Consider the following 49,756-nt stretch of genomic DNA (forward strand, 5'->3'; position numbering starts at 1 on the left):
CCGTCGGCCACCTTGTCGAACTCGACCACCTCGTCGAAGGCCTGGGACAAGGTCTCGTGCACGATCGCGATCGAGGCCACCCGCGACATCGCGTCGGCCAGCGCGATCTTGGCCTCGGGCGAGTCGATCCGGCGCGCCTGCATCCGGAGCAGCGCGGCAACCGTCTGCAGGTTGTTCTTCACCCGGTGGTGGATCTCGCGGATGGTCGCGTCCTTGGTCACCAGCTCCCGCTCCAGGATCCGCAGGTCGCTGACGTCGCGGCAGAGCACGATCGCGCCCACCCGGTGCGCGTCCTCCCGCAGGGGAACGGTGCGCAGCAGCATGTGGGCCTCGCCCGAGACCAGCTCGGCGCGCCGGATGTCCCGGCCGGAGAGCGCGGACTGCACCGAGTCGTCGACCGGCACCACCGACGTCGGCATCAGATCCGCCGACAGCGAGGCCAAGTGTTCGTCGAGCAGGTCGCCGATCAGGCCGATCCGGCGGTAGGCGCTGAGCGCGTTCGGGCTGGCATAGACCACGTTGCCGTCAGCGTCCAGCCGGATGAAGCCGTCACCGACCCGCGGGCTGAGCATCTGGTTCGTCGCGTCGCCGGGGACCGGGAACTGGCCGGCGGTGATCATCCCGGCCAGCTGGGCCGCCGTCTCCAGGTAGGCCCGCTCCAGTTGGCTCGGCATCCGGACGCCGAGCTGGCTGGTGTGCTGCTCGAGCACCGCGATCACCCGACCGTGGTACGGCACCGGCACTGCGTGGACGGCGACCGGGATGCCGGCGTGCAGCTTGCCCTCGCTGGTCTGGGTGATCTTGCCGCTGAGGAAGGCCTCCGAGACCAGGTGCTCTGGTGCGTACGCGATCAGGTCGCCGACCACGTCGTCCACCAGGCAGGTCGGCCCGGTGGTGGGCCGGATCTGGGCCGCCGCCCAATAGACGTTCTCGTCGCGGTCGGGCACCCACAGCACGAGATCGGAGAAGGAGAGGTCGGCCAACAGCTGCCAGTCCGCCACCAGCAGCTTCAGCCAGGCGTACTCGGTCTCGGAGAGCTCCGTGTGCTCCGAGACGATCTCCGACATCGACGGCATGGGGAGAACCCTATGCGCCGCCAGTGCGACGCGCGGCGACACGCGCGAGGGTGGACCCTCGCCTGGCTGCCACCGGTGCAGTAGCGTGCCCAACTAAGTACGCGCCGGGTTGGTTGCCCCCTCGACCACACCTCCACGGTCCGGACACCACCGCTTCGACGCGACCCCGTGACACGTCCACAGGAGGTCCGTTGTCCCCGACCCAGTCCTCGCCCCCACCCGTCCGGGACGATCCCGGCGATCCGCGCTGGCGCCCGACCCCGACCCGGATCGCCGTCGCGATCATCCTGCTGGTCGGCATCGTAGTGCCGCTGCTGGTCGGCACGTACGCCTTCGATCAACCCCGGTTGTTCGGCTTCCCGTTCTTCTACTGGTACCAGCTGCTGTGGGTGTTCATCGCCGCCGGCCTGTGCGGGATCGCCTTCCTCCTGCTGAAACGCGAGCGTGAGCGATTCGAGCGGGACCACCCGAAGCGTGGATCGGGGGAATCCAAGTGACCGGGATCGACTGGCCGGCGCTGATCGTCTTGATCCTGCTGTTCGTCGCAGTCACCGTCGTCGGCTTCCTGGCCGCGAAGTGGCGGCAGCCGAAGGACCTGCAGTCTCTGCACGAGTGGGGCCTCGGCGGCAAGAGCTTCGGCACGGTCGTGACCTGGTTCCTGCTCGGCGGCGACCTGTACACGGCATACACCTTCATCGCGGTGCCGGCTGCCATGTGGGCGACCGGTGCGGTGTCGGGCTTCTTCGCCGTCCCGTACACGATCGTGCTCTATCCGATCATCTTCTTCTTCCTCGGCCGGATGTGGTCGGTGGCCCATCGGCACGGGTACGTGACCACCGCGGACATCGTGCAGGGCCGGTACGGAACGCGGAGCCTGAGCTTGGCCGTCGCACTGACCGGCATCCTCGCGACCATGCCGTACATCGCCTTGCAGCTGGTCGGCATCCAGGCCGTGCTGGAGGTCGTCGGCCTCGGCGGTAGCAGCGTTCTCGCCAAGGATCTGCCGCTGCTGATCGCCTTCGCCGTCCTGGCGGCCTACACCTACTCCTCCGGTCTCCGGGCGCCCGCCATGATCGCGTTCGTCAAGGACTCGCTGATCTATCTGGTGATCGCGGTCGCCATCGTCTACTTCCCGGCGAAGCTGGGCGGATGGAGCGGGATCTTCGACGCGGCCCAGACGAAGATGGCAGCCCCGTCGGCGGCGAACCCCGCACTCCCCACCGGTGTGTTCATCCCCGGACCGGCGCTGCACTGGGCGTATGCGTCGTTGGCGCTCGGCTCGGCGCTCGCGCTGTTCATGTACCCGCACTGCGTGACGGCGACCCTGTCCTCCAAGGACCGCAAGACCGGTCGCCGCAACGCCGTGTTCCTGCCGGCGTACTCGTTGCTGCTCGGACTGCTCGCCCTGCTCGGCTATGTCGCGATCAAGGCCGGGACCAAGCCGATCGGGCTGGACGGCAAGGTGAACCCGCAGCTGGTCATCCCGCAGCTGTTCGAGGACTACTTCCCAGGCTGGTTCACCGGCGTCGCCTTCGGTGCGATCGCCATCGGCGCGCTGGTGCCGGCCGCGATCATGTCGATCGCAGCGGCCAACCTGTTCACCCGGAACATCTACAAGGCATACCTGAAGCCGGAGGCGACCGACGCGCAGGAGGCGAAGGTCTCCAAGATCGTCTCGCTGATCACGAAGTTCGGGGCGCTGCTGTTCGTGCTGTTCCTGGACCGGCAGAACGCGCTGAACTTCCAGCTGCTCGGCGGCGTCTGGATTCTGCAGACGCTGCCCGCGATCGTGTTCGGGCTGTTCACGAAGTGGTTCCACCGCTGGGCGCTGCTGCTCGGCTGGGCGGTCGGGATGGTCTACGGCACGGTCACCGCGTACGGGTACTGCACAGCGTGCACCACTCGGCCGTTCGGCAACTCGCTGTCAGTGGTGCCGATTCTCGGCAAAGCGGGCTACATCGGGCTGACGGCGCTCGCGATCAACATCATCGTCGTGCTGCTGGCCACCCTGATCTTCCGGGCGGCCAAGCTCAGCAACGGGACCGACATCACCCGAGAGTCCGACTACTTCGCCGACGTCGACGACCCGGGAGTTCAGCGGATCGTCGACGAGTCGAAGCCGGTCCATTGATATTCGGCGGTCGCTCGCTGGGACCGCGCCCTGGAGGACCCTGTCTTCCTCCTTCGCTCGCGCGGCGGAAAAAGCGCCCGCCGCACTCGCTCACTCGTCCAGACAGGGTCGGGGCGCGATCCCAGCGACGCTCGCGACCGATGGTCGGGTTCGCGGGCATGGCATCATAGGGCGGGCAATTCGAAGGAGGAACCATGGCTAAGGGTGGACGTAAGCGGCGGGCGCGGCGCAAGAAGGGCGCCAATCACGGCAAGCGCCCCAACGCGTAGGTCGTGACGGCCAAAAACCCCCGGTGACCAGGTCGCCGGGGGTTTTCGCGTGCTCAGCTGATGATGGTGGTCGTTCGCACCGTGGTGATCTGCAGCATGATCTTGGCCCGCAGCGCGTCCGGTGCCCGGTCGTTGCCGCAGCAGCGGTGCACCAGCGCCTTCACCGCCTGTTCGACGTCGAACCGGTCCAGACACGGCTCGCAGGCCGCCAAGTGCTCGCGGATCGCGTCTCCGCTCGCCGTGTCCAGCTCGTTGTCCAGGAACTGGTAGACCTGCTTCAGCACCTTGGTGCAGTCGTCCTGCCCATCGGTCACGTCGTGCTGGCTCATGCTCGGCTCTCTTCCCGATGGCGCACCAGGCCGCGCTCGCGCGCGTAGTCGCCCAGCAGCTTGCGCAACTGGGTGCGACCGCGGTTCAGCCGCGACATGACCGTCCCGATCGGCGTTCCCATGATCTCGGCGATCTCCTTGTACGAAAAACCCTCGACATCGGCGAGGTAGACGGCGAGCCGGAAGTCGGGAGCCAGCGCCTGCAACGCCTCCTTGACGTCGGAGTCCGGCAGGTTCTCCAGCGCGACCGTCTCGGCCGACTTCAGCCCGCTGGAGGTGTGCGACTCCGCGCGTGCGATCTGCCAGTCCTCCACGTTCTCGGAGTCGGAGATCTGCGGCTCCCGCTGCCGTTTGCGGTAGCTGTTGATGTAGGTGTTGGTGAGGATCCGGTAGAGCCAGGCCTTGAGGTTGGTGCCCGGGGTGAACTGGTGGAACGACGCGTACGCCTTCGCGTAGGTCTCCTGCACCACGTCCTCCGCGTCGGCGGGGTTCCTGGTCATCCGCAGCGCCGCCGCGTAGAGCTGGTCGAGGTAGCCCAGCGCGTCCGCCTCGAAGCGGGCGTTGCGCTCAGCCTCTGTCTCGGTCGGTTCGGGCGCAGGCTCAGGGGTCGGATCGACGACGGCGTCGGCCGTCGGTTCCGCGGGGGTCGGGATGATCATCACGTACGAGCGTACCGGCGGGTAGGCCGGCGCCTCGCGGGTGAGCGTCATCATGGCTAGTTCAACGTCGCGCGCACTCGGTTATTCCGACGTGATGCCGGTCGATCCTGCCGCGTCTACCCGGCACGATCGACGGGTATCCCGTCAGGCGGCGAGGCTGCAACGGGCACAGCAGGTCGCCACCCCGGCCCACCCTCGCCTGGTGAGGTTCTCCGCCACTTGAGCAGCGACTTCACATGGCCGGCCGACGACGTGACGCCAGCCGTAGCGCAGCGTGGCCAAGCCGTCGGTCGTTGCCCGGTTGTCGCGGCGCAGGTCGCGGAATGCACCCTCACCGGTGTGCCCCCGGAGCCCGTCCAGCTCCACCAAGACGCCGAACTCGGCGTACCAGACGTCGCACTCGGTCCCGCGGCGCCGGACCTGGCGGGAGCCGGTCGGCAAGGCGTGGGCGCGCTCCACCTCGCGGAGATACCCGACGCCGGAGCTCCGGCGGGCTCAGCACCGTGATCGTGGACGGCGCCCGTTCGATAGCCCGGCAAGCCTCAGTGCCGCCGGTCCGCCGATCCGGGCGGGCTCGCCGCCGATGAGGAACCCCGCCCAGGCCCACGCGATCCACGGCGGATCGGACGAGACCGTGTAGTAGACGCCCGGGGCCATTCTTCGCCACTGATCCGAGCCGACGTCCGGCGGGATACCTGTCGATGTTGCCGCGTCTAGCCGGCAGGATCGACAGGTATCCCGATGAAGTCGGCGACCGAGGCGAGCAGGCGGGCGCGCAGGTCGGCGGGGGTGAAGGGAGCCGCCTTGGCGGTGCGGTAGCCGTGGTCGGCGCCGGGCAGCTCGACCAGCACCACACCGGGATCGCCGGCGGTGGCGGCCCGGATCTCGTCCGGGCCGCCGAAGGTGTCCTTGCTGCCCTGCAGCACCAGCCGGGGGACGGTCGGAGTGAGCAGCTCGGCGGCCCGGGACTTCTCCGGCCGGCCGGGCAGGTGCAGCGGAAACGCGAGGCAGACCACCCCCGCGACCGGGTAGTCCGGCGCGGTCCGGCAGGCGACCCGGGCGCCGGCGCTGCGGCCGCCGAAGAACAGCACGTCGGTGAGCAGGCCGTCGGCGGCCAGGGCGTCCACCCCTCCCCGCCAGCCGATGTCGAGCTGGGGTGGCGGGGTGGCGACCTTGCGGCCCGCCACCCGCCACGGCTGCTCGTAGCGCATCACGGTGACCCCCTCGGCCGGCAGCTTCCGGGCGAGCAGGTCGAGGTCCATCGCGGTCACTCCCCCGCCCGCGCCGTGGCCGAGCAGCAGGGTGGCGACCGGTTCCGGGGCCGCGTCGATGTGCCAGCGACCGGGTCCGAGCGGCGTCGGCACCTCCAGCAAGAGGGTCATCGGATCGTCAGATCAGGGTGTCCTGCTCGTCGTCTGGGGCAAGCGGTTCGAGCAGCGAGGCATCGTTGTTCTTCACGTTGCCGACGGCTGTCGACACCGCGTACGCCGCCAGCTGCTCGGCCTCGGTCACGCTGAGCAGCTCCAGGGCGGCGGCCGGGTCGGTCACGGCCGGGTCCAGCCAGCGATCGATCGCCTCCCGGCGGATCACCATCGGCATCCGGTCGTGCACGTGGCCGGCCGCGTCGGTCGCCTGGGTGGTGATCACCGAGCACGTCCGCAGCCAGGCAGCGTCGTCCTCGCGGTCCTTGGTCGGGTCCCGCCAGATCTCGTAGATCCCGGCCATCGCCAGCCGGCCGCCGTCGCCGCGGTGGATGAAGAACGGCTGCTTCTTCACCTTGGTCCCCGGCCCGGCGCCCTCGGGCTGATACCACTCGTAGAAGCCGTCGGCCGGCAGGATGCAGCGACGGAGGCTGAACGCTCGGCGGAAGGCCGGCTTCTCGGCCACGCTCTCCACCCGGGCGTTTATCATCCGGGCGCCGCCGCCGGCCTGCTTGGACCAGGACGGGACCAGGCCCCAGACCAGCGGGGCCAGCCGGCGACGTACCTCCCCGGTGTCCTTGACCGTGCGCTCGAACACGGCGGCCACGGCCGCCGTCGGCGCAACGTTGTAGTCCGGTCCCGGCAGTCCGGCGAACAGGTCGTCGATGTCGTACTCCTCGACCAGCTCCTCCGGATCCGCGGCGAGGGCGTAGCGACCACACATGTCGGACAGGTTAGCCACTGACCTGGCGTTTGCGGCCCCCGAGCGACAGGGTAGGAATGGAGCCATGAGCATCATCCGTGCCGCGGGCCGTACCCTCCTTGCCTCGTATTTCATCGCGTCCGGGATCAAGTCCCTGAAGGACCCGACGCCTCTGGTGCCGGCGGCGGAGCCGCTGGCCGACAAGGTGGTGCCGCTGGTGAAGCAGTACGCCCCCGAGCCCGTGGCCGGCTACGTGCCGCAGGACGCGAAGACCCTGGTCCGGATCAACGGTGCGGCCGAGGTCCTCGGCGGCCTGGCGCTGGCCACCGGATTCGGCCGCCGGCTCGGTGCCCTCCTGCTGGCCGGCACGCTGGTGCCGAGCACGATCGCGAAGTATCCGTTCTGGAGCCGAGAGGATCCCGAGCAGCGGGCGGACGATCGCGCGCACTTCCTCAAGAACGCGAGCCTGCTCGGGGGAGTCCTGCTCGCCTCGGTCGACACCGAGGGCAAGCCCAGCATCGCCTACCGCGCGCACAAGGGCGGCCAGACCCTCGCCAAGGACACCAAGAAGGCCGGCCGCAAGGTGGCCAGGTCGACCAGCGCGATCACCAATGCCGCGCTCGCCGAGGGCGCCATGCTGGCCGGCGCGGTCGTCACCCAGTCGCGCAAGGCACGCAAGCAGGCGGCCAAGCAGGCGGCCGACGCCCGCAAGGCCGCCGAGCGGGCCGCGAAGCCGGCGCTGAAGGACGCCAAGAGCGCGGCCAAGGATGCGCAGAAGCAGTTCGCGAAGGCGCAGAAGCAGGCCGGCAAGGCCGTGGGCAACGTCGCCGACAGCGCGACCGACAAGGCCGCCGACCTGCAGAAGGCGGCGAGCAAGAAGGCGTCAGCGGTGGCCAAGGAGACCCAGAAGCAGGTCAAGAAGGCGCAGAAGGCTGCCTCCGACGTGGCCGCCAACATCACCCTGGGCGACAACTGAACCCCCGCCCGGTGACGGGCGGATAACGACTCGGCGTCGGGCCGGCGAACGGGCCGGCTCGGCGCTGCGATCGCTTGTTTCGCGCGTATACGATCGCGCGGTGGCGAATGAACGACTCCGTGCCCGGAGAGGTGATCCGGGCCGTTGAGACCTCGTCACCTGGCGGTCGGCCTGGGGCTGGCCGCCGCCGCCTTGATCTTGTTGACCGTGATCTTCAGCCCGTCGCCCGGTGGCGACACCTCGCCCATGGCGGCCGTCCCGACCGGGCACCGCACGTCCGCCTCGCCGTCGCATACGCCGCACCGGAGCACACCGGCCGGCCCGTCGGCGCCCGCCGCGTCGTCGACGCCAGCAGGGTCCCCATCCCCGAACGCGCCGTCCCCGAGCGCGCCGAGGACCAGCAAGCCGACCCCGGGCAAGCCCGGGCCGAGCACCCCCACCCCGCGCAAGACACCGTCGACGTCAGCCGACATCCCGAAGGTGATCGTGCCGAAGAAGCCGGTGAAGCCCGGCTCGAAGGGCGTCGTCTATCTGACCTTCGACGACGGGCCGGGGCCGTACACACCGGAAGTGCTGAAGATCTTGAAGGACACCGGCTCGACGGCGACCTTCTTCGAGATGGGCATCCGAGTCGCCGAGCATCCCGCGCTGCCAGGCCAAGTCCGGGCCGGCGGCAACACGATCGGCAACCACACCTACGATCACGCGGACCTGACGAAGCTGACCCCGGCGAAGCGGCGGGCGGAGCTGGCGAGAGGCCCCCGCGCCCGATGCGTACGTCCGCCGTACGGAGCCACGAACGCCGCGGTCCGCGCGTCGATCCGGGCGTACGGCGGCCGCGAGGTGCTGTGGACCGTCGACACCCAGGATTGGACCAGGCCGGGCGCCGGGGTGATCGCGCAGCGCGCGTCCGGGCCGCAGGTGCACAACGGGAGCATCGTCTTGATGCACGACGGGGGCGGTGACCGGTCCCAGACCGTCCGGGCGCTGCCGGTGATCATCAAGAACCTCCAGCTGCGGGGGTACGTCGTCCGCAAGCTGCCGTACTGCTGACTCCCTCCGACGGGCCTCAGCGCACGTCACACGGCGGGCTCAGGGCACATCCCGGTTGCCGACTCGTAGACTCGCGGTCGTGCCCGAGGCCCCACAGCAATGGATCGCGCCACTCGCGCCGGTTCCCGTCAACGCCACCGTCACCGTTCCCGGCTCGAAGTCGGAGACCAACCGCGCACTCGTGCTGGCGGCGCTGTCCAGCGGCCCGTCCGCGATCACCGGTGGGTTGGAGGCCCGCGACACCGCGCTGATGCGCGACGCGCTGCGCACCCTCGGCGTGACGATCGAGGAGAACGGCGACGTCTGGGTCGTCACCCCGCCCGAGCAGTTCACCGCCGGGGGCACGATCGACTGCGGGCTGGCGGGCACGGTGATGCGGTTCGTGCCGCCGCTCGCCGCGCTGGCCGGCGGCGAGGTCGGGTTCGACGGTGACCGGCAGGCCTACGACCGGCCGATGGAGCCGTTGCTGGGTGCGCTCGCCGCGCTCGGCGCGACCGTCGAGGGCGACCGGATGGCGCTGCCGTTCATGATCTCCGGTGATCCCGCTCTGCGCGGCGGCTCGGTCATGCTGGACGCATCGGCCTCCAGCCAGTTCGTCTCCGGGCTGTTGCTGATCGGTGCCCGGCTGGCCGACGGGCTCGACCTGCGGCACCAAGGGCCCAGCATCCCGTCCACCGGGCACATCGGGATGACCGTCTCGATGCTGCGCCAGCGCGGCGTCCGGGTCGACGACACCCAACCCAACCGGTGGATCGTCGCCCCCGGCGAGATCAAGCCGCGCGACGTCGTGATCGAGCCGGACGTCGCCAACGCCGCGCCGTTCCTCGGTGCCGCACTGCTCACCGGCGGGCGGATCGCCATCCCGCGCTGGCCCTCCACCACCGGGCAGCCGGCACCGCAGCTGCGTGCCGTGCTGGAGAAGTTCGGCGGCAAGGTGTCGTTCCAGGGCGACTCGCTGGTGGTCCGCGGCCGCAACGAGCTGCACGGCATCGACATCTGGCTCAACGACGCCAGCGAGTTGACTCCGGTGGTCGCGGCCCTGGCCGCCCTCGCGCTGCAGTCCAGCCACATCCACGGCGTGGCCCACATCCGCGGCCACGAGACCGACCGGCTGGCCGCGCTGGAGTCCAACCTGGACGCGCTGGGCGCGCGGGTCCGGCAGACGCATGACGGGCTGATCATCCACCCGCACGTGCTGGCCGGGATCAGCTGGCCGACGTACGCGGATCACCGGATGGTGCACGCCGGCGCGTTACTCGGCCTGGTGGTCGACGAGATCACCCTCGACGACGTCTCCTGCGTAGGCAAGACCATGCCGGACTTCGTCGAGCGCTGGCAGAAGATGATCGACGACTCGGTCGCGGCCGAGCAAGTGGCGGGCCGGCTGGACGCGAGCCCGTGACCTGGTTCGACGACCTGCGGACCGACGAGCACGAGGCGTTCGAGCGGCCGCGGCGCCGGACCCGGCCGCGGACCAAGGACCGGCCGGACTACTCCGACGCCGAGATCGGCATGGTCGTGACGGTGGATCGGGGCAGGTTCCAGACCCTGATCGGGGACCGTGAGGTGACCGCGACCAAGGCGCGTCAGCTGGGTCGCAAGGGCGTCATCGTCGGCGACCGGGTTCGGGTCGTCGGCGACACCTCCGGCGACGAGGGCACCCTGGCCCGGATCGTAGAGGTGGAGGAAAGAAGCACCGTGCTGCGCCGGACGGCGGACGACGACGACCCGTACGAGCGCCCGATCGTCGCCAACGCCGACCAGCTGGTGATCGTCACCGCGCTCGCCGACCCGCCGCCGCGGACCGGGATGATCGACCGGATCCTGGTCGCCGGCTACGACGCCGGGATCACTCCCCTGCTCTGCCTGACCAAGGCCGACCTGGCCGCGCCGGACGAGCTGCTGGCGGCGTACGAACCACTGGACGTCGAGGTCTTCGTCACCTCTCCCGGCTCGGACCTGAGAGCGTTCTGGACCGCGCTGGCCGGACACCGGACGGTGTTCATCGGCCACTCCGGGGTCGGCAAGTCGACCCTGGTCAACGCGCTCATCCCGGGCGCGAAGCGGGCGATCGGCGCGGTCAACGAGGTCACCGGCCGGGGCCGGCACACCTCCACCTCGGCGATCGCGCTCGAGCTGCCGGCCGCCGCGGACGCGGCACCGGGCACCCGAGCGGGCTGGGTGATCGACACCCCGGGCGTCCGCTCGTTCGGCCTCAGTCACGTCAGCCCGGCCCGGATCATCGCCGCGTTCTCCGACCTGGCCGCGTTCACCCAGGACTGCCCGCGCGGCTGTACGCACGTCGAGGGCGCGCCGGAGTGCGGACTGGACGCGGCGGTCGAGCGGGGCGAGCTGAACCCGGAGCGGGTGGCGTCGTTCCGGCGGATGATCAGTTCCGGCCAGTAGCGTAAGCGGCATGTCCGCAGCGACCCGCCCTCCGCAGAACCGCCTGGCTCGCGACGAAGCGGCCTTCCGCAACCTGAACGACGACCTGCGGCTCGCTCACCTGCTCGCCGACGACGCGGACTCGATCACCATGAGCCGGTTCAAGGCGCTCGACCTGCACGTCACCGCCAAGCCGGACCTGACGCCGGTCACCGATGCCGATACCGCGGTCGAGCAGGTGCTGCGCAAGACGCTCGGCCGGGCGCGGCCGCGGGACGCCGTGCACGGCGAGGAGATGGCCGACACCGGCTGGGGGCCGCGGCGCTGGGTGATCGACCCGATCGACGGCACCAAGAACTTCGTCCGGGGGGTGCCGGTGTGGGCCACCCTGATCGCGCTGATGATCAACGACGAGGTCGCCGTCGGCGTGGTCAGCGCGCCGGCCCTCGGCCGCCGCTGGTGGGCCAGCCTGGGCGCGGGCGCCTACGCCGGCAAGTCACTGATGTCGGCCAGCCCGTGCCGGGTGTCCGACGTGGCGAGCCTGGAGGACGCGTCACTGAGCTACTCCTCGCTGGACGGCTGGGTCGAGGCGGGCCTGGGCCAGCCGTTCGTCGACCTGCTGCGGACCTGCTGGCGGACCAGGGCGTACGGCGACTTCTGGTCCTACATGCTGCTGGCCGAGGGCGCGGTCGACCTGGCCTGCGAGCCCGACCTCGCGTTGCACGACATGGCGGCCTGCTCGGTGGTGGTGACCGAGGCCGGCGGCGCGTTCACCGACCTCGACGGCGTACCCGGTCCGAACGGCGCGGGGGCCTATGCGAGCAACGGGCGGCTGCACGAGGAACTGCTGAGCCGGCTCGGCGGCGAGGCCGAGGAGTCCGACGCCGGGGCCGAGGACGTACCCGACGATCCGGGCGGTTTCGCCGGCTAGACCCGCCCGGACTTCCTCGGGCAGCCCCTCGCAGATCCCGGACCGGCACTGACAAGATGGCCCAATGGATCTCGTGCACCGCTTCAGCGTGCAGGCGCCGATCGACGAAGCCTGGTACGCCCTCAATCACATCGACCGGCTCGCGCCGTGCTTTCCGGGCGCGTCGATCGACTCCTTTGACGGCGACGACTTCTCCGGCTCGGTCCGGATCAAGTTCGGCCCGACGCTGAACTACAAGGGCTCGGGCACGTTCGTGGAGCGCGACGACGCCGCGCACCGGGCGGTGGTCGAGGCCAGGGGGTCCGACCTGCGCGGTGGCAGCGGTGTGCTCGCAAAGGTGTACGTCGAGATGTGGGAGAACGGCCGGCTCACCGATATCGAGATCAAGACCGACCTCGGCATCAGCGGCCGGCCGGCACAACTGGGTCGAGGCGTGATCGAGGACGTCAGCAACAAGCTGCTGCTGACCTTCGCCGACCGGGTCCAGGAAGGCTTCGAGGCCGGCATCGGGCGACCCGATTACGTCGCCCCACCGCCACCGCTGCCGCCGACCATGGGGCCCGAGCCCAAGCGGGCGGAGACCGCCGGCGCGGGCGCTGCGCCGGGCGGCCAGGCGGCGAGTGGGCCCGAGGCCGCCCCCGTCGAGCCGGCGGGCACCATCGGGCGACACCGCTATCCGCGGACCTCGCTGGCCGACGCGGGAGCCGCGCCGGCCGCGGCCGCCGGAAACGGCGCCAGCCGGCCCGCGCCCACCAACGCCCCGCAGTACGGCACGGCCTACCCGCGCGACGAGCCGGCCCTGAACGCGCTGACGACCGTGTTGCCGTCGGTGCTCAAGCGCTATGGCTGGGTGCTCGTGGTCGGCACCGCGCTGACCTGGCTGGTCGGTCGGATCCTGCGCAAGGGCCGCAAGAAGTCCTGACGCCGGCGGGCCGCGGACCGATCGGCTAGCCGATGATCCGCAGCCGCACCGTCTCGTCGAGGTTCTCCAGCTTCTCGATCAGCTCGGCCGGGAGTGGCCCGGCGATGTCGGTGACGACGTACCCCAGATCGCCCCGGGTGGACAGCGTCTGCCCCTCGATGTTGACCGCGGAGTCGGCGAGCACGCCGTTCACGGTGGCCAGCACTCCCGGCACGTTACGGTGCACGTGCAGGATCCGGCAGCGGCCGGGTACGGCGTCGGTGGCCTGCACGCTCGGCAGGTTGACCGACATCGTGGTCGTGCCGGCGGACACGAAGTCGCGCAGCTTGCCGGCGACGAACCGGCCGATGTCCTCCTGCGCCTCCTGGGTGGAGCCGCCGATGTGCGGGGTGAGGATGACGTTCGGCAGTCCCTGCAGGCTGGAGACGAACGGGTCACCGGCGGCCTTCGGCTCTTCGGGGAAGACGTCGACCGCCGCCCCGGCGATATGGCCGGACTCCAGGTTCGCCCGCAGCGCGCCGTGGTCGACCACGATGCCGCGACAGAGGTTGAGGAACAGGCTGCGCGGCTTCATCAGGGCGAACTGCTCGGCACCGAACAGACCGGCGTTGCCGGGCCGGCCGTCGACGTGCAGGGAGATGGTCTCCGCCTTGCCGAGCAGTTCCTCGAGGCTGTCGCAGCGCTGTGCGTTGCCCAGGGCCAGCTTGTCGGCGATGTCGTAGAAGTACACCCGCATCCCCAGCGCCTCGGCCACCACCGAGAGCTGGCTGCCGATGTTGCCGTATCCGACGATGCCGAGCGTGCGTCCGCGGACCTCGTGCGCGCCCTTGGCGGACTTGTCCCAGACGCCCCGGTGCAGGTCGGCGTTCTTGTCGGTCAGATGCCGGGCCATCGCGATGATCTCGGCGATGGCGAGCTCGACCACGCTCCGAGTGTTGGAGAACGGCGCGTTGAACACGACCACCCCGTTCTCGGCGGCCGCGGTCAGGTCGACCTGGTTGGTGCCGATACAGAACGCGCCGACGGCGACCAGGTCGGGCGCGGCCTCCAGCACCTCGCGGGTGACCTGGGTCTTCGACCGGATGCCGAGCAGCTGGACGCCCTCCAGGGCGACCGCCAGCTCGGCCTCGTCCAGCGCCCCCTTGACCGTCACGAGCTCGATCCCGCGCTCGGTGAGCAGTCGTTCGGCCTCGGGGTGGATGTTCTCGAGCAGCAGTGCCTTCATCGTTCCTCGTCGGGTGCGCGTTCGTGCTGGGTGTGCCTGGTCGGCAACGCCAGTCTAGGAACCCACATTCCGGCCCCGGCCGGATATCTCACCGCCGGAGCGTCCCACCTCCCCCCGGAAACTGTGCGGATCTGGCAGTCGCCGCCGGCGTGTCGCTGCAAGACGCGCACAGTTTCCGGGCCGGGGGGGCGGCTGGCCGGCGGTCAGGGGCGGGCGGAGGGGGCGAGGTCGAGGTACGACGGCCAGCGGCCGCGGGTCTCCGTGGCGAGCAGGGCATCGAGGCAGGCCTCGGTGAACACGTCGGCGGCCGCGACCAGCAGCGCGTTGAACGCGAGCAGACCACCGTACGGGTCAGTCAGGGGCGTCCGGCCCGAGGCGAGCGCGAAGACGGCGTCTCCGTCGAACATCGTGTGCATCGGCCGGATCGCCCGGGCCATGCCGTCGTGGGCGATCGCGGCGAGCCGGGTGGCCTGCGCCTTGCCGAGGGTCGCGTCGGTCAGCACGACCCCGATGGTGGTGTTCAGCGGCGGGCCGTTCCGCTGTGCCGCCTCGGCGAGCGCCCGGCGCTCGTCGTCGGTCGGGGTCGCCAGCCGCCCGGACAGGTCGCCGAGCAGCCGCCCGGTGGCGGAGTCGACCGGCGAGCCGACCGCGTTGACCACGACCGCGGCCGCCACCGACACCTCGCCGAGGTCGCGCTCGGCATAGCCGAAGCCGCCCTTCAGCCCGCCGCAGACCGCACCCGTCCCGGCGCCGACGCAGCCCCGGGCGGGATCGGCCGAGGCCGCCTCGAGCGCCGCGCGGCCGAAGGACGCATCCGGTCGCCGAGCCGGATCGCCGCCGCGGCCGAGGTCGAACAGCACGGCGCCGGGGACGATCGGTACGGCGAGTCCGGGACCGGCCGGCCAGCCCCGCCCGCGCGACTCCAGCCCGGTCATCACGCCGTCGGCCGCGGCCAGCCCGAACGCGCTGCCACCAGTCAGCACCACGGCGTCGACCCGGTCCACCATCGCCGTCGGGTCCAGCAGGTCCGTCTCGCGGGTGCCGGGCGCACCGCCACGGACGTCCACCCCGCCGGTGGCACCCTCCGTGGCCAGCACCACCGTCGTACCGGTCAGCCAGCCGTCCTCGTCCGCCGTGTGATGTCCGATCGCGAACCCGTCGATCATTCCCGCCCCGCCGGTGCGCGGGCTCCCCTCCCGGCGAAACTGTGCGCGTCTTGCAGCGACACGCCGAGGCGGACTGCAACTACTGCACAGTTTCCGAGGGGGTGGGCGTGCTCGCGGGGTCGGGGGCTCATCAGGTGCCGAACCGGGTGCCCTTGAATCCGGTGGCGATCGTCTTGCCGGCGCCGAGGGTGCCGGCGGACGTACCGAGGAACAGGACCAGCGAGCCGGTGCCGGTGCGGGCGATCAGGTCGGCGCGGCCGTCACGGTTCAGGTCACCGACCGAGGTGATCGAGGAGTACTTGGCCCAGCCGGTGCCGAGCAGCTTGGCGGACCGGATGCCGTTGCGGGTGCCCGCATACAGATAGAGCCGATCGCCGGAGCGGGCGACCAGATCCGGCATCCCATCGCCGGTCAGATCGCCGATCCCGCGGACCAGGTCCTGGCTCTTCCATCCGGTGGCGAGCCTGACCGAGGCGCGCCGGCCGGTCCGGCCGTCGCTCGGCAGCAGCCACAGCGTGTCCGACCTGGTCAACACCACCAGGTCGGGGCGGCCGTCCCGGCTGAGATCGCCGACCCCGGTCATCGCCCGGTAGTCGGTGTGCTGACCGAACACCACGGCGGCCGTGAGCGAGCCAGCGGAGGTCCGCAACAGCCGGACCTGATCGGCGTCGGTCCGGCCGAGGATGTCCTGGTAGCCGTCGCCGTTCCAGTCGCCCAGGTTGACGACGTTGGTGTAGTCGTCGAACCCGGAGCCGAGCGTCTTGGCTGTGCCCAGCCCGGCCGTACTCACCGGATAGCGACGCAGCGTGCCGTTCGCCGCGATGATCAACACTTCCGGCCCCCGCGCCGGTTCGTACGTCCGCGGGAACGCCGCGTACGCCGTGCCCGCCCGCCCCGCCGGTGTGCCAGCCGCACCGCCGAGGGTGAACAGCGAGGAGCGCAGCCCGAACGCCGACTTGAACGCCCCGCCGGTGATCGTCACCGTCTTCTTGCTGCCGATGATCTTCATCCGGGTGACCCGGCCGCCCCAGGCGCCGGACCCATCGCGGGTGGTGATCTGGACGCCGCGGACGGTGCCGACCGACCAGCGCTTGCCGATCGCTGCCGCGGTGATCTTCTTGCTCCAGGCCTGCGATTTGATCACGCCGTCGTAGGGATCGCTGTGTGCCTTCAGATATGCGTAGTCGCCCTTGGCCGTGGCCCCGCCGTTGGAGGAGGCGAACTGGGTCAGCGCGATGGTTCCCTTGTAGGTCAAGATCACGTTCGCCGTGGCCTGGGCGGCAGCGTTGCCGCGGGCGGTCTCGCGGACGCTCCGCTTGCCGCCGACCGTCCGGGCGTATCCGCTGTAGACCTGACAGGCGGTCGTGTCGCAGATGTCGTAGCCGCTGCTGGTGGCGCGGGAACGGAGCTTTGCCGCGTACGTCCGCGCGGCCACCGCCTGCGCCTTGACCGCCTCCAGCGCCCAGGACGTCGGCATCTCCGACGGGACCACCGAGCGCACGTAGTTCTCCATCGAGACCGTGTTGACGGTTCGCCCACCGGAGCCGCGTTTGATCAACGAGACGGTGCCGCGGTATTCCCGGCGCGATCCGCCGGGCATGATCACGGTAACGATCCCGGCCGAGTTCGACGCCGTCCAGGTGCCGGTGCCGAGCCCGGTCGAGCGCGCCTTCCAGGCCCCCGAGGACGTCTGGTACTGCAGCTTGTAGCCGCTGCCGGAGCGGCTGACCCGCCACGTCTTGTACGCCGACCCGGCCGGCAGCGTGTAGCTCTTGCTGCCCGAGGTGATCTTCAGGCCCTTCGCCGGCCGGAGCCGCAGATCGCTGTCGGAATCGGCGGTGACCCAGACCCGGATGGTCCGCTGGGACAGCGTGCTCCGGGTGGTGCCCGGGTAGTAGAAGGCCAAGATCTGCTGCCAGCGCTGGCCCTTGACGGCTGCGCCGTAGGCGCCGTACTGGCTCATCCCCCAGCCGTGGCCGAAGCCGCTGCCGCGCACGGTGAACGAGCCGGCCGCTGCCGCGACCGCGCTGTCGGCCACGGCGGCCGGCGGCGCGACCAGAGCGGCCGACGCGACCATCGCAGCGGTGCCTGCGGCCGAGGTGAGCAGGCGCAGCGGTGCGGCCTTCGTCCGGCGCATCGGTGACGGAGTCGTCGGCGGCATCGGCGTCCATCCTGTGCGGGGAAGTATCGGCAGGGAACTAATTGCAGACTGCCCCATGTCAACGCGACACGCCAGAGATTTGCAAGAAAGTGATGTGACCAATGTGAAGAAAGGGACGGTTCTGGCCGCTTCCCTGGCGGACCGTAGCCGCGAAGCCGGGTCAGCCGGCCGGCCGGCGCCGGCCGAGGTTACGGAGATTGCGCAGGTGCAGCTCGCGCAGCTCCTCGGCGAGCTCCGGCGCCGGGCCGTCGACCAGGACGTACGGCGCGATCGCCTGGACCGGGAGCGGGTTGACCGGCGACGGGTCGGTCAGGCCCGCCTCGGCGCGCCAGCGGACGTACTGCTCGGTCGAGCCGGCGTAGACGATCCGGGCCAGTCCGACCCAGGCGTGTGCCGCCGAGCACATCGGGCAGTGCTCCCCCGAGGTATAGACCGTCGACGCCGCTCGTTCCGCCGGCGTCATGGCCGTGGCCGACCAACGAGCCAGCTCGAACTCCGGATGGCGGGTCTGGTCGCCCCACTGTCCGGCTCGGCCCGCGGTCCGGTTGCGGTCCTCGTGCCGGACCACGCCGTCGCCGTCGACCAGCACCGACCCGAACGGCTCGTCGCCGGCCTCCAGCGCCTCCCGCGCCAGCTCCACACACCGGCGGAGATGGCGCAGGTCCTCCGCACCCAAGCTCACGACGCCGTACCGCCGTCGAGCGTCACCTCCCGACCCGCCTCCGCCGAGGCGTAGCAGGCATCGACCACGACGGCCCGCGCCATCGGGGTCACGCCGCGGTGCGCGGCATAGTCGCCGGACCGCACCTTGGCCAGGAAGTCCTCGACGCAACCGCGGTGTCCGCGATCCGGCGGCGGCGTGGGGTTCAGCTCGGCCGCCACACCCGAGATCTCGGTCCAGATCGACAGCTTGCGATAGGGCTCCTTCGGTTCGCCGCCCCACTCCACGCTGGCCCCGCCGTCGGCCCCGTAGACCGCCAGATAGCACTGGTCGTGCGGGATCCACTGCGCCCAGCTGGACTCCAGCAGCAGCGTCCCGCCGTCGGCCAGCCGGAGGAATGCGGTGGACAGGTCCTCGACGTCGAACTGGGCGCCCGGCGTGTCCCGGCGAGGGCCGTACGGCGACCCGCCCTTGCCGCGCGGCCCGAACTCGGCGTACGTCGCCGCCGTGGCGGCCCGCACCTGCGGCTCGCCCAGCAGGTACAGGGCCATGTCCAGCATGTGTACGCCGATGTCCATCAGCGGCCCGCCGCCCGCGGTCGCCGCCCGGGTGAACCAGGTGCCGAGCCCGGGGATGCCCTCCCGGCGCAGCCAGCCGGCCTTGGCGTAGTAGATGCTGCCGAGCAGTCCGGCGTCGATGATCTTCTTCAGGGCCTGGATGTCGCCGCGCATCCGGTGGTTGAAGGAGACGTCCAGCACCCGGTCGTTGGCCTCGGCGGCCGCGACCATGGTGGCCGCGACCGGGGCGGTCTCGGCCATCGGCTTCTCCGACAGCACGTGGACGCCGGCGTTGAGCGCGCCGATGGCGATCGGCGCGTGCAGCACCGTCGGGGTCGCGACGCTGACCACGTCCAGGTCGGCCTGCTCGATCAGCTCCTGCCAGGTGGCGACTCGGTGCTCGACGTCGTAGAGCTTGCCTAGCCTGGCCAGCGGCTCTGCCTCCATCCCGGCTATGCCGACCAGTTCGACTCGGTCCAGATCGGCGTACGCGGCCATGTGCTGTTGGCCGGCCCAGCCGAGCCCGACGACCCCGGCACGGAGCGGCCGTCCCTCACCCGAGGAGGCGCTCACGCGGACACCTCCGGCCCGCTGAGCCGGCCGGCGAGCAGCGGCCCCGGCTCGTTCCGGACCGCCGGCGGGGCGAAGTCGGCGCTCGTCGGGGCCGCCCACTGGACGCCGTTGGCGAGCACCCGCTTGATGTCGGGATGGTGATAGACCGGGTACTCCTGGTCACCGGGTGAGAAATAGAAGACCTTGCCCCTGCCGCGCCGCCAGCAGCAACCGGAACGGAACACCTCGCCGCCGCTGAACCCGGAGACGAACACCAGTTCGTCGGGCTCGGGGATGTCGAAGAACTCCCCGTACATCTCCTGCTCGGTCACCACGATCGGCTGCGGCACGCCGGCGGCGATCGGATGGCTCGGGGAGACCGTCCAGACCAGCTCGGCGTCGGCGGAGTTGCGCCACGACAGCGAACAGGTCGTGCCCATCAGCTTGATGAAGATCTTCGAGAAGTGACCCGAGTGGAGCACCAGCAGGCCCATCCCGCCGAGCACGCGCTGGTGGACCCGGTCGACGACCTCGTCCGAGACGCCGGCGTGGGTGGCGTGGCCCCACCAGGTGAGCACGTCGGTGTTGTCCAGCACGTCGGCGGTCAGCCCGTGCTCGAGCTGGTCCTGGGTCGCGGTCCGTACGCTGACCGCGTCACCGAGCAGCTCGCTCAACCCGGCGGCGATCGCCCCGTGCATCCCGTCCGGATAGCGCTGCGCCATGCCTTCACGGTCGCGTTCGCTGTGCTCGTGGTAGTTCTCGCCCCACACGGTGACCCTGATCGGTGAACTCATGCGACCCATCCTGCCGAAGTGGTCGCGACCGGCCGTGGGTGGATCGGACGTGGGCCGCCGAAATCCGACGACGATGACTCCCTCGTGCTGCGCCGATGATCAAGCCGAGCGTGATTGCGCCTCGCCAGCTCCGACGAGGGCGCATCCGTCGTCCAGTCAGGCGGCTGCCTCCTGCCCCACCGCCGCGACGAGCTCGTCGTGATGCGGCGCGTCGGCTGGATAGCGCGGCCGGCCGGCGCCGGCGGCGACCACCCGCGGCATCATCCCGGGCACGCTGAGCACCTCGGCCGGGGTCGCCAGCAGGTGTGCCACCGAGACGTGGGCGCGCAGCGCGTCCGGGTCGTGCAGGGCGGCCGTCGCCAGCGTGCCGGCGAGCGACCAGGCCGGGTCCGCGCTGACGTACGGCCGTCCGGCGAGGTCGGCGTCCATCTCGGCCAGCCGGTGCCGGTCGAAGGTCCGGGTCGCCATGCACCACGGCGCGATCCGGGTCTCGGTGGCCTCGTCGAACGCGGTCGCGAACGCCGCCCGCTCGGTCGCCGGCACGCCACGCAGAGTGTCCCGCAGCGTCACCGCGTGCAGCAGCCCGATGGTCGCCCCGCGGCCGAGGGCCGGATTCGTGCAGGCCCAGGCGTCGCCGAGGGGCACCAGGCCGGTGCAGACCGGCTCACCGTCCACCAGGTAGCGCCGGTAGCGGTCCTCGGTCGCGGCGAATGCCCGCACCCCGGTGATCGGCTCGCCGTCCAGCCAGGCGCCGATGCCGGGCACCAGCGTCATCGCCCGCGACCAGCCGTCGACCTCTCGCGCCCCGCGCAACGCGTGGTCGCGGGAGGAGGTGACCAGACCCACCCCCCAGGTCCCGTTGTCCGCGGGCAGGGTGAGCACCCCGTAGCCGGGCAGGAACTGCAGCATCGGCCGCTCCAGCGCCGGCAGCCCGCCGTCGGCGGAACGGAAGTGGCGGGTGTAGTAGACGAAGCCGGCGCTGTCCCGCTCCTCGTGCGGACGCCGGGCGCCGACCGCGGTCAGCAGGTCCGGCACCGCCGTCCGCCGGCCGGAGGCGTCGACCACCAGGTCGGCCCGGATCAGCTCTCCATCGGCGGTCCGGACCCCGGTCACGTGCGGCACCCTGCTGTCGTGCGCGGCGAGCAGTCCGGCGACCGCGCAGCCGCGGCGGATCGTCACGCCCTCGGCCCGCGCGGCGACGGCGGCCAGCGCACCCTCGACCACCGGTCGCCGGCCGGTGACCAGCTCGAACCGCTCGTCTCCCGGCCGCACACCGCCGGTCATCCCGGACGGGAACAGGTGCACCACGTTCAGCCGGGCGCCGCCCCGGTTCTCCAGCTCGACCAGCACCTCGGGCAGCTCGGCCGCCATGGTCTGCGCCCAGCGCCCGAGCATCAGATGCAGCTGGGTGAACTGGCTGACGCCGCGGCGCCTCCATCCGGTCCACAACCGCTCGGCGTCACCGTCCGGACCGTCCGGGTCGCGCTCCAGCACCGTCACCCGGTGACCGTCCCGGACCAGCAGCATCGCCGCCGACAGCCCGGTCAGCCCCGCCCCGAGGATCACGATCTCCGCCATTCCTCCACCCCTCCCGCGACGCCGCGACGGGTGCCGCGGTTCTGGTCAGGGTGGCCGGATCAGCTGCTCAGCCGACAGGTCGATCGCTGCTCACTTCTTGTTCACCGCGGGCCGGCTCGACCCTCAGCCCGGTCGCGCCGATCTCGACGCTCCACAGCAACTCGGTCAGCCGGTCCAGACCGCGGGACAGGTGTCGCCGGTAGGTCGAGAACGGCAGGTCCAGCACCTCCGCGGCGGCCTCCTGGGTCGGTGCCGGCCGGACGTAGGTCCGGTCGAGCACCCGGCTCAACACAGCGGTCCGCGGGTCGCGGCCGAGCTGGCGCACGCCCGCCACCAGCACGTCCCGCAGCCGGGCCTGCGACGCACCGTCCGGATCGGCGGCCAGCCGGGATCCGATCAGGGGACTCGCGCCCAGCAGATCGGGTCGCCGCAGATTCTGCAGGGCTGCCTTGACCGCCTCGCCGAATGCGGCCCTCGACAGCGGCGCCGGGCGCAGCAGCCGGGCCGGCGCCGGACCGGACTCCCCCGACAGCTCCCGCTCACCCATCAGCTCGAACCAGCGCTCCGGGGTGAGCCGTCGCCAGTCCACCCCGAACAGGGTGTAGTCCAGCCCGTCGTACGTCGTGGTCAGCACGGTGGTCAGCGCGAGGTAGTCGAAGATCGGCTCCCAGAACTCCGGGTCGGTCGTCGACACGAACGACCAGGCCAGTGGTTGGCTGGTCCACAGCAGGGTGGAACTGACCGAGCCGACGACCACCGCGTAGGGATCGCGCTCGTTCTCGTGTCGACCGCCGATGAATCGCGCCACCGAGACGTACTCCCCCGGCCTGGCCGGCGCGGCCGCCGCGACGAAGTCCAGCGCGGTGGCGGTGACCGGGTCCTCGGCCGGCGGCGGGACCGGCGGACCGTCCTGGCCGCCGTAGACGGCGTGGAAGACGAAGGCGTCGAGGCCGCCAGCGGAGCGAACCACGGACAGGTTCTGCGGCTGCGCCCGCAGCCAAGACCGGGCCAGCGCGGCCGTGCGCTCGCCCAGCGACCGGTCGATCATCGCCAGCACGCCCGCGTGGTCGGCGGGCCGGCCCGCGGCGACGAACGCCGCGCCCTGAGTCCGCATCGTCCAAAACGCCGCGGCGAGCGGGCTGCTCCGGTGCAGGAACAGCTTCTGGTGCGCCCACAGCCGCCGCTCGGCCTCGTCCTCGGAGCGCATCGCCAGCCAGGAGTGCTCGTGCATCAGCGCGTTCACCCGCCGGTACGTCGCCGGTGAGCGCCGTCGCAGGTCCGCGTCGAGGACGTCCCGGACGAGGTCGTGCGGATAGATGCCGTACGTCCCCCGGGTGATCCACGGACGGGTCTCCAGCCAGGTCCAGACCTCCGGCGCGTGCCGCCCGATAGCCTCGTCGACCAGGTCGGCGGTGGTCAACCAGGCATGCGCGCACAGCGCCATCGCCAGCGCATGGTCCTCGTCCGGCGCGTCGTCCACCAGCCGCCCGGCCAGGGCGGCGACCAGGTCCGGAGCGTCCGCCAGATCGTTCGGGAGGTCGCCGGCGACCATCGCCGAGGCCAGCATGGCGAGCGTCAACGGGTGACCCCGGCCGAGGTCGGCGAGCCGTGGACAGCGATCCTCGGCGACGCCGGCGCGGACCAGCAGCAGCCGGCTCTCGGCGTCGTCGAGCGGGTCCAGTGGCAGCGACGCGGTGACGGCCCGCCAGCCGGGATCGGTCCGCCAGGCTGCGGCCGGCGCCTCCCGCCCGGCGATCACCACGACCGCCCGGGACGGCAGCGAGGCGACCAGCCGGTCCCTGATCCAGCCGTCCAGCGCGGTCAGCCGCTCGTACCCGTCGATCAGCACCACCAGCGGCCCGCCCACGGTGCCCGCGGCCGACGCACCGCCCTCCGCGACCGCGTCCAGCAGCGCGTCCTGGGCCGGCCCGATGTCCTCGCCGTCCACGCTGACCACGACGCTGCCGGCGGCGCCGGCCAGGATCCGGAACTGCTGCAGCAGCGCAGACTTGCCGAGCCCGCCCGGGCCGTGCACGAACAACACCCGGGCCGAGGACGCGCCGCTGATCGCCTCCCGGAAGCAGGCGACCTCCTCCGACCGGCCGACGAAACCGCGGACCCGGGCGGCGTCCACGATGGTGGCGATGTCGTCAGGCATCGCACACCGGCGTACGCATGCGACCAGGGTAGGGCGGGAGCGCGCCGGCGGCATCCGGGTTCCGCGCTCGCTCGCCGGTCGCGGGGGCCGACCACGCGGCAGAGATGATGAGCGGGTGAGTGACAGCGGAGCAGGCGACGCAGGGACGGCAGGCACGGGCGGTTTGCGGCCGGACCCGTTGCCGGCGTTCCGCCGGATGACGTTGCGGGCGTACGACGTCAGCGAACGGACCGCGAAGGCCGGCCGTGCCTCGCTCGAAGAGCGCTACGAACGCTGGCGGTCGCGCTGGTTCATCATCGGACAGATCGCGATCACCGCCGGCATCGCCTGGTTCATCGCCACCCAGCTGCTGGGCCATCACCTCCCGTTCTTCGCCCCCGTCGCGGCGATCGTCACGCTCGGCGTCAGCTTCGGCCAGCGGTTCCGCCGGGCGGTCGAGGTGGCCATCGGCGTCGCGGTCGGGGTCGGCATCGGCGACATCTTCGTCACCATCTTCGGCAGTGGGGTCTGGCAGCTGGTGGTGGCGATCGCGCTGGCGATGTCGATCGCCACGCTGCTCGGTGCCGGCCAGCTGATGATCATCCAGTCCGGCGTCCAGTCCGCGATCATCGTCGCGCTGGCGCCGACCGCCGATCAGGCGTTCGACCGTTGGTTCGACGCGATCATCGGCTCCGGGATGGCGCTGCTGATGGCGATGATCGCCCCGAGTGCCCCGCTGCGGAAGCCGCGGCTGGTGGCCGCCGAGGCGCTGACCGACATGGCGGTCACCCTGGAGGAGGCCGCACGGGCGCTCCGCGACGGGGATCAGGACGCCGCAGACGCCGTCCTCGACCACTCCCGGCGGGGCGAGGAGGTGCTGCGCCGGTTCTCCGCTGCCGCCGCGGAGGGCCTTGCGGTGGTCCGCCAGTCCCCGTTCCACCGGCGCCAGCTGCCCAGCGTGATGGCATACGCCGATCTCGCCGGTCCGCTGGACCACGCCAGTCGCAACCTGCGCGTGCTGGCCCGCCGGTGCGTGGTGCTGACCTGGCGGCGTGAGCCTCCGCCGCCGCGGACGTACCTGGACCTGATGGACGAGCTGGCCCAGGTGATCCGGTTCATGGCGACCGAACTCGGCGCGCGCCGGCTGCCCACCAAGGCTCGCGACCGGCTCGCCGCCGTCGGCACCGCGAGCTCGCACGTCGAACTGGTCGACTCGATCTCCGGTGTGGTGATCCTCGCCCAGCTGCGCTCGATGATCGCCGACCTGCTCGAGCTGACCGGGATGGACTACACCGAAGCCCGGGAGCTCATCCCGGAGATGGACTGAACGGCGCTGCCTGACAGGCGAGGCCGACCCGCAGTGAGGCTGGTCACACCTGACCCGTCGGTGGCGGAACGGATTTGGCTTCGCTGAAACGTTGACGTAATGTTCTCTAGGCCGACGCGGGGTGGAGCAGCTCGGTAGCTCGCTGGGCTCATAACCCAGAGGTCACAGGTTCAAATCCTGTCCCCGCTACTTTTGGAAAGTGGCTCTGACTAGGTGAAATATCCCTCGGAGCCACTTCGCATTTGCGGACCGGGCAACATATGGGCAACTTCGGCGATTGTCAGCCCCCGAGCCGCACTTGCGCAGCGTCACCGATCCACCGCGATGTTGGTACTGGTCGAGTGATGCGCGCGCCTGCCACGGGCCAGGCGTGTGAATTCCAGCAAACATGACAACAGTCGCTCGAAGGTGCTTGCGTCGCGCAGCGTCCTGCGCAACGCTTGTCAACAGATCCGACCTAGGCCCAACACCTGGCCCTACCACCCAACCCGGTGGCTGCGGCTTCCGGGAGGTGCAACTCCCGGAAGCCGGAGGGGAAGCGTCACCAGACCGTCTCTGGCGGTTCTTGCCTTCGATGGGCGCTCCCCCGACCGTTACCTAGGCACTGATACCCACTTCCACGAGATCAGTGAACGAGCCGGAGGACGGATGCCCTTCGGTGGTCGTTGGGTCGTCGGAGGTCTCGCCAACCGGCGGCGGAGCGAACATGTCGCCGACCTTCTGCAGACGCTTCTTCTCCACAGCACGATACAAGGCCGTGTTCACAGCGTTTCGCTTGTTGCTCATGGTTTGCGTCCCACCACGCAACTCCATCTGATCTAGGACCTGATCGCGGGTCATCGGATGGCCCGCCTCTGTCACAATCGCTATCACCAAGTCCGTGGAACGAATCCTCTTCCGCGGTGAGGGTTCTGGGCCGTCGTCCGCAGGCAGAGCAAGATCAGAACGTTCGTTCTGAGACCACCCTTGGCGATCTGGCAACGACGGAAGCTCTGATTGGGCTGGTGCCGGGGACGCGTCCGGTGTTTCGGCACTACTGTTCTGCGCCGCCTCAGCCGTGGGCTGTTCCGACGTAACTCCGAGCAGGGAGCGTAGTGCGTGGACGGCCTGATTCAGCTGATCTGCGCGATGTCGCGCCGCAGTCAACTCCTCAGAGAGCGCCGTCACACGCGCATGAGCCGCCGCCGCCTCGGGTTCAAGCTTCTGGAGGGAAACGCGAATCGCGTCGTCATCGGACACATCCACCAGTATGCCTCACAGGTCGCCACAACACAACCACATCCGACACAACGCGTCAGCCACGTGCACGGTACCTAGGTCCTATGTGTGCTAGGTACCTAGGTACCTATGTGGACGGTAGGTGGCCGTCATCGTTGCCGTTGCACCGGCCTGAGGTGGATTGAGACGCACACGCGCCGCAGGCATCGCCTGAGACGCACTCGTCGGTACGCGAGATGTGTGGGAAATCTCGGCGTGTCGCTAAACCAGCGTGGGAAGGCACCCTGCGTCCCCACCCACGCCAGAATCGCGCGCGGCGTCGTCATATTCGTCCAAAAGCGGTGCCCACCGTCCAGACCCACGGCACACGTGGGCGTGACGACGCTCAAAGGCCATGCACGTGGCGATGGCGCCGGCGTCTGCCGAGCCGGTCATTCGTTGGCGGTGCGAGCAGCCGATAACGGACCTGTCGAACAATGCGGTGGACCTAGGGCACCGGGTGGACCTGGCGACGGCGGAGCCGGGCGCACCGACGCCGGGGGCGTTGGAAGCATCGGGCGTGCAAGCGGGCGTCGGGAATGGCGCTTGCGCGGGAGACGATGCGGCGCCACGGGTCAGGGTCGCCGCATGCGAGTCCTCAGACTGCCTTACCGCGCGGTCACGCGGAGTTGCGAGTTTCGTTCGGGGTTCATGTCAACCTCAGACAAACAACCTGAGAGGACTCGTTACCCATGCCTGGATCGCTCCGTATCGGACGCTTCCGACTGTCCAACCGTTCCGCCTCGTTGCGGGTCGGCGGCGGCCCCGTGTCGTACACACACCGAACCAACTTCCACAGCCGCAACCGCAGCGCTGGCGGCGGCGGGTCGGTGTTGGGCGGCTTGCTGCTGGTCGTCGGCGTCATCGTGCTGCTGGTATGGATCTTCTGATGGCTGAATTCCCGTTCTTTCGCGCGGGCGACTACGTGGCCGCCACCTACACCGACGATGGCGTTGGCAGCACTCGGGCGCACACGACAATCGGTGTCGTGTACGAGCACATGGATTGCCTGAGGGTCGGCAATGACATGCTGTACATGCTGGACCATCGCTTTTACGACCCAGAGCTGACTAACCTCACGGTTCTCTTCGCCGCACCGGCCGTCCCACGGCGGCCTGAGCCGGTAGTGCCGTACCCGTTCGCACCGGACGACCGCTTGCGCTAGTGCGGTGCTGAGCCACCGGCGCCATACGAGATCGGCACCGATCTCGGATGGCGCCATGTGCGGAGCCACCCGGCCGGGATACTCAAACCATGACCGCAAAGGACCCGCGCAGCACGAGGGCGTGGCGCAAGCTGAAAGCGATGCACCTTGCCGAGGCGGCGTCGTCGTCTGCGCCGCTAATCTGCTGGCGCTGCGAGCTACCAATCGAACCCGGCCAAGCGGTAGACCTCGGCCACCTCACCGACCAGGCGTTGGCCGAACCCGGCATGCCGGTTCGGGTCGCGCTGGAACACCGAAGCTGCAACCGGGCCGCCGGGCACGCGTTGTCGCGGGAACTGCTCCGCCGACCGCGAGTGCAGAACACGGCATGGATAACCACCGAACTGCGCGTAACCGACCGGGAAGGTTAAGCCTGACCCACATCGGAGCGCCGGCGGGCGAGGGGCTCACAGCGGCCTTCGTAGTGCGCCGGGTCGCTAGTCGTCTGATCCGAACCTGTCGGTTGGCCAAGATGTGGGTGTGACGCTGAACAGTGGCGGAAACCTAGCCGATGGTTCTACAGTGTTTGTGCCGTATACGAAGCTCGGGGGAAGTCGAACGGAGACTTCCATGCGCTTGAGTCGAGTCCTCATTGCCCTCATCTGCGTGCCTGCCTTCGCCGTGGCCGCCTGTTCTACTCCGGCCACCAATATCGAAGCAGGCGACGGTCCAGCGAATGAACAGAGTCCTGGATCAAACGGCGAGCCGGCCGCCGGTCCGACAGAGGGCGAGCCGGGCGCCGGCGAATCTACCGAGCCGGCGAGCAAGACGGCCGATTTCCACCAGAAGTACACATATGAAGATGGCGTGGAAGTGGAAGTGATCAACATTAAGCACGGAAAGGTGTCCCGTGCGGACGCGGAATACTCGGAGCCAGAAGCGAAGGCCGGTGACGCCTATGCAACATTCACCGTCCGCGTTCGGAATGGCTCCAAGGCGAATCTTGACGCTTACGCGTCGTGGACCATGACCTACGGACCCGACGGAACGCAGGCAGAACAGCCATACATCGCAAGCCAGCGAGTGGAAGATAAGGACATGTCTGGCAAGATTCTTCCAGGCAAGAGCAAGACGGCTTCGGAGACATTCGCAATTCCTGTGAAGTATCAAACGAACCCAGTGCTCGAATTCAGCTTTGACTATGAGCATGAGCCTGCGATTTTCACCGGGTCCATCAGATAGGACCTATGGTAGTCGGCACATCCGGCGATTTCAGTAGAAATACGGCTAGAGGAGTCTTGCTCACTGTGGTCGGTGTCGGCGGTGTTTTGGCTGGTCGGTAGGGGTTTGGGTCTGACAGGCTCGGAAATGCGGTGTCCGGTCCGCTCGGGCAACATACGGGCAATAGCGCTGCCCGTACATGCCTATTGTTGCATACGCGCCGAACCGGTGAAAGTCCTAGTCAAGCCAGGATTGCGTACCTCTGCATACTCGTGCGGAATGGCAATCGGAAACATTCAAATCCTGTCCCCGCTACAACACGGAAACCGCCTCGGACTGGGTCAAATACCAGTCCGAGGCGGTTTTGCTCTTCCGGCCGTGCAACGTCCATGGAATCTGCCTCCCAGCCGCCGGAGGACCCGACGCCTCCACCACACGCTCCGGCGGCGTGATCCGGTCCGAGATGGACGAGGCCGAGTCGCGGTGAGCAACGACGCCGAGGTCAGGTTCTGCGGTGACTCGCCAGACCGGCGAGCGATCCTTTGCCCGACGGGTGGACCTTGGCGCCCGGCCGTCGGTTGTGCCCGACGGGCCAGAGCCGAAGCTGGAGCTGACGTGTGTCGGAGGATCCGATCAGCTCGGCGCCCCGGTTGCTTTGCGTTGTGGGCCGGATGGGCGCGCTGAGCGGTCGTTCGTCGACCATCCGCAGCCCCGTCGAGCCGCCCAGGCCGAGGACCATGAAATGTGCCCGGAAGGTCCACACGTCCTTGTCCTCGACGTCGCCGACGGGCAGGGTGGCGGGGTCGATGTCGATGGTGAAACTTCGGGTCAGTCCGTCGCCGTGGATACCCGCGAGCAGCGTGAATCGTTCACCAGTCGTGGGGCTGATCAGCTCCAGCGTCGGCGTCGCTCGGATCAGGACATCGTTGAAGTTCTGGCTATCGACATCTGACAAGAGGATTCGGAGCCGGGCGATGCTGTCACCGTCGGCACGTGCGTCGCGGTCGTTCAGGCTGATCATGCCGCTGAGTTGCAGGGTGCCTGCGCGCCAGCCGGCTTGGAGGACTTCTGCGTCGACGCGCCAGCGGTCGATCGCGGCGGCACGCTCCCAAACCTCTGCCAGCGTGCCGGCGACCACGGCACGCCCCACCGGCCGGTCGATCGGGTCGAGCCGGGCGACGACCCCGTCGCCGAAGTGGGCGGCCGCGACCCGTTGGGCCGCGTCGAACAGGGCCGCCGCGTCGTGCGGTCGACGAGTCAACAGGTTCTGCCCGGTGAGCCGGTTGACCATTTCGACCCGCAACCAACGCGTCAGGAGCCGGTCACGGAACGGTCCCGGCTCGGTTCGGCGTTCGACCACCCCGACGGCCTCCTCGAGACTGGTGAAATAGGACCCCCAGTGGGGTGGCTGCGCGGACGCGCTCGACGGCCAGCGGGCGTGAAAGTAGCAGACCTGGTCTGCGTAGATACTGATCACGCCCGCGTGCAGGTAGGCCTCCGTGACGAAGAGGTGGTCCTCGAGTCGCCGGCGGCCCTCGGCGAACCGGAGGTCATGGACGCGCAGGAACTCGCGGCGGAACAGCTTGTACACGTTCAGCGAGTCCATCAACGGTGTGTCGGCCAATGTCGCGACCGGCCGCGTCTGATCGAACACGACGCGTGGAACCGGTCGGCCGATGCCGGCCATCTTGCCCAGGACGATGTCGGACCCGTTCTCGACGGCGAAACGGTGCAACACCTCCAGCGCGTACGGAGCCAACCAATCGTCGTGATCGCAGAAGAACACGTAGTCTCCACGCGCCTCCTCGATCCCGCGGTTGCGAGGTTGCCCAGGCCCGCCGGAGTTCGGCTGGTGGATCACCCGGAACTGCGGATGACGTTCCGCGGTTCGGTCGAGTCGGGCGGAGCTGCCGTCGGTAGAACCATCGTCGACGAGCACCACCTCGTAATCGGCAAGGTTCATCGTCTGCTCCGCCAGTGACTGCAGGCACCGCCGAAGATGTTCGCCCGGGTCGCACACGGGGACGATCACACTGACCTTCATGCGCCGAAGCCTGGACCGATTGGACTGTGATCCGGCTGAGGACGCAGCCAGGGCCGACAGTCTGCTCAGCGGCGGATTCCCCTGCGCACAGCCACGTCTCAGCGTTGAAGGATCACTCTCTGGATGACGACGACAACCGCGAACTCGCCGGAGGAGGCAGCAGTGAGCACGACCTCATCGATCGGCCGCGTTCGTGTCCCATCGCCCCATCCATCCTCGCCGGATCGGCGCAGACCCAAGCGCCGCCACGCGCGGATGTCGAAGTCACGTCCGCCGATCGCCGTCGTCGTGCTCACCCGCTACGACCGTCCCACCGAACTGGCCCGCGCACTGGCCTCCGTACAGTCCCAAGACACCCCGGCTCAGCTCGTACTCGTCGCGAACGGCGCCTACGAGCCCGGCTTCGACCAGCCCGACAAACTGATCATGCTGCACGAGAACGTCGGCATTCCCGCCGGCCGCAACATCGGAGCCGAGGTCGCCGACGCACCGTTGATCATGTTTCTCGACGACGACGCCGAACTGCTCCATCCCCAGATCCTGGCCGAGATCGTGCGCCGGTTCGACGCCCATCCGAGCATGGGCGCAATGGCCCTCCGCCTGATCGACGAGCACGGAACAAGCCAACGACGTCACGTCCCCCGGGTGGGCGGCAGAACCGCCCACAAGTCGGGCAAGGTCACCTACTTCGTGGGTGCCGCCTGTGTCGTGCGGGCGTCGGCCTTCAACTCCGTCGGACGATTCGATGCTCGATTCTTCTACGCCATGGAGGAGTCGGACCTGGCCTGGCGTCTCCTGGACGCCGGATGGTCAATCTGGTATGCCGCCGACCTGACCGTCTACCATCCACGCACCACGCCGGCCAGACATCCCGGCTACGCGCGACTGACCGCACGCAACCGCCTTTGGATGGCCTGGAGATCGCTACCAGCACCGCTGGTCGTCGCCTACCTCGGGGTCTGGACCGCGGCAGCAATTCTTCGCGGCGCACCCGTCCGCGACGTGTTCACCGGCTACCGCGACGGCTGGCGCGCCCGACCGCAACGGCACCCGATCAGATGGCGCACCGTCGCAACGATGAGCCTCCTCGGCCGGCCCCCCATCCTCTGACTCGGCCCAGCACCTCCCCACCGCACCCGTCATTCACTAGGGCGCTGAGTAGGGCGCGCCGGTCGCGGGGCCCCAGTACGGGCCAGGCGTACGGCGGATCCGAGTTCCGCGGCCCCCGGCCACGGCACGGATTCCGCGAGGCTCAGGTCGGGCCGCATCGGGCGCCACCGGCTCGACGCTTTCGGGGGTGACTCCCGATCGGTAGCGGACACTAACGTGGGCTCATGGGCCTGAGAGAGAAGAAGGCAGCGCAGAGCCGGGACCGCATGGTCAGCGCCGCGATCGAGTTGTTCGAGCGCGACGGCTACGACGCGACGACGATGGAAGAGATCGCGGCGCGGGCCGACGTCGGCACGACGACCCTGTATCGCTACTTCCCGAGCAAGGATCTCCTGTTGCTCGACGAGCTCGCGCAGGTGCTCGACCTCGCTCCGCACCTTCGAGCGCGCCCCGAGGACGAGGACCTGGAGACAGCGCTCGGCCGGGTGCTGCTGACACTGGCGCATACCGTCGACGATCCGCGGCGCAACATCGCGGCGACACGGCGGCTGATCGACAAGTCGCCGACCCCGCGCGCGAAGCTGTGGGACCTCTTCTTGAGTGCACGCGAGAGTTTGGAGGTCGCGATCGGCGAGCGACTCGGGACACCGCCGACGTCCCTGAGCGTGCGGGTGACCGCTGCACTGACCCTCGAACTGGCGCAGATGATCGATGAGATGAACGGACGGAGCCCGGGGACGCGCGAGGAGATCACCGCGTCCGTGCTCACTCAGCTCGCCGACGCGACGATCCACCTTCCGCGCATGGCGGCCCGCTGACGGACTGGCGGGTGAGACGCCCGACCAACTCCACTCTGCGCCGTCCGACAGCGCCGTCCGAGAGCGCCGTTGACAGCGTTCGAGCGCTCGCCTAGGCTCAATCTGGTAGTCACTACCACTTTGGAGTATCTGTTACTTAGTAGTCACTACCAATCTCACAATCAGGAGTGCTCGTGACCCGTCCATCGACCACGCGCCGGCTACCGATCGACGGCTTCGAACTCGCTCACCGTGAGATCGGACTGGCGCCCACCGATCTGGCGCACGGCGACCAGGCCTGGGTGCCCGCCGTCGTCCCTGGCGGCGTCCACGAGTCCCTGCTCGCGCTCGGCACGATCCCCGACCCCTACGTCGACCGGAACGAAGACGCGGTCAGGTGGATGGAAGAGCGCGATTGGTGGTATCGGACGACCTTCGACTCGCCGCCAGACCTGCGGCCCGGCGCCGGTACTCGACTCGTCTTCCACGGGCTCGACACGGTGGCCGACGTCTGGCTGAACGGCGAACTACTGGGACACCACGAAAACATGTTCCGTCCCGCGGAGTACGAGATAGCCGAGCTGCTGCGAGCGTCGAACGACCTGCTCATCCGCTTCTCGCCGCCCCTGGCGGGGCTCTCCGCCTCGCCCGCGAGCGTCGCGCAGCTGCAGCGCGTCGCCGCCACCTTGATGCCCGACCTCGATGCTGACGTCGACGTCAGCGGCTTCTCACCAGATCTCACCGTCGCCACCCAGCGCCGCAAAGCGACGATGTCCTGGGGATGGGACTTCGGCCCCAGGGTTCCCTCCATCGGCATCTGGCGGCCGGTGGAACTGATCATCACACCGTGCGCCCGCATCACCGGACACCACGTACGCACCGACGCCATCGACCACGACGCCGAGACCGCGGAACTCACCGTCCTGGTCGAGGTCGAGACCGGTCCGGCCGCGGGAACGCTGCACGCGAGCATTGAGCTCACCTCGGCGACGGGGCGGAGTCATCACATCACGATCCCGGTCCGCGACGGCGTGGCCGAGGGGCACATCACCGTCGACGACGCCGAGCTGTGGTGGACCCACGACCTCGGCGACCCGTCGCTCTATCAGGTCCGCATCGAGCTCGGCACGGACGAGGGTCCGTGCGATGTCGTGACCGATCGCATCGGTATCCGTACCATCGCGGTGAACCGGGCCCCGGACGCCGAAGGCGGCCGGCTGTTCCAGTTCGTCCTCAACGACGTGCCGGTGTTCGCCCGCGGCGCGAACTGGCTTCCAGCGAGCATGTTGGTCGGCTCCGTTACCCCCGAACGCCACCGCGAGCTGATCTCGCTCGCCCGCGAGGGCGGTATGACGATGCTGCGGGTATGGGGTGGAGGCGTCTACGAGCACGATGGGTTCTACACCGCCGCCGACGAGGCCGGGGTGCTGATCTGGCAAGACTTCATGTTCGCCTGCGCCGACTATCCGAGCGAGGACGCCGGGCTGCAGCGGGAGGTGCAGCTGGAGGCCGAGTACCAATTACGGCGGCTCCGCAACCGCGCCAGCCTCGCGCTGTGGTCCGGGAACAACGAGGTACACCTGCTGCACGGATTCGCCTATCAGGAGTACGAACCCGGCAACTGGGGCTGGCACTTCTTCCACAAGATCTTGCCCGAGACCGTACGCCGGCTGGATCCCACGGCGACCTACTGGCCGGGCAGCCCGTGGGGTGAGGACACTCCGGAAGGGTTCATGGCCGTCAACGGCGTGCTCGACGGGGACCGCCACGCCTGGGAGGTGTGGCACGGCTTCGATGCCGGCGCGGGCGGCGGTGAGGAGTACGCGAGCGTGGGCGAGGCCCGTCACTTCCGGCGGTATGCCAGGGATCGCGGGCGGTTCATCAGCGAGTTCGGCATCCATTCCTCTCCCGCGCTGTCGACACTGCAGCGATGGCTACCGGCCGCCGAACTGGCCATTCACAGCCCGTCCTTCGACGCGCACAACAAGGACCACCCCAAGGACAAGGGCGACGCGCTGCTCGAGGTCGTCACCGGCGTGCCGACGACGATCGAGGAGTACGTCGACTTCACCATGGCCTCGCAAGCCGAGGGGATGAAGTTCGGCATCGAGCACTACCGACGTCGCCAGCCGATCTGCAGCGGCACGCTGATCTGGCAGTTCAACGACGTGTGGCCCGGCATCACCTGGTCGCTGGTCGACTACGACACGGTGCCCAAGGCCGCCTACTACGCGACCGCGCGCGCCTACGCTCCCGTCCTGGCCAGCTTCGTGCACCACGACGGCGAGCTGAGCCTGTGGGTGTCCAACTCCGGCAGGACGCCGGTCTCGACGACGGCGACCCTGTCGCTCCGCGGGTTCGACGGCTCACGGCTCCTGCAAGAAGACGTCCCGGTGCGGATCGCGGCGGCCACGTCGGAACGGGTATGGGCAGCTCCCCTGAACGGCTCGACGCAGACGTATGCATGGGTCGGCAGCGAAGACGGAACGTTTCCCGACAATCGGCTGTTCTTCACCGACGTGAAGGACCTGCCGCTACCGGACGCAGAACTGCGGACCACCGTACGCGTGACGGGCAGCGCCAGCGCGGAGGTGACGATCGAGGCCGACCAGTTCGCGTACCTGGTACGCGTCACCTCGACGCATCCAGCCGCCCGGTTCAGCGACAACTACTTCGATCTCACGCCCGGTCAAACACGCACCGTCCGAGTCACCGACCTGCCTCGTGACTTCGACCCCGCCGACCTGACGGCAGCCAGCTATGTGGGGGCGGGACGATGAGCCGGGACAGCCGAGAGGGCTCCAAGGCTGGATAGCGCGGGTACGGCGTCGTAGTGGATCTGCCTACAGGCAGTGGAACCCACCTCAGGATGCAGGTCGCGATCGCAACCGCAGCACAACCGTTATCGCCAGGATGATCGTGCCGATGGATTCCACCACCAACGTGGTGGGCACGAGTTTGAAGGTCAACACCTCGTGAATGCCGAACAGCCCGACGGTCAGCGCCAGCACCAGCGCGAGCAGCGTCCCCGCCATGAACAGGAGACTCGCCATGAGGGCCAGCGTCAGTAGCCGAGCCCTCAGCACGAGGACCGCGATTGCCAACACGAGCGCGCCAACCGCGTTGAGCACGAACAGCGCGCCGAGGAGGTCGCCGACCCCGTAGAACACGAGGTAGAGATGGATCCCGCCCATCAGCACGAGCACGAGCGCACTGAGCACTCGCCAGGTCATCAGTGTGCGATCGCGGATACCGAACGAACGGACCGATCCGGTTGACGTCGGCTGCGATGACATGTCCTCACCTGCCCCATTCTTGGGCCGCCGAGAGCACAGCCCTCTCCACATCAACACGAATCAGCCGACGCGAAAGTTCATCCTCGTCCGGCTGACCGCCACTGCGGCAGTTGTCAGGTGCCGTCGCGCGCCGGTTGATTCAGGAACCAGCGATGCCCGAACGGGTCGCGGAAGACGGCCACGCGGCCCACGGGCGGGCTCTCCTCGGGACCGCGATCCATGGTGGTGCCGGACTTCACGATGCGAGCGGCGAGCGCATCGACGTCGTCGACGGTGAGATGCAGGCTGACGCAGGCGCCGCGGTCGGGGTCGGGCGCTGCCACGCCGGCGGATTCGAACTCGTCCGACATCATCCACCGTGCTCCGGCTACGGTCAGCTCGCAGTGCCCCACGTGCCCGTCCGGCATCACGATCGGGTCGAAGGTCACCTCGGCGCCGAGAACGTCGACGTACCACTGGATGGCGCGACGGCAATCTGCCACACAGAGGTAGGGAGTGAGTTCGCTCATCCAGGAGTCTCCTCGTGATCGGGCACGGGCAGGGACGACTCGAACGACCGAGGCGGCCCTCTCGATCGAGCTCGTGTCCTCGCGAACAGCGCGGTACGGCTGTTTTGACCTTAGCGTCAGCCGGCGACGCTGGAGGCACGGCTGACGCGTCCAGAGTCCGCGAGCACCGCCGGCTGGAGGACGCTGACGTGGTGATTCAGGGCAACCGGGTGCTCCACCTGCGCTATCGAGTGCGCCGCTGACCGATCAGGGCCGAACGACGAGATGCGCCTGCGCTGGGCTCTACGGTTGAGTGGTGACCGCAGACGGCGAGCCAGTGTGGCCGGTAGACCTCGGCGAGGTCAGGCTTTGGCCCATGGAGGGCGACGACGGGCCGCTCCTGCAGGAACTGTTCGACGATCTTGCCGACTTTCGCACACCCTTCGGGGACCCGGGGTCCGCGGACGCGGTGAGCACCTTCCTCGCTCTCCCCGAAGGCCGGGACTACGACTCCAAGCTGCTGCTCGGCATCTGGCGAGACTGTGGTCTGGCGGGCGCACTGGACTGCATCACGGGCTATCCGACCAGAGCCGAGTGGACCATCGGTCTCCTCGTGGTTGCAGACCGGCATCGTCGCCGCGGCATCGCCGGCGCCGTCCTCGCCTGGCTCGAGACCACCGCCGCCGACCACGGCGCGACCATGCTGCGGGCGGTGATCCGTGCGGACAACAATGACGGCATCACGTTCGCGATGTCACACGGCTACCACTCAGAAGGCGGTCCCGACGCACCTCCCGGAATCGTGGTGCTCGCCAGACCCCTCGCCCGCTGATCGCCCGATGCCGCTAAGCCGGCGCCGGCGGCACCCTCATCGCGGGCCCGCTCCCACGACGGTGCATCTTCGCAGGTATCCCAGGTCTGGAAGTACGTGTTCGGCGGAGACACCTCGGCCTCGTCCGGCGCGATCGACCGTGACAGCTGACGACCACCTCACCGGTTCAGCTGTTCTCGCGCTTGCCGCGTCCGGCCCGGGCACCGCCGGCGGCCCGTGTCGTTGATGATGTGACACCGGACTCGGGACCCGTGGCCGGGCGCGGCAACTGCCACCCGCTTCAGCGACGCCGTCGATCACCGACCCTCGTCGTCGGGAACCGATTCATCGGAACCGGTGCTCGCCGCGATGGAGGTGACGAGGGCCTGGAACTCGCTGAGCAGCAGATCCTCGTCACCGAGCACTAGGTCCAGGAACTGCTCAGCGGCTCGGCGTGGATCGTCGGAACCATCCGGATGGATCACGGGATGCATCGTCGCGACCCATCGGTCAGGCGTTGATGGCCTGGGCATTCCCGCTCTCGTGGCTCACCGAGATCTTGCGAGGCTTGGCCTGCGCCGCGACCGGAATCTCGAGGCCGAGCACGCCATCGCGATAGCTGGCCGCGATGTGCTCGGTGTCGAGATTGTCGCCGAGGATCAATTGCCGACTGAAGACGCCGCGAGGGCGCTCCGCAGCGATCAGCTCGACGTCCTCGGCTCGGACTGATCGTTCGGCCCGAACGGTCACCACATTGCGTTCGACGTCGAGATCGAGCGACTCCGGGTCGATTCCCGGCAGGTCGAACTCGACATGGAACATGTCGCCGTCTCGCCAAGCATCCATCGGCATCACCGAGGGACGAGCGAGCGTGCCGTCGGCGCCGAACACCTGCTGGGTGAATCGGTCGAGTTCACGGAAGGGATCAGTGCGCATCAGCATCGGGTTCACCTCCATCGTGTCGTTTCTGATGCTCCGGCTGGACCACAGACCCGGATGGATCTATGGCATGCGCTATAGATTTTATGTAGCATAGACGACATGTACAGGCAAGAGGTGCGGTGAGAAAAGTCGACGACAACGCGGAGGACGACAGCACGGACATCGATCGGCTGCGTGGCGTCTACGGCATCTCGGTCGCCGCCGAACTGGTGGGGACCGGTGTGCAGAACCTGCGATCGTACGAGGCACGCGGCCTGCTCGAACCGGAGCGCACCAGCGGCGGCACCCGCCGCTACAGTTCCGCCGACCTGGACCGACTGCGCCGCATCGGCGACCTCCTGGCCGGCGGACTCAATCTTGCCGGGATCCGAATGGTCCTCGACCTCGAGGCGAGGAACGAGGCTCTCGAGAGCCGCAACGCGACCCTCGAGGCACAGCACGGCCGGCCCTCACGACCACCCTCCCACCGCTGAGCGCGGCGACGGCCGAACTGGCCCGCCGCGAGGAGCCATGAGGCGCGCCATCACCCCGACCAGCCGAGTCATCCGACCGACGTGACGACCTCGAACAGGGTCGGGAAGCTGGGAAACTCCTGCCAGCCGGGTTGTCCGACCAGCCGCCGGAACTCCTCCGTTGCGTGCGCCGCGCGATAGTCGGCCTGGCAGGCCCAGTTCGCCACGTTCACCCAGCGATGGGTGGCATCCGCGCTGACCGCCCGGTGGAGTCGTAGCGACACGAATCCCGGACGAGCCACGAAATACTCGCTGGTGCGCGTCCACATCGCCTCGAACTCCTGATCCCGAGACGCCGGCACCACGAACCGGTTCATCAGCGTCACCGGACCGGTCACGCTCGCTGCTGTCGCGGCCGCAATCCTCGAATCGGTCGTGAGTTCTGACATGTCTCCCATTTTCCGACGATGCCTCATTGCACCACTGTGCAATCTAGACATAGATGTATCCTGCTTGCATAGCTGTGTCAAGAGAGTGAGCACCATGACCGAGACAACACAGAGCGCCGGTCGCGTACGGCAACGTCGGCGAACACGCGCCGCCATCGTTCGTGCCGCTGAGGACCTGATCGCCGCCGGACAGACACCGACCGTCAACGAGGTGGCCGACGCCGCCGAGGTGTCGCGGCGCACGGTGTACCAGTACTTCCCGACGCTCGAGCAGTTGCTGATCGACGCCACCTTGGGTCTGCTCACCCAGACCGAGGTGGACGAGGCCATCGAACGGGCCGACGTCAGCGAGAACCCGTCCGAACGGGTCGAGGCGATGATCCGTGCCCTCCACCACAGCACCGCCGACACCCTCCCGCTCGGCCGGTCCCTGCTGCGACTCACCCTGACGGCGTCCCCCGAGGAGACGGCGGGCCCGCGCCGGGGATACCGCCGGATCGCGTGGATCGAGCGTGCCGTCGAGCCACTCCGACCGATGCTGGACGAGGCCGGCTACCAGCGGCTCGTCTCGGCGCTGGCCATGGTCATCGGTTGGGAGGCACTGATCGTGCTGAACGATCTGCGGGGACTTCCGCCGCAGGACCAGGTCGACACCTCCACGTGGGCCGCCCGCGCTCTGATCAGCGAGGCACTGAGGCAGGCGAAGCCGCCGACGGACGAGGATCCCGATGGGTCCGGCTGAGCGGCAGCCCGTCGATCGCGAAGACAGTGGCGCCCGCTTCCGGGATGTCGCCGTGCCGCTGACCTCGAGCGCTCGACTGCCGCGGCGATCACGTCGACACAGGATGGAAGGAGTAGCGCCCCACCTTCGGCAGCCAGGTCGCGATGATCTCGGGTGTCACGCTTGCGGTCGGCAGGTCTGCACAAGCCGACACGACCGGCTTCCAGTCAGCTGAGAGATCACGTCGAGGGCTGGACTCTCGCCCGGTCTGCGTGCTGTCGAGGAAGTCGGCGAAGTTGGCGTCGGTCATCGACCGCAGCTCGAGGATCATCGGGTCCGAGACGGGCACCGTTCCGGTCAGCAAGGCCAGCAAGATCAGCACCGGCCGGAAGTCCTTGCGGTCCAGGAACGAATCGACGTCCGGCACCGACACGCGCAGCAGCTGGTACGTGTTCAGGAACCGCTTCACGGCCCGCGGTGTGCCGACGAGTGGATGGAACCTCACCATCAGGTCGAGTTCGTCCTGGGTCAGCCGCAGCGCCTTCGGGTTCAAGTCGTCGCGGTGGGTCGGCCCGGACTGTGCGTCCCTCACCCCGACGCCGGGTCGGGACGGGACGCTCGCGTCGTCGCTCGCGTCGGCGCCGGCCACCTCGTGCGTGGCTGGCTCCCCGTCGTGGAAGGGATAGCCGTCCGCGGCCGGGACACCCGCGAACGAGTTCGAGCCGTTGCCGTTGGCGTGCACGGCGTCGAGATCGCGCCGGGAACTGTCCACCTCGCCGGCCAGGCTCGTCACCAGCCGGCCGAATCCGTCGGGCTGCATCGGCTGAAGCCAGAACGGGATCTGGATGATCTTCTCGAGGTAGTTCTGCGGCGTCGGCGCCGCGCTGTCGTCGGGATCGAACGCGTCGCTGAACGTGCCCTCCAGCGAGCGCAGCAACCAGCGGGAGTCGACGGCGATCACGACGACGAAGAGCTCGAAGCCGAACAGCAGATTCACGGCTTCGAGGACCCGGACCACCTCGGCGGCCGGGCAACGATCCAGATCGTCGATGAAGATCACGATCCGGTCGATACCGGGAAGACCACCCTCGACCTTCGACAGCCGGGCGAGCCGCTCGAGGTCGTCCCTGATCATCGGCGCCATCCCGAGCTCGCGGCGATAGTCCGCCGAGCTGCTGCGGTCACTGACGAAGCCGTAGAGGCCGGCAAGGCCGGATGCCTTCGCGGCCGCCAGATCCTGCGTCGCCTGGTCGAGGTCGTCTTGTGCCCGCTGGAGCTCCTGCTTGTCGGCTTCGTCGGCACGCAAGATCTTGGCCGCTTGCTCCAGGCCCCGGTTGACCGGCCGGAGCAGCTGCACCAGGGCCAAGGCGATCGAAGCGAACGCCCCGACCAACGCTCCGAGCTGCTCGACCGCGCCCGGCAGCAGCGCGCAGACGACGGCGGCTGCCACCCCGACGGCGAGCAGACCGCCGGCCATCAGCCTGCGCGGGGTGGACGCCGTGGCCCAGCCCTTGTCCAGCCGGGACGAGGTCGTGATCAACCGGTCGTACTCCGACTTCAGGTCGCTCACCTGCTTCGTCGCCGCGTCCAGCTGCAGGCCCGCCGCGAGCTTTTCGATCGCGTCGTCGGCCAGGTGGTGGTCCCTGGCGACGTCTTCGATGACGCGATCCTGGGCCGCCGGCCGCGACTGGTCCACCTTGGCCCGGGCCAGGTCGAGCCGGGCATGCGCCTGCGCCACGCCGGCGTCCCGGACGGCGATCTCGCGGAGCACTGTCTGGTACCTCTGGTCCCCGCCGAGCTTCTGCTGGATCTGCTGGAACACCCGGTTGATCAAGGCGGCCCAGAGCGCGGTGCCGTGCGCGTACTGCCAGGCGTTGAACTCGACCGGAACGATCTCACGGTGGTAGCCGGTTGCGGACGGGTCCGCGACCGCTCGGGACTGCGTGCCCAGATCCTCGATCCGCAGCTGCACCTGGCGCATCAGGAAGCTCTTGCCGGAGCCCCACGGCCCGAACAGCCCGATCGACAGCGGCGGCTGGACGTCCTTCGAAGCGATCAGCTTCGCGAGCACCTCCACGTCGGAGTGGATGTCGAGGTCGTCGCCATCCTCGTCGAGCAGCTCGGCAGCGGTGGCGGAGTCGGCGGCGTAGTTCGCACGCACCACCGCAGGGCGTCGGGCACTCGCGGCGGCAACCGCGGACACGGTCGCGAGCTCGGCTCCGTAGAGCTTCTGCGCGCGCACCTGTTCATCGGTCGAGAGCCCGCCGGTCAGCTCCACCAACGCGCCGGACAGCAGGCCCAGATCCGATGCACGGCCGGTGTCCTCGGGCCGCAGCACCGCGACCAGCGTCGCGCGCAGTCCGCCGCCGCGTCGCCGGAACCAGTCCTCGAACACGGGTGAGGCGTCGAGGAGCTCACGAAGATCGCGGACCCAGACCACGCCGGCACCGCTGCCCCACAGCCGGTCGAGGTCGGCCGCGTCGAGCGGAGGGTGGCCTGGGCCCGAGTCGAGGAGCTCGTGCAGGAGCAGCACCCGGTCGTCGGGACGCCGTCGTCGCAACGCCTCGAAGACGGCGCGGATCGCCCCGCTCATGGGTGGAGCTACCACGGCCACGACGGGGACCTGCTCGCTCAGCGATCGGTCCAGCTCGACGTCGGCATCCCGCGCGACGTACGGCCCCGGTTCGTCGGCGTCGGCCGGGAGGTGCACACCGAACCGTCGTGGCGTGACGTCCCACATCCGAGGCAGCGGCACCTGTCCGATCACCGCCGCCGGTTCGCTCTGGTCGACCGACAGGATCCGCAGCGTGTCCAGGGCCCTGGCTGCATCGATTCGAAGGTCACGCAAGCGATCGGCGAGTAGGCCGCCGTTGACCTCCACGTCCCGGAGGATCGCGACGCCCAACAGACCGGGCGTGACGACGCCCGCCGGCGTCGAAGGGTCAGCGACGAACGCTCGCAACGCCCTGGTCAGCTCGCCGCCGAGCTCGATGTGGTCGGGAGCCGGACCGGGATTCCCCGTGACGCCCAGGAGTTTCTCGAAGTCCTCGATGCGACCGCCATGATCGTCCAGCGCGGCTCGCACCGTTCCGTCCAGCCACCACAGCGCCCACAAGAAGGTGCTCCGATTCAGCGCGGGGCCGTCGGCGCTCTTGGTCTCGAACCGCTGCCGATGGGCGGCCGCGGCCAGCAAGACGCAATCGCCGACCCGTGGGTCAACAGTCAGGCCGGCGCTGGTGAGGACGTCGGTGACGGGATCGTTCGGCGGCGCCGCCGTCGCGCTGCTCGACCGGGACGACGGCTCGCTGCTCATGGCGGACTCCTGTGGACCTGGGCTTCACGACCACTGTCCCGCGCCCGACGCCACGGCGGTAGCTGATTATCGGCCCCGCCCGTCGGCTGCCACCGGGTGGTCCGCCCCGACCGCTCGTCACCCGTACGAGGCGCCGTCGACGGCGCCTGACCCGACGCGATGCTCAGCGCGACGGATCGAGCGCTATCCCAGCTCGCCGATCAGTCGAAGACGAGTTCGCTCTGGCGACTCCGCTTGAGCTCGGCGAAGTACGGGAACGACGACAAGGCGACCGCGCCGTCCCAGATGGTGCCGGCGTCCTCGCCCTTCGGGATCCTGGTCAGGACGGGGCCGAAGAAGGCCTGCCCGTCGATGGCGATCGTCGGGGTGCCGACATCGTGCCCGACCTGGTCCATCCCCTCCCGATGGGACGTGCGGATCGCGTCGTCGTAGGACTGATCCTCCATCGCGTCCACCAGCGTGCTCGGCAGCCCCGTCTCCACCAGCGCGGCCGTGATCAACGTCGCGTCGAGCTTGTCCGCCCCCAGCGTGTGCTTGCGGGTGCCGAGCGCGGTGTAGAGGTCGGCCAGGCGCTCTTGGCCGTACGCCTGCTCGACGGCCATGCACACCCGGACCGGCTTCCAGGCGTCCGCCAGACCGGCCCGGTAGGAGTCGGAGATGTCCTTGTCCTCGTTCAGATAGGCCAGGCTCATGATGTGCCAGGTGACGCGGATGTCTCGGACCTTCTGCACCTCCAGCATCGTGCGGGAGGTGATCCAGGCGAACGGGCAGAGCGGGTCGAACCAGAAATCGACGTTGGTGGTCATACAACCGTCAACTTACTTCGCCCGGCTATATTCCCGCGCGGTTGAGACATCCAGATGGTGGACAGACGGCGGTATGCCGGAGGACGGCTCAACCGGTCGGCCAGGTGCGGAGCGTGGGTCGATAGATCAGTTCCGGCGTGCGCCCAGTCGAAGGGGCCCTGCAGCGTGGACGAGACGACAGTGGTCGGGAGGTCGCTGTCATGTGGCTACCGACCGGCCATCGGGTCGGAAATCATCGCGCCCGCACGACAGGAGAGCATGATCCGGACGGCGGAACAGGATCCGCCGGTTCTCTGCGCACACGCGCACCCGCCCTCCGACGAAGGAGCCCGATCAGCGTGCCGTCTCCCATCACCGTGACCCCGATCCTCGTCGCCGATCTGCTCGCCGGCGACGAGCGGCTGCCCGTCTACGTGCACGTCGTCGACCATCCCGACGCGCGTGTTCTGGTCGACACCGGCCTCACAGCGCTGCACCCGGCAGTGGCCGACATGGATCCCCGTCTTCATCCGCTGGACGAACAAGACATCGACCTCACCGGCATCGACCTCGTCGTCAACACGCACCTGCACTTCGATCACTGCGGCGGCAACCACCTCTTCGCCGGCAAGCCGATCCATGTGCAGCGGCGAGAGCTCGACGACGCGCGTACGGAAGCGGACTACACGATTCCCGAATGGGTCGACGCGCCCGGGGTCGAGTACGTGCCGGTCGACGGGGAGTTCGAGCTGCTGCCCGGAGTCCGGCTCGTTCCGGCTCCGGGGCACACCCGCGGCAGCCAGGTCGTCGTGATCGAGACCGGTGCCCGGCCGGTCGTCATCGGCGGCGACATGGCCGTCTGGTTCCGCGAGCTCGACGAGCCGCGTACCGAAGGACAGTTGCTGGTGGTCGCGCTCGATCCGGAGCAGGTCTGGCTCGCACACGCCCACGAGCCCTGGCGTCCGGGGGCCTGAAGCGGATTCGACCCGCTCCGGGTCGCGCGCGAGCACTGCCGGGCGGCTGCGAGACTCGCTAGATGCTGGAGGCCGACCTGTTGCTGCGGCACGCCCGGATCCTCACCCTCGACGGCGCTGTCGCCGGTGACGACCGCGGCGAGGTGAGCGCGCTGACCGTCCTCGGCGACCGGGTGGTCGCGCACGAGGAGGTCCCGGCCCGGCGGGTGCTCGACCTCGACGGCGCCGTGGTGGTGCCGGGCTTCAACGACGCGCACCAGCACATGGCCGGGTTCGGGTTGAGCTTGACCGAGGTCGACTGCCGGGTGTCCAGCCTGGACGAGCTGTACGAGGCGGTGTCGGCGGCCGCAGCCCAGCGCCCGAGCGACGCGTGGGTGATCGGCTCAGGTTATGACGACAACAAGACCGGTGCCCACCCCACCCGAGAAGGCCTAGACCGGGCCGCGGGCGGGCGACGCACCTGGATCACCCACACCAGCGGCCACATGTGCGTGGTGAGCTCGGCCGTGCTCGACGATCTGGGCCTGTCCGAGCACCCGGTCGACGTCCCCGGCGGGCTCGTGGTGGTCGACCCAACCGGTCGACCGACTGGGCTGCTGCAGGAGACCGCGCAGTCGCTGCTCAACCCGCTCGTCCTGCCCGTGCCGGTCGACGATCTGGTCACGGCGGTCGAGCGGGCCGGTCGGCACTACCTCCGTGAGGGCATCACGTCGGTGACCGAGGCCGGGATCGGTGGCGGCTGGATCGGCAAGAGCCCGGTCGAGCTGGCCGCCTATCAACGTGCGTACGCCGACGGCCGGCTGCCGGTGCGGGTCGAGCTGATGATTGCCTCCGACGTGTTGCACCGGACCGGTGAGGACGAGCTGCGCACCGGCCTCGACCTCGGGCTGCGCACCGGGTTCGGCGACGACTGGCTGCGGATCGGGTCGGTCAAGGTCTTCTCCGACGGCTCGCTGATCGGTCACACCGCGGCGATGACGGCGGACTTCGCCGACACCCCGGGCCAGCGGGGATACCTGCAGGCGGGCGCCGACGAGCTGCGCGGCACGATCATCGACGCGCACCGGGGCGGCTGGCGGGTGGCGACCCACGCGATCGGCGACGCCGCCATCGACCTCGTGCTCGATGCCTACGCCGAGGCGCAGGCCACGATTCCCTGGACCGGACCCGGGCCGGTGCCCCGACACCGGATCGAGCACTTCGGCGTCGCGCGTCCGGACCAGGTGGCCCGGTGCGCCGAGCTGGGCGTGATCCCGGTGCCGCAGGGCAGGTTCGTGAACGAGATCGGCGACGGGATGCGACGCGCTCTCGGGCCGGAGCGCACCGGCTGGGCCTATCGTCAGCGTTCGCTGCTGGCCGCCGGTCTGGTGCTGCCCGGCAGCTCCGACCGGCCGGTGGTGCAGGGCCCGCCGCTGCTCGGCATCCACGACCTGGTGAACCAGCGCACCGCGTCGGGGGCGCCCTTCAATCCCGACGAGGCGCTGACCGGGCTGGAGGCGCTGCGGGCCTACACCGTCGGCTCGGCGTACGCGTCCGGCCTGGAGGACCGCAAGGGCACCCTCGGCCTGGGCAAGCTGGCCGATCTCACCGTGCTCGCCGATAGCCCGGCCGACTGTGAGCCTTCCCGGATCGCCGAGATCGAGGTGCTCGCCACCATGGTCGGCGGCGAGTTCGGCTGGCAGCGCTGACCCATCCGCCGGGGCCGGTCAGTCGAGGCAGAACTCGTTGCCCTCGGGATCGGCCATGGTGATGAACCCGGTCTCCATCGGGGGCGCCGGCTCGACCCGATAGAGCCTGGTCCCGCCGAGCGCGACCAGCTGATCGCACTTGCGCTCGAGCGCGGCCATCCGCTCGTCACCGCTCAGCCCGGCGGCGGCCCGGACATCGAGATGCAGCCTGTTCTTCGCGGTCTTGCCTTCCGGCACCTGCTGGAAGAAGAACCGCGGACCGCGGCCGTCGGGATCGACCAGCGCGGCCCGCGAGTTCCACTCGCGCTCCGGGACGCCGAAGGCCGCCAACGCCTCCTCCCAGGAACCGAACCCGTCCGGCGGCGGCTGCCGGATGTAGCCGACCGCCTCCGCCCAGAAGGCGGCCAGCGCCCGCGGATCGCTCGCGTCGAAGGTGACCTGGACCGATATCGCCATGCCGTGCAGCGTGTCACAGGCCTCCGACACACGGCCGTTCCGGCACTGTCGGCGCAGTTCTCGACGACGGTTGCTCCCTCGTCAGCCGAGGCCCGGATTGTGCCCGCTCGACATGATCAACTCGATGCGACGACGGAGCAGCCGTCGTCGTGACCGGACCGCGCACTCGAGCGGGAGGCCAGGTGCCCGGCTCTCCCGTCCCGGATCCTCACGAGTGCGCTTACTGCGGGGGCGTCTGTGTCGCGGCGGGCCCGGCCGGCGGTGTCGGGGCGGGGGACGGTTCGACCCGCACCTCGCCGTGACTGGCCAGGCTGACCGCGCCGACCACCGCGAGCACGAAGCCGAGCGCCGCCGCCCACTCCCAGCCGGCGCGGGGGGCGTCGCCGAACAGCAGCAGCCCGACCGCCGCCGGCGCTACCGTCTCGGCCACCACCAGTGGAGCGGTGGCCTGGGTGACCGTGCCGCGCTGCAGCGCGGTCGACAGGGCGAGCATGCCGACCGGCGCCGCGATGATCAGCGCGTACGTCGCCGGATCGGTGAGCAGCACCCCGGGTGCGTACGTCGACGGCAAGATCCGGGCCGCGACGGCCACCACCCCGAACTGGAGTCCCGCCACCGTGCCGAGGGCCGCGGCCCCGACCCGCCCCTGCAGCCGGGCCAGCAGCACCGCCAGGCCGCTCAGTGCGACCGCGGCGATCAGGGTGCCCCAGCCGTCGGCCGCACTGACGTGAACCGGGTGATCCTCCGCCGCCGATGCAGCCAGCAGGATCAGTCCCGCGACGACGACGCCGACCGCGACCTTCTCCCGGCCGCGGAGCCGCATGTGCAGCAGGATCGAGCCCAGGACGGCGGTGACGGCCAGGCTGCTGGCGATCACCCCCTGGACCAGGAACAGCGGCAGGGTGCGCAGGGCGAGCAGGGACAGCCCGAACCCCAGGCAGTCCAGGGCGAGGCCGGCCACGTACGGCACGGACTTCAGCAGCCGCAGGAACAGGCGGGGATCGAGCCCCTCGGCCGTCTCGGTCCGCCGGGCCGCCAGGGCCTGCAACACCGAGGCGACGCCGTAGCAGACCGCCGCGCCGAACGCTCCGATCAGGCCGAGCACCATCCTGTGATGGTAGGGCCAGGGCGAGAATCTGAGGCCGATGCCCCACGTGCACCGGCCGCGACCCGGCGATCGTGGAGACATGACAGCAACGACTCCACGACAGGTGGCGGAAGCGGGCGCCGACCGGCGGCTTCCGGCGGGCGACGACGAGCGATTCGTCGGTTACGGCGCCATGGGCGTCCCCTTCCGCAGTGGCCACTACCTGGCCCTGCGCAACATGCAGGCCAGCTCGGTCGGGCCGGCGTACCGGACGATCTGGCACCGCGACCCTGCGGGCCGATGGACGATCTTCACCACCGTCGATCCCCAACTGAGCTGCCCGCGCTACTTCGGGGCGGCGGCGGACGCCGAGCGGGTGCCCGCGATCGAGCTGGGCTGGCGAGACGACTGGACCCTGGAGGTGTCGCTCCCCGGCCGGCTGTCCTGGCAGCTCACTCTGGTCCGGACCGCCGCGACCGCCGCGTTGTCCGGGATGGGCGGGGCGATGCCCGAGGCGGCCTGGAACAGCTCCGCGATCCTCTCCTCGATGAGCCCGATGGTCCGGCTGATGCTGCACGCCGGCCGGATCCGGCTGGCCGGCCGGACGCCCAACGGCCAGCACTTCAAGGCCGCCCCACGCGCGGTCTGGCGGGTCGGCGGCGGCACCGCCCGGCTCGACGGCCACGACCTCGGCCCGCTCGGACCGCTCAGGGAGCAAACCCGTCTCGGCGACTTCTGGCTGCCCCAGTCCGGCCTCTTCTTCGCCGGCGGGGCGCGGTTCAGCGCGACGGCGCAGTCCGTCGGCCCGGTCGCCGCCGGGTCACGCCGGGCGGCGGTTCGGCCCTGACCCGCGGGCACCCCGGAAGAGAGCACAATCCACGTCATGGGCACCCGGATGCTGGGGGCGGCGGCGTGACCGCGCGGCCACGGTCTCCCGGCGAGCCGCTCCCCCGCCGGGTCGAGGTGCTGGCCGGGCTGTCGGTGGCGATCGACCTCGGCCTCGGCCAGCCCGCCGAACACATGCTTCGCTCGGCCCTGATCGCCGGCCGGCTGGCCGACCGGCTCGGCCTCACCCCGCACCAGCGGGCCGTCGTCTACCACGCGACCCTGCTGATGTGGATCGGCTGCCACGCCGACTCCCAGGAGTATGCCCGCTGGTTCGGCGACGACATCGCGGTCCGGCACGAGGCATATCTGGTCGACTGGGCGGGCCTGCCCTATCTGCGGTTCCTGGTCGGCAACGTGGCGCGCGGCGAGCCGCTGCCGGACCGGCTGCGGACGATGGGCGCGCTGTTCCGCGACGCGCGGGGACGGCTCGCCACCCTGATCCACTCGCACTGCACCTCGGCCGCCGCCCTGGCCCGGCACGTCGGGCTGCCGGCCGAGGTCGCGGACGTGCTCGGCTACACCTTCGAGCGCTTCGACGGCGGCGGCCTGCCGGCGGGCGCCGCCGGCGAGGAGATCCCGATCGAGATGCGGGTCGCGCAACTGGCCGACGTGGTCGAGGTGCACCAACGGACGTACGGCCTCGAGGGCGCGCTCGCCGTCGCCCAGAGCCGGCGCGGGGGCCACTTCGACCCGGCTGTGGTCGACGTCTTGCTGGCCGAGCCCGAGCACATCCTCGGTGCGGCCGCCGACCGCGACGTCTGGACCGAGGCCATCGACGCCGCGCCGGACAGCGAGACCCGGCTCGACGACGACGGCCTCG

50 protein-coding genes and 1 tRNA gene (1 of these 51 running past the window's edge) are annotated in these 49,756 nt (G+C 69.7%); 25 read left to right on the top strand and 26 right to left on the bottom strand.

The window, feature by feature from the left end; genetic code table 11:
• On the bottom strand, positions 1 to 1,076 hold the 5' portion of the coding sequence (locus tag ABD747_RS11760; protein WP_344804649.1) for a sensor histidine kinase. Its footprint begins 403 nt before the window's first position; only the first 1,076 of its 1,479 coding nucleotides appear in the window; it begins with the start codon at positions 1,074 to 1,076; its stop codon lies off the left edge, out of view.
• Positions 1,077 to 1,267: 191 nt separating this feature from the next.
• Here ABD747_RS11760 and ABD747_RS11765 point away from each other — a divergent pair, with 191 nt between their 5' ends.
• The 3 genes from ABD747_RS11765 to ABD747_RS26710 all read left to right on the top strand — a co-directional run bounded on the left by ABD747_RS11765 (position 1,268) and on the right by ABD747_RS26710 (position 3,476).
• The gene (locus ABD747_RS11765) at positions 1,268 to 1,573 is read left to right on the top strand and encodes a DUF3311 domain-containing protein (RefSeq protein ID WP_344804651.1); all 306 of its coding nucleotides are present in this window, start codon (positions 1,268 to 1,270) and stop codon (positions 1,571 to 1,573) included.
• Positions 1,570 to 3,207 (top strand): monocarboxylate uptake permease MctP, encoded by a 1,638-nt coding sequence (mctP, locus tag ABD747_RS11770; protein ID WP_344804653.1) that lies wholly within the window; start codon positions 1,570 to 1,572, stop codon positions 3,205 to 3,207. Before ABD747_RS11765 ends, mctP begins: the two co-directional genes overlap by 4 nt.
• A gap of 194 nt (positions 3,208 to 3,401) precedes the next feature.
• Positions 3,402 to 3,476, top strand: a complete 75-nt coding sequence (locus ABD747_RS26710; RefSeq protein WP_425562516.1) for a 50S ribosomal protein bL37 — start codon at positions 3,402 to 3,404, stop codon at positions 3,474 to 3,476.
• Between the two features lie 53 nt (positions 3,477 to 3,529).
• Here ABD747_RS26710 and rsrA read toward each other — a convergent pair whose 3' ends face one another.
• The 5 genes from rsrA to ABD747_RS11795 form a co-directional block, all read right to left on the bottom strand.
• A complete protein-coding gene (rsrA, locus tag ABD747_RS11775; protein ID WP_344804655.1) occupies positions 3,530 to 3,805 on the bottom strand; it encodes a mycothiol system anti-sigma-R factor in 276 nt (91 codons plus the stop codon).
• The gene (locus tag ABD747_RS11780; protein WP_425562517.1) at positions 3,802 to 4,464 is read right to left on the bottom strand and encodes a sigma-70 family RNA polymerase sigma factor; all 663 of its coding nucleotides are present in this window, start codon (positions 4,462 to 4,464) and stop codon (positions 3,802 to 3,804) included. The genes rsrA and ABD747_RS11780 overlap by 4 nt, the downstream gene beginning before the upstream one ends.
• Positions 4,465 to 4,608: 144 nt before the next feature.
• The gene (locus ABD747_RS11785; RefSeq protein ID WP_344804659.1) at positions 4,609 to 4,923 is read right to left on the bottom strand and encodes a hypothetical protein; all 315 of its coding nucleotides are present in this window, start codon (positions 4,921 to 4,923) and stop codon (positions 4,609 to 4,611) included.
• A gap of 254 nt (positions 4,924 to 5,177) precedes the next feature.
• Positions 5,178 to 5,846, bottom strand: coding sequence for an alpha/beta hydrolase family protein (locus ABD747_RS11790; protein ID WP_344804661.1), 669 nt, complete (start codon positions 5,844 to 5,846; stop codon positions 5,178 to 5,180).
• Positions 5,847 to 5,853: 7 nt separating this feature from the next.
• Complete coding sequence (locus ABD747_RS11795; protein WP_344804662.1) at positions 5,854 to 6,609, bottom strand: SOS response-associated peptidase; 756 nt, start codon at positions 6,607 to 6,609, stop codon at positions 5,854 to 5,856.
• A gap of 64 nt (positions 6,610 to 6,673) precedes the next feature.
• On the opposite strand from ABD747_RS11795, the gene ABD747_RS11800 reads away from it, so the two are divergent.
• Complete coding sequence (locus ABD747_RS11800) at positions 6,674 to 7,564, top strand: DoxX family protein (RefSeq protein WP_344804664.1); 891 nt, start codon at positions 6,674 to 6,676, stop codon at positions 7,562 to 7,564.
• Positions 7,565 to 7,719: 155 nt separating this feature from the next.
• Here the strand turns inward: ABD747_RS11800 and ABD747_RS11805 are convergent, their stop codons facing one another.
• Positions 7,720 to 8,037 (bottom strand): hypothetical protein, encoded by a 318-nt coding sequence (locus ABD747_RS11805; protein WP_344804666.1) that lies wholly within the window; start codon positions 8,035 to 8,037, stop codon positions 7,720 to 7,722.
• A gap of 13 nt (positions 8,038 to 8,050) precedes the next feature.
• Between ABD747_RS11805 and ABD747_RS11810 the strand changes: the two genes are divergently transcribed.
• The 5 genes from ABD747_RS11810 (at position 8,051) to ABD747_RS11830 (ending at position 12,855) form a co-directional block, all read left to right on the top strand.
• The gene (locus ABD747_RS11810; protein WP_344804668.1) at positions 8,051 to 8,617 is read left to right on the top strand and encodes a polysaccharide deacetylase family protein; all 567 of its coding nucleotides are present in this window, start codon (positions 8,051 to 8,053) and stop codon (positions 8,615 to 8,617) included.
• A 79-nt stretch (positions 8,618 to 8,696) separates the two neighbouring features.
• Positions 8,697 to 10,019, top strand: a complete 1,323-nt coding sequence (gene aroA, locus ABD747_RS11815; protein ID WP_344804670.1) for a 3-phosphoshikimate 1-carboxyvinyltransferase — start codon at positions 8,697 to 8,699, stop codon at positions 10,017 to 10,019.
• Positions 10,016 to 11,023 carry a ribosome small subunit-dependent GTPase A gene (gene rsgA / locus ABD747_RS11820; protein ID WP_344804672.1) on the top strand — a complete coding sequence of 336 codons (1,008 nt, stop codon included), beginning with the start codon at positions 10,016 to 10,018 and terminating at the stop codon, positions 11,021 to 11,023. The genes aroA and rsgA overlap by 4 nt, the downstream gene beginning before the upstream one ends.
• A gap of 10 nt (positions 11,024 to 11,033) precedes the next feature.
• Positions 11,034 to 11,933, top strand: coding sequence for an inositol monophosphatase family protein (locus tag ABD747_RS11825; protein WP_344804674.1), 900 nt, complete (start codon positions 11,034 to 11,036; stop codon positions 11,931 to 11,933).
• 64 nt (positions 11,934 to 11,997) lie between these two features.
• Entirely contained in the window at positions 11,998 to 12,855 is an 858-nt protein-coding gene (locus ABD747_RS11830; RefSeq protein WP_344804676.1) for an SRPBCC family protein, read from the top strand.
• Positions 12,856 to 12,880: 25 nt separating this feature from the next.
• On the opposite strand, the gene serA is transcribed toward ABD747_RS11830, so the two are convergent.
• The 8 genes from serA to ABD747_RS11870 all read right to left on the bottom strand — a co-directional run bounded on the left by serA (position 12,881) and on the right by ABD747_RS11870 (position 23,707).
• Complete coding sequence (gene serA / locus ABD747_RS11835) at positions 12,881 to 14,080, bottom strand: phosphoglycerate dehydrogenase (protein ID WP_425562513.1); 1,200 nt, start codon at positions 14,078 to 14,080, stop codon at positions 12,881 to 12,883.
• A gap of 203 nt (positions 14,081 to 14,283) precedes the next feature.
• Positions 14,284 to 15,246, bottom strand: a complete 963-nt coding sequence (locus ABD747_RS11840) for a P1 family peptidase (RefSeq protein ID WP_344804678.1) — start codon at positions 15,244 to 15,246, stop codon at positions 14,284 to 14,286.
• Positions 15,247 to 15,376: 130 nt separating this feature from the next.
• Positions 15,377 to 17,407 carry a SpoIID/LytB domain-containing protein gene (locus tag ABD747_RS11845; protein ID WP_344804680.1) on the bottom strand — a complete coding sequence of 677 codons (2,031 nt, stop codon included), beginning with the start codon at positions 17,405 to 17,407 and terminating at the stop codon, positions 15,377 to 15,379.
• A 160-nt stretch (positions 17,408 to 17,567) separates the two neighbouring features.
• Positions 17,568 to 18,089, bottom strand: a complete 522-nt coding sequence (locus ABD747_RS11850) for a nucleoside deaminase (protein ID WP_344804682.1) — start codon at positions 18,087 to 18,089, stop codon at positions 17,568 to 17,570.
• Positions 18,086 to 19,198 (bottom strand): Gfo/Idh/MocA family protein, encoded by a 1,113-nt coding sequence (locus tag ABD747_RS11855; protein ID WP_344804684.1) that lies wholly within the window; start codon positions 19,196 to 19,198, stop codon positions 18,086 to 18,088. The genes ABD747_RS11850 and ABD747_RS11855 overlap by 4 nt, the downstream gene beginning before the upstream one ends.
• Complete coding sequence (locus ABD747_RS11860) at positions 19,195 to 19,971, bottom strand: ThuA domain-containing protein (RefSeq protein WP_344804686.1); 777 nt, start codon at positions 19,969 to 19,971, stop codon at positions 19,195 to 19,197. Before ABD747_RS11860 ends, ABD747_RS11855 begins: the two co-directional genes overlap by 4 nt.
• A gap of 156 nt (positions 19,972 to 20,127) precedes the next feature.
• Positions 20,128 to 21,549, bottom strand: coding sequence for an FAD-dependent oxidoreductase (locus ABD747_RS11865; RefSeq protein WP_344804688.1), 1,422 nt, complete (start codon positions 21,547 to 21,549; stop codon positions 20,128 to 20,130).
• A gap of 67 nt (positions 21,550 to 21,616) precedes the next feature.
• On the bottom strand, positions 21,617 to 23,707 hold the full coding sequence (locus tag ABD747_RS11870; protein WP_344804690.1) for an ATP-binding protein: 2,091 nt from the start codon (positions 23,705 to 23,707) through the stop codon (positions 21,617 to 21,619).
• Positions 23,708 to 23,822: 115 nt separating this feature from the next.
• On the opposite strand from ABD747_RS11870, the gene ABD747_RS11875 reads away from it, so the two are divergent.
• Entirely contained in the window at positions 23,823 to 25,013 is a 1,191-nt protein-coding gene (locus tag ABD747_RS11875; protein WP_344804692.1) for an FUSC family protein, read from the top strand.
• 115 nt (positions 25,014 to 25,128) lie between these two features.
• Positions 25,129 to 25,202 (top strand) — tRNA-Met (locus ABD747_RS11880).
• A 408-nt stretch (positions 25,203 to 25,610) separates the two neighbouring features.
• On the opposite strand, the gene ABD747_RS11885 is transcribed toward ABD747_RS11880, so the two are convergent.
• On the bottom strand, positions 25,611 to 26,252 hold the full coding sequence (locus ABD747_RS11885) for a hypothetical protein (protein ID WP_344804694.1): 642 nt from the start codon (positions 26,250 to 26,252) through the stop codon (positions 25,611 to 25,613).
• Between the two features lie 785 nt (positions 26,253 to 27,037).
• Here ABD747_RS11885 and ABD747_RS11890 point away from each other — a divergent pair.
• The 4 genes from ABD747_RS11890 (at position 27,038) to ABD747_RS11905 (ending at position 28,656) form a co-directional block, all read left to right on the top strand.
• Complete coding sequence (locus ABD747_RS11890) at positions 27,038 to 27,160, top strand: hypothetical protein (protein ID WP_344804696.1); 123 nt, start codon at positions 27,038 to 27,040, stop codon at positions 27,158 to 27,160.
• Positions 27,160 to 27,435 carry a hypothetical protein gene (locus tag ABD747_RS11895; protein WP_344804698.1) on the top strand — a complete coding sequence of 92 codons (276 nt, stop codon included), beginning with the start codon at positions 27,160 to 27,162 and terminating at the stop codon, positions 27,433 to 27,435. The genes ABD747_RS11890 and ABD747_RS11895 overlap by 1 nt, the downstream gene beginning before the upstream one ends.
• A gap of 89 nt (positions 27,436 to 27,524) precedes the next feature.
• Positions 27,525 to 27,845 (top strand): hypothetical protein, encoded by a 321-nt coding sequence (locus ABD747_RS11900; RefSeq protein ID WP_344804700.1) that lies wholly within the window; start codon positions 27,525 to 27,527, stop codon positions 27,843 to 27,845.
• A 109-nt stretch (positions 27,846 to 27,954) separates the two neighbouring features.
• Positions 27,955 to 28,656 (top strand): hypothetical protein, encoded by a 702-nt coding sequence (locus ABD747_RS11905; RefSeq protein WP_344804702.1) that lies wholly within the window; start codon positions 27,955 to 27,957, stop codon positions 28,654 to 28,656.
• Positions 28,657 to 29,137: 481 nt separating this feature from the next.
• Here the strand turns inward: ABD747_RS11905 and ABD747_RS11910 are convergent, their stop codons facing one another.
• Positions 29,138 to 30,679: a glycosyltransferase family A protein gene (locus tag ABD747_RS11910; protein ID WP_344804704.1), complete on the bottom strand. Its 1,542-nt coding sequence runs from the start codon at positions 30,677 to 30,679 to the stop codon at positions 29,138 to 29,140.
• A gap of 255 nt (positions 30,680 to 30,934) precedes the next feature.
• Here ABD747_RS11910 and ABD747_RS11915 point away from each other — a divergent pair, with 255 nt between their 5' ends.
• The 3 genes from ABD747_RS11915 to ABD747_RS11925 all read left to right on the top strand — a co-directional run bounded on the left by ABD747_RS11915 (position 30,935) and on the right by ABD747_RS11925 (position 35,366).
• Entirely contained in the window at positions 30,935 to 31,789 is an 855-nt protein-coding gene (locus tag ABD747_RS11915) for a glycosyltransferase family 2 protein (RefSeq protein ID WP_344804706.1), read from the top strand.
• Positions 31,790 to 32,013: 224 nt separating this feature from the next.
• Entirely contained in the window at positions 32,014 to 32,607 is a 594-nt protein-coding gene (locus ABD747_RS11920; protein ID WP_344804708.1) for a TetR/AcrR family transcriptional regulator, read from the top strand.
• Positions 32,608 to 32,780: 173 nt separating this feature from the next.
• Entirely contained in the window at positions 32,781 to 35,366 is a 2,586-nt protein-coding gene (locus tag ABD747_RS11925) for a glycoside hydrolase family 2 protein (protein WP_344804710.1), read from the top strand.
• Between the two features lie 84 nt (positions 35,367 to 35,450).
• Here ABD747_RS11925 and ABD747_RS11930 read toward each other — a convergent pair whose 3' ends face one another.
• Complete coding sequence (locus tag ABD747_RS11930; protein ID WP_344804712.1) at positions 35,451 to 35,882, bottom strand: hypothetical protein; 432 nt, start codon at positions 35,880 to 35,882, stop codon at positions 35,451 to 35,453.
• A gap of 113 nt (positions 35,883 to 35,995) precedes the next feature.
• Positions 35,996 to 36,391: a VOC family protein gene (locus ABD747_RS11935; RefSeq protein ID WP_344804714.1), complete on the bottom strand. Its 396-nt coding sequence runs from the start codon at positions 36,389 to 36,391 to the stop codon at positions 35,996 to 35,998.
• 355 nt (positions 36,392 to 36,746) lie between these two features.
• On the opposite strand from ABD747_RS11935, the gene ABD747_RS11940 reads away from it, so the two are divergent.
• Positions 36,747 to 37,202 (top strand): GNAT family N-acetyltransferase, encoded by a 456-nt coding sequence (locus tag ABD747_RS11940; RefSeq protein ID WP_344804716.1) that lies wholly within the window; start codon positions 36,747 to 36,749, stop codon positions 37,200 to 37,202.
• Between the two features lie 296 nt (positions 37,203 to 37,498).
• Here ABD747_RS11940 and ABD747_RS11945 read toward each other — a convergent pair whose 3' ends face one another.
• Positions 37,499 to 37,666, bottom strand: a complete 168-nt coding sequence (locus ABD747_RS11945) for a hypothetical protein (protein WP_344804718.1) — start codon at positions 37,664 to 37,666, stop codon at positions 37,499 to 37,501.
• Positions 37,667 to 37,691: 25 nt separating this feature from the next.
• Complete coding sequence (locus ABD747_RS11950) at positions 37,692 to 38,123, bottom strand: Hsp20/alpha crystallin family protein (protein WP_344804720.1); 432 nt, start codon at positions 38,121 to 38,123, stop codon at positions 37,692 to 37,694.
• Between the two features lie 119 nt (positions 38,124 to 38,242).
• Between ABD747_RS11950 and ABD747_RS11955 the strand changes: the two genes are divergently transcribed.
• On the top strand, positions 38,243 to 38,596 hold the full coding sequence (locus ABD747_RS11955; protein ID WP_344804722.1) for a MerR family transcriptional regulator: 354 nt from the start codon (positions 38,243 to 38,245) through the stop codon (positions 38,594 to 38,596).
• A 68-nt stretch (positions 38,597 to 38,664) separates the two neighbouring features.
• On the opposite strand, the gene ABD747_RS11960 is transcribed toward ABD747_RS11955, so the two are convergent.
• Positions 38,665 to 39,024 carry an antibiotic biosynthesis monooxygenase family protein gene (locus ABD747_RS11960; protein ID WP_344804724.1) on the bottom strand — a complete coding sequence of 120 codons (360 nt, stop codon included), beginning with the start codon at positions 39,022 to 39,024 and terminating at the stop codon, positions 38,665 to 38,667.
• A 94-nt stretch (positions 39,025 to 39,118) separates the two neighbouring features.
• Here ABD747_RS11960 and ABD747_RS11965 point away from each other — a divergent pair, with 94 nt between their 5' ends.
• On the top strand, positions 39,119 to 39,766 hold the full coding sequence (locus ABD747_RS11965) for a TetR/AcrR family transcriptional regulator (protein ID WP_344804726.1): 648 nt from the start codon (positions 39,119 to 39,121) through the stop codon (positions 39,764 to 39,766).
• A gap of 88 nt (positions 39,767 to 39,854) precedes the next feature.
• Here ABD747_RS11965 and ABD747_RS11970 read toward each other — a convergent pair whose 3' ends face one another.
• Together ABD747_RS11970 and ABD747_RS11975 are read right to left on the bottom strand one after the other, a co-directional pair.
• Complete coding sequence (locus ABD747_RS11970; RefSeq protein ID WP_344804728.1) at positions 39,855 to 43,058, bottom strand: KAP family P-loop NTPase fold protein; 3,204 nt, start codon at positions 43,056 to 43,058, stop codon at positions 39,855 to 39,857.
• A 200-nt stretch (positions 43,059 to 43,258) separates the two neighbouring features.
• A complete protein-coding gene (locus ABD747_RS11975; RefSeq protein WP_344804730.1) occupies positions 43,259 to 43,864 on the bottom strand; it encodes a mycothiol-dependent nitroreductase Rv2466c family protein in 606 nt (201 codons plus the stop codon).
• Positions 43,865 to 44,202: 338 nt separating this feature from the next.
• Here ABD747_RS11975 and ABD747_RS11980 point away from each other — a divergent pair, with 338 nt between their 5' ends.
• Both ABD747_RS11980 and ABD747_RS11985 read left to right on the top strand, forming a co-directional pair.
• Positions 44,203 to 44,817, top strand: coding sequence for an MBL fold metallo-hydrolase (locus ABD747_RS11980; protein WP_344804732.1), 615 nt, complete (start codon positions 44,203 to 44,205; stop codon positions 44,815 to 44,817).
• A 62-nt stretch (positions 44,818 to 44,879) separates the two neighbouring features.
• The gene (locus ABD747_RS11985; protein WP_344804734.1) at positions 44,880 to 46,505 is read left to right on the top strand and encodes an amidohydrolase; all 1,626 of its coding nucleotides are present in this window, start codon (positions 44,880 to 44,882) and stop codon (positions 46,503 to 46,505) included.
• A gap of 18 nt (positions 46,506 to 46,523) precedes the next feature.
• Here ABD747_RS11985 and ABD747_RS11990 read toward each other — a convergent pair whose 3' ends face one another.
• Positions 46,524 to 46,961 (bottom strand): VOC family protein, encoded by a 438-nt coding sequence (locus tag ABD747_RS11990; protein ID WP_344804736.1) that lies wholly within the window; start codon positions 46,959 to 46,961, stop codon positions 46,524 to 46,526.
• A gap of 220 nt (positions 46,962 to 47,181) precedes the next feature.
• Positions 47,182 to 48,069, bottom strand: a complete 888-nt coding sequence (locus tag ABD747_RS11995; RefSeq protein WP_344804738.1) for a DMT family protein — start codon at positions 48,067 to 48,069, stop codon at positions 47,182 to 47,184.
• 79 nt (positions 48,070 to 48,148) lie between these two features.
• Here ABD747_RS11995 and ABD747_RS12000 point away from each other — a divergent pair, with 79 nt between their 5' ends.
• Both ABD747_RS12000 and ABD747_RS12005 read left to right on the top strand, forming a co-directional pair.
• The gene (locus ABD747_RS12000) at positions 48,149 to 48,895 is read left to right on the top strand and encodes a hypothetical protein (RefSeq protein ID WP_344804740.1); all 747 of its coding nucleotides are present in this window, start codon (positions 48,149 to 48,151) and stop codon (positions 48,893 to 48,895) included.
• A gap of 65 nt (positions 48,896 to 48,960) precedes the next feature.
• Positions 48,961 to 49,756: HD domain-containing phosphohydrolase (locus ABD747_RS12005; protein WP_344804742.1), on the top strand; the 796-nt coding region annotated here is incomplete at its 3' end.

The sequence above is a fragment of the Microlunatus ginsengisoli genome (genome assembly GCF_039537205.1).
Classification (GTDB): domain Bacteria; phylum Actinomycetota; class Actinomycetes; order Propionibacteriales; family Propionibacteriaceae; genus Microlunatus; species Microlunatus ginsengisoli.

Coding starts and splice junctions, on each gene's coding strand:
- rsrA (WP_344804655.1), bottom strand. CDS start 3,805: ATGAGCCAGCACGACGTGACCGATGGGCAGGACGACTGCACCAAGGTG.
- ABD747_RS11780 (WP_425562517.1), bottom strand. CDS start 4,464: ATGATCATCCCGACCCCCGCGGAACCGACGGCCGACGCCGTCGTCGAT.
- ABD747_RS11790 (WP_344804661.1), bottom strand. CDS start 5,846: ATGACCCTCTTGCTGGAGGTGCCGACGCCGCTCGGACCCGGTCGCTGG.
- ABD747_RS11795 (WP_344804662.1), bottom strand. CDS start 6,609: ATGTGTGGTCGCTACGCCCTCGCCGCGGATCCGGAGGAGCTGGTCGAG.
- ABD747_RS11800 (WP_344804664.1), top strand. CDS start 6,674: ATGAGCATCATCCGTGCCGCGGGCCGTACCCTCCTTGCCTCGTATTTC.
- ABD747_RS11805 (WP_344804666.1), bottom strand. CDS start 8,037: ATGTCGGCTGACGTCGACGGTGTCTTGCGCGGGGTGGGGGTGCTCGGC.
- ABD747_RS11825 (WP_344804674.1), top strand. CDS start 11,034: ATGTCCGCAGCGACCCGCCCTCCGCAGAACCGCCTGGCTCGCGACGAA.
- ABD747_RS11830 (WP_344804676.1), top strand. CDS start 11,998: ATGGATCTCGTGCACCGCTTCAGCGTGCAGGCGCCGATCGACGAAGCC.
- serA (WP_425562513.1), bottom strand. CDS start 14,080: ATGAAGGCACTGCTGCTCGAGAACATCCACCCCGAGGCCGAACGACTG.
- ABD747_RS11840 (WP_344804678.1), bottom strand. CDS start 15,246: ATGATCGACGGGTTCGCGATCGGACATCACACGGCGGACGAGGACGGC.
- ABD747_RS11845 (WP_344804680.1), bottom strand. CDS start 17,407: ATGCCGCCGACGACTCCGTCACCGATGCGCCGGACGAAGGCCGCACCG.
- ABD747_RS11860 (WP_344804686.1), bottom strand. CDS start 19,971: ATGAGTTCACCGATCAGGGTCACCGTGTGGGGCGAGAACTACCACGAG.
- ABD747_RS11865 (WP_344804688.1), bottom strand. CDS start 21,549: ATGGCGGAGATCGTGATCCTCGGGGCGGGGCTGACCGGGCTGTCGGCG.
- ABD747_RS11870 (WP_344804690.1), bottom strand. CDS start 23,707: ATGCCTGACGACATCGCCACCATCGTGGACGCCGCCCGGGTCCGCGGT.
- ABD747_RS11895 (WP_344804698.1), top strand. CDS start 27,160: ATGGCTGAATTCCCGTTCTTTCGCGCGGGCGACTACGTGGCCGCCACC.
- ABD747_RS11900 (WP_344804700.1), top strand. CDS start 27,525: ATGACCGCAAAGGACCCGCGCAGCACGAGGGCGTGGCGCAAGCTGAAA.
- ABD747_RS11910 (WP_344804704.1), bottom strand. CDS start 30,679: ATGAAGGTCAGTGTGATCGTCCCCGTGTGCGACCCGGGCGAACATCTT.
- ABD747_RS11915 (WP_344804706.1), top strand. CDS start 30,935: ATGTCGAAGTCACGTCCGCCGATCGCCGTCGTCGTGCTCACCCGCTAC.
- ABD747_RS11920 (WP_344804708.1), top strand. CDS start 32,014: ATGGGCCTGAGAGAGAAGAAGGCAGCGCAGAGCCGGGACCGCATGGTC.
- ABD747_RS11930 (WP_344804712.1), bottom strand. CDS start 35,882: ATGTCATCGCAGCCGACGTCAACCGGATCGGTCCGTTCGTTCGGTATC.
- ABD747_RS11935 (WP_344804714.1), bottom strand. CDS start 36,391: ATGAGCGAACTCACTCCCTACCTCTGTGTGGCAGATTGCCGTCGCGCC.
- ABD747_RS11940 (WP_344804716.1), top strand. CDS start 36,747: ATGGAGGGCGACGACGGGCCGCTCCTGCAGGAACTGTTCGACGATCTT.
- ABD747_RS11950 (WP_344804720.1), bottom strand. CDS start 38,123: ATGCTGATGCGCACTGATCCCTTCCGTGAACTCGACCGATTCACCCAG.
- ABD747_RS11960 (WP_344804724.1), bottom strand. CDS start 39,024: ATGTCAGAACTCACGACCGATTCGAGGATTGCGGCCGCGACAGCAGCG.
- ABD747_RS11965 (WP_344804726.1), top strand. CDS start 39,119: ATGACCGAGACAACACAGAGCGCCGGTCGCGTACGGCAACGTCGGCGA.
- ABD747_RS11970 (WP_344804728.1), bottom strand. CDS start 43,058: ATGAGCAGCGAGCCGTCGTCCCGGTCGAGCAGCGCGACGGCGGCGCCG.
- ABD747_RS11975 (WP_344804730.1), bottom strand. CDS start 43,864: ATGACCACCAACGTCGATTTCTGGTTCGACCCGCTCTGCCCGTTCGCC.
- ABD747_RS11985 (WP_344804734.1), top strand. CDS start 44,880: ATGCTGGAGGCCGACCTGTTGCTGCGGCACGCCCGGATCCTCACCCTC.
- ABD747_RS11990 (WP_344804736.1), bottom strand. CDS start 46,961: ATGGCGATATCGGTCCAGGTCACCTTCGACGCGAGCGATCCGCGGGCG.
- ABD747_RS11995 (WP_344804738.1), bottom strand. CDS start 48,069: ATGGTGCTCGGCCTGATCGGAGCGTTCGGCGCGGCGGTCTGCTACGGC.
- ABD747_RS12000 (WP_344804740.1), top strand. CDS start 48,149: ATGACAGCAACGACTCCACGACAGGTGGCGGAAGCGGGCGCCGACCGG.